This is a genomic window from Serratia sp. SCBI, from assembly GCF_000747565.1.
GTDB lineage: Bacteria > Pseudomonadota > Gammaproteobacteria > Enterobacterales > Enterobacteriaceae > Serratia > Serratia ureilytica.
The window spans coordinates 1,306,155-1,361,075 of record NZ_CP003424.1; the positions used below are offsets into that span (position 1 = coordinate 1,306,155).

The 54,921-nt window shown below is 61.4% G+C and carries 55 protein-coding genes, 1 tRNA gene, 1 other RNA gene, 2 pseudogenes and 1 riboswitch (2 of these 60 running past the window's edge); of the genes and pseudogenes, 33 read left to right on the forward strand and 26 right to left on the reverse strand.

What is annotated here, in order from left to right:
• From tolB to pnuC, 7 genes are all read left to right on the forward strand, one after another.
• A protein-coding gene (tolB, locus tag SERRSCBI_RS06010) for a Tol-Pal system beta propeller repeat protein TolB (RefSeq protein ID WP_004939856.1) crosses the window boundary here: on the forward strand, nucleotides 1-100 show its 3' end. 1,193 nt of this gene lie to the left of the window's left edge; the window shows 100 of its 1,293 coding nt (coding positions 1,194-1,293); its start codon lies beyond the left edge, outside the window; the stop codon is at nucleotides 98-100.
• A 44-nt stretch (nucleotides 101-144) separates the two neighbouring features.
• Nucleotides 145-660, forward strand: a complete 516-nt coding sequence (gene pal / locus SERRSCBI_RS06015) for a peptidoglycan-associated lipoprotein Pal (RefSeq protein ID WP_004939853.1) — start codon at nucleotides 145-147, stop codon at nucleotides 658-660.
• Nucleotides 661-669: 9 nt separating this feature from the next.
• On the forward strand, nucleotides 670-1,464 hold the full coding sequence (gene cpoB / locus SERRSCBI_RS06020) for a cell division protein CpoB (protein WP_004939852.1): 795 nt from the start codon (nucleotides 670-672) through the stop codon (nucleotides 1,462-1,464).
• Between the two features lie 178 nt (nucleotides 1,465-1,642).
• A tRNA-Lys gene (locus tag SERRSCBI_RS06025) sits at nucleotides 1,643-1,718 on the forward strand.
• A 76-nt stretch (nucleotides 1,719-1,794) separates the two neighbouring features.
• Nucleotides 1,795-1,919, forward strand: a non-coding RNA gene (locus SERRSCBI_RS23975) — RtT sRNA.
• A gap of 320 nt (nucleotides 1,920-2,239) precedes the next feature.
• Nucleotides 2,240-3,301, forward strand: a complete 1,062-nt coding sequence (gene nadA, locus SERRSCBI_RS06030; protein WP_015376982.1) for a quinolinate synthase NadA — start codon at nucleotides 2,240-2,242, stop codon at nucleotides 3,299-3,301.
• Between the two features lie 20 nt (nucleotides 3,302-3,321).
• Nucleotides 3,322-4,047 (forward strand): nicotinamide riboside transporter PnuC, encoded by a 726-nt coding sequence (pnuC, locus tag SERRSCBI_RS06035; RefSeq protein WP_033652339.1) that lies wholly within the window; start codon nucleotides 3,322-3,324, stop codon nucleotides 4,045-4,047.
• 35 nt (nucleotides 4,048-4,082) lie between these two features.
• Here pnuC and zitB read toward each other — a convergent pair whose 3' ends face one another.
• From zitB to SERRSCBI_RS06050, 3 genes are read right to left on the reverse strand one after another with little or no spacing between them, the layout of a single operon-like run.
• Complete coding sequence (gene zitB, locus SERRSCBI_RS06040) at nucleotides 4,083-5,045, reverse strand: CDF family zinc transporter ZitB (RefSeq protein WP_033652340.1); 963 nt, start codon at nucleotides 5,043-5,045, stop codon at nucleotides 4,083-4,085.
• A complete protein-coding gene (locus SERRSCBI_RS06045) occupies nucleotides 5,045-8,245 on the reverse strand; it encodes a transporter substrate-binding domain-containing protein (RefSeq protein ID WP_042783866.1) in 3,201 nt (1,066 codons plus the stop codon). Before SERRSCBI_RS06045 ends, zitB begins: the two co-directional genes overlap by 1 nt.
• Nucleotides 8,242-8,847 (reverse strand): response regulator transcription factor, encoded by a 606-nt coding sequence (locus SERRSCBI_RS06050; protein WP_042783867.1) that lies wholly within the window; start codon nucleotides 8,845-8,847, stop codon nucleotides 8,242-8,244. The genes SERRSCBI_RS06045 and SERRSCBI_RS06050 overlap by 4 nt, the downstream gene beginning before the upstream one ends.
• 212 nt (nucleotides 8,848-9,059) lie before the next feature.
• Between SERRSCBI_RS06050 and aroG the strand changes: the two genes are divergently transcribed.
• The 3 genes from aroG to SERRSCBI_RS06065 all read left to right on the forward strand — a co-directional run bounded on the left by aroG (nucleotide 9,060) and on the right by SERRSCBI_RS06065 (nucleotide 12,608).
• Nucleotides 9,060-10,112, forward strand: a complete 1,053-nt coding sequence (gene aroG, locus SERRSCBI_RS06055; RefSeq protein ID WP_025301893.1) for a 3-deoxy-7-phosphoheptulonate synthase AroG — start codon at nucleotides 9,060-9,062, stop codon at nucleotides 10,110-10,112.
• Nucleotides 10,113-10,372: 260 nt separating this feature from the next.
• Nucleotides 10,373-11,563 (forward strand): YjgN family protein, encoded by a 1,191-nt coding sequence (locus SERRSCBI_RS06060; RefSeq protein ID WP_042783868.1) that lies wholly within the window; start codon nucleotides 10,373-10,375, stop codon nucleotides 11,561-11,563.
• A gap of 7 nt (nucleotides 11,564-11,570) precedes the next feature.
• Nucleotides 11,571-12,608 carry a M48 family metallopeptidase gene (locus tag SERRSCBI_RS06065; RefSeq protein WP_042783869.1) on the forward strand — a complete coding sequence of 346 codons (1,038 nt, stop codon included), beginning with the start codon at nucleotides 11,571-11,573 and terminating at the stop codon, nucleotides 12,606-12,608.
• Between the two features lie 46 nt (nucleotides 12,609-12,654).
• Here the strand turns inward: SERRSCBI_RS06065 and gpmA are convergent, their stop codons facing one another.
• The 9 genes from gpmA to modE form a co-directional block, all read right to left on the reverse strand.
• A complete protein-coding gene (gene gpmA / locus SERRSCBI_RS06070; RefSeq protein WP_016928714.1) occupies nucleotides 12,655-13,407 on the reverse strand; it encodes a 2,3-diphosphoglycerate-dependent phosphoglycerate mutase in 753 nt (250 codons plus the stop codon).
• A 216-nt stretch (nucleotides 13,408-13,623) separates the two neighbouring features.
• Nucleotides 13,624-13,971 carry a PsiF family protein gene (locus tag SERRSCBI_RS06075; protein ID WP_033652343.1) on the reverse strand — a complete coding sequence of 116 codons (348 nt, stop codon included), beginning with the start codon at nucleotides 13,969-13,971 and terminating at the stop codon, nucleotides 13,624-13,626.
• A 197-nt stretch (nucleotides 13,972-14,168) separates the two neighbouring features.
• On the reverse strand, nucleotides 14,169-15,212 hold the full coding sequence (gene galM, locus SERRSCBI_RS06080; protein ID WP_042783871.1) for a galactose-1-epimerase: 1,044 nt from the start codon (nucleotides 15,210-15,212) through the stop codon (nucleotides 14,169-14,171).
• The gene (galK, locus tag SERRSCBI_RS06085) at nucleotides 15,206-16,357 is read right to left on the reverse strand and encodes a galactokinase (protein WP_042783872.1); all 1,152 of its coding nucleotides are present in this window, start codon (nucleotides 16,355-16,357) and stop codon (nucleotides 15,206-15,208) included. The genes galM and galK overlap by 7 nt, the downstream gene beginning before the upstream one ends.
• On the reverse strand, nucleotides 16,354-17,406 hold the full coding sequence (galT, locus tag SERRSCBI_RS06090) for a galactose-1-phosphate uridylyltransferase (RefSeq protein ID WP_042783874.1): 1,053 nt from the start codon (nucleotides 17,404-17,406) through the stop codon (nucleotides 16,354-16,356). The genes galK and galT overlap by 4 nt, the downstream gene beginning before the upstream one ends.
• Nucleotides 17,407-17,690: 284 nt before the next feature.
• A complete protein-coding gene (locus tag SERRSCBI_RS06095; protein WP_033652347.1) occupies nucleotides 17,691-18,509 on the reverse strand; it encodes a CPBP family intramembrane glutamic endopeptidase in 819 nt (272 codons plus the stop codon).
• 167 nt (nucleotides 18,510-18,676) lie between these two features.
• Nucleotides 18,677-19,249, reverse strand: coding sequence for a cysteine hydrolase family protein (locus tag SERRSCBI_RS06100; protein WP_033642216.1), 573 nt, complete (start codon nucleotides 19,247-19,249; stop codon nucleotides 18,677-18,679).
• Between the two features lie 95 nt (nucleotides 19,250-19,344).
• A complete protein-coding gene (gene modF / locus SERRSCBI_RS06105) occupies nucleotides 19,345-20,832 on the reverse strand; it encodes a molybdate ABC transporter ATP-binding protein ModF (RefSeq protein WP_042785657.1) in 1,488 nt (495 codons plus the stop codon).
• Nucleotides 20,833-20,922: 90 nt separating this feature from the next.
• Nucleotides 20,923-21,714, reverse strand: coding sequence for a molybdenum-dependent transcriptional regulator (gene modE, locus SERRSCBI_RS06110; RefSeq protein WP_033652348.1), 792 nt, complete (start codon nucleotides 21,712-21,714; stop codon nucleotides 20,923-20,925).
• Between the two features lie 192 nt (nucleotides 21,715-21,906).
• Between modE and SERRSCBI_RS23980 the strand changes: the two genes are divergently transcribed.
• From SERRSCBI_RS23980 to modC, 4 genes are all read left to right on the forward strand, one after another.
• Complete coding sequence (locus tag SERRSCBI_RS23980; protein WP_004939813.1) at nucleotides 21,907-22,056, forward strand: AcrZ family multidrug efflux pump-associated protein; 150 nt, start codon at nucleotides 21,907-21,909, stop codon at nucleotides 22,054-22,056.
• Between the two features lie 158 nt (nucleotides 22,057-22,214).
• A complete protein-coding gene (gene modA / locus SERRSCBI_RS06120; RefSeq protein WP_042783875.1) occupies nucleotides 22,215-22,988 on the forward strand; it encodes a molybdate ABC transporter substrate-binding protein in 774 nt (257 codons plus the stop codon).
• Nucleotides 22,985-23,674 (forward strand): molybdate ABC transporter permease subunit, encoded by a 690-nt coding sequence (gene modB / locus SERRSCBI_RS06125; RefSeq protein ID WP_033642225.1) that lies wholly within the window; start codon nucleotides 22,985-22,987, stop codon nucleotides 23,672-23,674. The genes modA and modB overlap by 4 nt, the downstream gene beginning before the upstream one ends.
• Nucleotides 23,675-24,742: a molybdenum ABC transporter ATP-binding protein ModC gene (gene modC / locus SERRSCBI_RS06130; RefSeq protein WP_042783876.1), complete on the forward strand. Its 1,068-nt coding sequence runs from the start codon at nucleotides 23,675-23,677 to the stop codon at nucleotides 24,740-24,742.
• A 31-nt stretch (nucleotides 24,743-24,773) separates the two neighbouring features.
• Here modC and SERRSCBI_RS06135 read toward each other — a convergent pair whose 3' ends face one another.
• Nucleotides 24,774-25,592 carry a pyridoxal phosphatase gene (locus tag SERRSCBI_RS06135; RefSeq protein ID WP_042785658.1) on the reverse strand — a complete coding sequence of 273 codons (819 nt, stop codon included), beginning with the start codon at nucleotides 25,590-25,592 and terminating at the stop codon, nucleotides 24,774-24,776.
• Nucleotides 25,593-25,770: 178 nt separating this feature from the next.
• Here SERRSCBI_RS06135 and pgl point away from each other — a divergent pair, with 178 nt between their 5' ends.
• Nucleotides 25,771-26,766 (forward strand): 6-phosphogluconolactonase, encoded by a 996-nt coding sequence (pgl, locus tag SERRSCBI_RS06140; protein ID WP_033652352.1) that lies wholly within the window; start codon nucleotides 25,771-25,773, stop codon nucleotides 26,764-26,766.
• Nucleotides 26,767-26,830: 64 nt separating this feature from the next.
• On the opposite strand, the gene SERRSCBI_RS06145 is transcribed toward pgl, so the two are convergent.
• Nucleotides 26,831-27,313 (reverse strand): kinase inhibitor, encoded by a 483-nt coding sequence (locus SERRSCBI_RS06145; protein WP_042783877.1) that lies wholly within the window; start codon nucleotides 27,311-27,313, stop codon nucleotides 26,831-26,833.
• A 32-nt stretch (nucleotides 27,314-27,345) separates the two neighbouring features.
• Nucleotides 27,346-28,314, reverse strand: a complete 969-nt coding sequence (gene dmeF, locus SERRSCBI_RS06150) for a CDF family Co(II)/Ni(II) efflux transporter DmeF (RefSeq protein ID WP_071883538.1) — start codon at nucleotides 28,312-28,314, stop codon at nucleotides 27,346-27,348.
• 78 nt (nucleotides 28,315-28,392) lie between these two features.
• On the opposite strand from dmeF, the gene SERRSCBI_RS06155 reads away from it, so the two are divergent.
• Nucleotides 28,393-28,668: a metal/formaldehyde-sensitive transcriptional repressor gene (locus tag SERRSCBI_RS06155; RefSeq protein ID WP_025301915.1), complete on the forward strand. Its 276-nt coding sequence runs from the start codon at nucleotides 28,393-28,395 to the stop codon at nucleotides 28,666-28,668.
• A gap of 2 nt (nucleotides 28,669-28,670) precedes the next feature.
• A complete protein-coding gene (locus tag SERRSCBI_RS06160; protein ID WP_025301916.1) occupies nucleotides 28,671-29,072 on the forward strand; it encodes a YkvA family protein in 402 nt (133 codons plus the stop codon).
• A 4-nt stretch (nucleotides 29,073-29,076) separates the two neighbouring features.
• Here the strand turns inward: SERRSCBI_RS06160 and bioA are convergent, their stop codons facing one another.
• Complete coding sequence (gene bioA / locus SERRSCBI_RS06165; protein ID WP_042783879.1) at nucleotides 29,077-30,351, reverse strand: adenosylmethionine--8-amino-7-oxononanoate transaminase; 1,275 nt, start codon at nucleotides 30,349-30,351, stop codon at nucleotides 29,077-29,079.
• An 88-nt stretch (nucleotides 30,352-30,439) separates the two neighbouring features.
• Here bioA and bioB point away from each other — a divergent pair, with 88 nt between their 5' ends.
• The 4 genes from bioB to bioD are packed head-to-tail and all read left to right on the forward strand — an operon-like array spanning nucleotide 30,440 to nucleotide 34,046.
• Nucleotides 30,440-31,477 carry a biotin synthase BioB gene (gene bioB / locus SERRSCBI_RS06170; RefSeq protein ID WP_033652413.1) on the forward strand — a complete coding sequence of 346 codons (1,038 nt, stop codon included), beginning with the start codon at nucleotides 30,440-30,442 and terminating at the stop codon, nucleotides 31,475-31,477.
• Nucleotides 31,477-32,628: an 8-amino-7-oxononanoate synthase gene (gene bioF, locus SERRSCBI_RS06175; RefSeq protein ID WP_042783880.1), complete on the forward strand. Its 1,152-nt coding sequence runs from the start codon at nucleotides 31,477-31,479 to the stop codon at nucleotides 32,626-32,628. The genes bioB and bioF overlap by 1 nt, the downstream gene beginning before the upstream one ends.
• Nucleotides 32,612-33,379 (forward strand): malonyl-ACP O-methyltransferase BioC, encoded by a 768-nt coding sequence (bioC, locus tag SERRSCBI_RS06180; protein ID WP_042783881.1) that lies wholly within the window; start codon nucleotides 32,612-32,614, stop codon nucleotides 33,377-33,379. Before bioF ends, bioC begins: the two co-directional genes overlap by 17 nt.
• Entirely contained in the window at nucleotides 33,372-34,046 is a 675-nt protein-coding gene (bioD, locus tag SERRSCBI_RS06185) for a dethiobiotin synthase (RefSeq protein ID WP_042783882.1), read from the forward strand. The genes bioC and bioD overlap by 8 nt, the downstream gene beginning before the upstream one ends.
• A 24-nt stretch (nucleotides 34,047-34,070) precedes the next feature.
• Here bioD and SERRSCBI_RS06190 read toward each other — a convergent pair.
• Nucleotides 34,071-34,794, reverse strand: a pseudogene (locus SERRSCBI_RS06190) (ATP-binding cassette domain-containing protein).
• A gap of 453 nt (nucleotides 34,795-35,247) precedes the next feature.
• Between SERRSCBI_RS06190 and SERRSCBI_RS25235 the strand changes: the two are divergent.
• The 3 genes from SERRSCBI_RS25235 to SERRSCBI_RS06200 all read left to right on the forward strand — a co-directional run bounded on the left by SERRSCBI_RS25235 (nucleotide 35,248) and on the right by SERRSCBI_RS06200 (nucleotide 38,287).
• Complete coding sequence (locus SERRSCBI_RS25235) at nucleotides 35,248-35,376, forward strand: hypothetical protein (RefSeq protein WP_255326645.1); 129 nt, start codon at nucleotides 35,248-35,250, stop codon at nucleotides 35,374-35,376.
• A 531-nt stretch (nucleotides 35,377-35,907) separates the two neighbouring features.
• A complete protein-coding gene (gene uvrB, locus SERRSCBI_RS06195) occupies nucleotides 35,908-37,920 on the forward strand; it encodes an excinuclease ABC subunit UvrB (protein ID WP_033642236.1) in 2,013 nt (670 codons plus the stop codon).
• Between the two features lie 100 nt (nucleotides 37,921-38,020).
• Nucleotides 38,021-38,287 carry a VF530 family DNA-binding protein gene (locus SERRSCBI_RS06200; RefSeq protein ID WP_004939783.1) on the forward strand — a complete coding sequence of 89 codons (267 nt, stop codon included), beginning with the start codon at nucleotides 38,021-38,023 and terminating at the stop codon, nucleotides 38,285-38,287.
• A gap of 6 nt (nucleotides 38,288-38,293) precedes the next feature.
• On the opposite strand, the gene yvcK is transcribed toward SERRSCBI_RS06200, so the two are convergent.
• Nucleotides 38,294-39,211, reverse strand: a complete 918-nt coding sequence (gene yvcK / locus SERRSCBI_RS06205; protein ID WP_033642237.1) for a uridine diphosphate-N-acetylglucosamine-binding protein YvcK — start codon at nucleotides 39,209-39,211, stop codon at nucleotides 38,294-38,296.
• Nucleotides 39,212-39,547: 336 nt separating this feature from the next.
• Nucleotides 39,548-39,692, forward strand: a riboswitch (molybdenum cofactor riboswitch).
• On the opposite strand from yvcK, the gene moaA reads away from it, so the two are divergent.
• From moaA to SERRSCBI_RS06230, 6 genes and pseudogenes are all read left to right on the forward strand, one after another.
• Entirely contained in the window at nucleotides 39,679-40,665 is a 987-nt protein-coding gene (gene moaA, locus SERRSCBI_RS06210) for a GTP 3',8-cyclase MoaA (RefSeq protein WP_042783883.1), read from the forward strand. It overlaps the preceding riboswitch by 14 nt.
• Before the next feature lie 24 nt (nucleotides 40,666-40,689).
• Complete coding sequence (gene moaB / locus SERRSCBI_RS06215; RefSeq protein ID WP_033642238.1) at nucleotides 40,690-41,205, forward strand: molybdenum cofactor biosynthesis protein B; 516 nt, start codon at nucleotides 40,690-40,692, stop codon at nucleotides 41,203-41,205.
• A gap of 3 nt (nucleotides 41,206-41,208) precedes the next feature.
• Nucleotides 41,209-41,688, forward strand: a complete 480-nt coding sequence (gene moaC / locus SERRSCBI_RS06220) for a cyclic pyranopterin monophosphate synthase MoaC (RefSeq protein ID WP_025301929.1) — start codon at nucleotides 41,209-41,211, stop codon at nucleotides 41,686-41,688.
• Nucleotides 41,685-41,927: pseudogene (gene moaD / locus SERRSCBI_RS23985) on the forward strand (molybdopterin synthase sulfur carrier subunit); the annotation flags it as partial. The gene moaC and the pseudogene moaD, both read left to right, overlap by 4 nt.
• 4 nt (nucleotides 41,928-41,931) lie before the next feature.
• Entirely contained in the window at nucleotides 41,932-42,399 is a 468-nt protein-coding gene (gene moaE, locus SERRSCBI_RS06225) for a molybdopterin synthase catalytic subunit MoaE (RefSeq protein WP_042783885.1), read from the forward strand.
• Between the two features lie 130 nt (nucleotides 42,400-42,529).
• Nucleotides 42,530-43,240: a Bax inhibitor-1/YccA family protein gene (locus SERRSCBI_RS06230; protein ID WP_004939761.1), complete on the forward strand. Its 711-nt coding sequence runs from the start codon at nucleotides 42,530-42,532 to the stop codon at nucleotides 43,238-43,240.
• Nucleotides 43,241-43,310: 70 nt separating this feature from the next.
• On the opposite strand, the gene SERRSCBI_RS06235 is transcribed toward SERRSCBI_RS06230, so the two are convergent.
• Genes SERRSCBI_RS06235 through cecR form a run of 5 tightly spaced genes read right to left on the reverse strand, consistent with a single transcriptional unit; the run spans nucleotide 43,311 to nucleotide 49,029 of the window.
• Nucleotides 43,311-44,417, reverse strand: coding sequence for an ABC transporter permease (locus SERRSCBI_RS06235; RefSeq protein WP_042783886.1), 1,107 nt, complete (start codon nucleotides 44,415-44,417; stop codon nucleotides 43,311-43,313).
• 12 nt (nucleotides 44,418-44,429) lie between these two features.
• Entirely contained in the window at nucleotides 44,430-45,584 is a 1,155-nt protein-coding gene (locus tag SERRSCBI_RS06240; protein WP_042783887.1) for an ABC transporter permease, read from the reverse strand.
• Complete coding sequence (locus SERRSCBI_RS06245) at nucleotides 45,581-47,317, reverse strand: ATP-binding cassette domain-containing protein (RefSeq protein ID WP_042783888.1); 1,737 nt, start codon at nucleotides 47,315-47,317, stop codon at nucleotides 45,581-45,583. The genes SERRSCBI_RS06240 and SERRSCBI_RS06245 overlap by 4 nt, the downstream gene beginning before the upstream one ends.
• Nucleotides 47,318-47,325: 8 nt before the next feature.
• Nucleotides 47,326-48,312, reverse strand: coding sequence for a secretion protein HlyD (hlyD, locus tag SERRSCBI_RS06250; RefSeq protein ID WP_033652365.1), 987 nt, complete (start codon nucleotides 48,310-48,312; stop codon nucleotides 47,326-47,328).
• An 18-nt stretch (nucleotides 48,313-48,330) separates the two neighbouring features.
• Nucleotides 48,331-49,029 (reverse strand): transcriptional regulator CecR, encoded by a 699-nt coding sequence (gene cecR / locus SERRSCBI_RS06255; RefSeq protein WP_033642245.1) that lies wholly within the window; start codon nucleotides 49,027-49,029, stop codon nucleotides 48,331-48,333.
• 297 nt (nucleotides 49,030-49,326) lie between these two features.
• Between cecR and rhlE the strand changes: the two genes are divergently transcribed.
• The 3 genes from rhlE (at nucleotide 49,327) to dusC (ending at nucleotide 52,798) form a co-directional block, all read left to right on the forward strand.
• Nucleotides 49,327-50,706 (forward strand): ATP-dependent RNA helicase RhlE, encoded by a 1,380-nt coding sequence (gene rhlE / locus SERRSCBI_RS06260; RefSeq protein ID WP_042783890.1) that lies wholly within the window; start codon nucleotides 49,327-49,329, stop codon nucleotides 50,704-50,706.
• 115 nt (nucleotides 50,707-50,821) lie between these two features.
• Nucleotides 50,822-51,781, forward strand: a complete 960-nt coding sequence (locus SERRSCBI_RS06265) for a D-2-hydroxyacid dehydrogenase family protein (protein WP_042783891.1) — start codon at nucleotides 50,822-50,824, stop codon at nucleotides 51,779-51,781.
• Nucleotides 51,782-51,865: 84 nt separating this feature from the next.
• Nucleotides 51,866-52,798 carry a tRNA dihydrouridine(16) synthase DusC gene (gene dusC, locus SERRSCBI_RS06270; RefSeq protein ID WP_033652368.1) on the forward strand — a complete coding sequence of 311 codons (933 nt, stop codon included), beginning with the start codon at nucleotides 51,866-51,868 and terminating at the stop codon, nucleotides 52,796-52,798.
• Nucleotides 52,799-52,839: 41 nt separating this feature from the next.
• Here dusC and SERRSCBI_RS06275 read toward each other — a convergent pair whose 3' ends face one another.
• The 3 genes from SERRSCBI_RS06275 to SERRSCBI_RS06285 all read right to left on the reverse strand — a co-directional run.
• Nucleotides 52,840-53,106, reverse strand: coding sequence for a hypothetical protein (locus tag SERRSCBI_RS06275; protein WP_033642249.1), 267 nt, complete (start codon nucleotides 53,104-53,106; stop codon nucleotides 52,840-52,842).
• A 246-nt stretch (nucleotides 53,107-53,352) separates the two neighbouring features.
• A complete protein-coding gene (fbpC, locus tag SERRSCBI_RS06280; RefSeq protein WP_033642250.1) occupies nucleotides 53,353-54,399 on the reverse strand; it encodes a ferric ABC transporter ATP-binding protein in 1,047 nt (348 codons plus the stop codon).
• A gap of 11 nt (nucleotides 54,400-54,410) precedes the next feature.
• Nucleotides 54,411-54,921, reverse strand: the final stretch of a protein-coding gene (locus tag SERRSCBI_RS06285) for an iron ABC transporter permease (protein WP_042783893.1). 1,568 nt of this gene lie beyond the right edge of the window; only the last 511 of its 2,079 coding nucleotides appear in the window; its start codon lies off the right edge, out of view — the gene reads right to left on this strand; it ends in the stop codon at nucleotides 54,411-54,413.

Genomic DNA, 54,921 nt, shown 5'->3' on the forward strand with positions numbered 1-54,921 from the left:
CTCCGTGCTGCAGTTGGTGTCAACTGATGGGCGTTTCAAAGCGCGTCTTCCGGCAACTGATGGACAGGTCAAATTCCCTGCCTGGTCGCCGTATCTGTGATGCATGTGTAAATATGTATGGCAAACTATAAAAGGATCAAAGAAATGCAACTGAACAAAGTGCTGAAAGGGCTTCTGCTGGCACTGCCAGTTCTGGCTGTAGCAGCTTGTAGTTCTAACAAAAGCGCGAACAACGACCAATCTGGTATGGGCGCTGGCGCCGGCACTGGTATGGAAAACGGCAGCAGCAACCTGTCTTCCGAAGAACAAGCTCGTCTGCAGATGCAAGAACTGCAGAAGAACAACATCGTTTACTTCGGCCTGGACAAGTATGACGTAAGCTCCGAATTCGCTCAGATGCTGGACGCGCACGCTGCATTCCTGCGTAACAACCCGTCTTACAAAGTGACCGTTGAAGGCCACGCTGACGAACGCGGCACGCCGGAATACAACATCGCTCTGGGTGAGCGTCGTGCTAACGCCGTTAAAATGTACCTGCAGGGTAAAGGCGTTTCCGCTGACCAGATCTCTATCGTTTCTTACGGTAAAGAAAAACCAGCAGTACTGGGCCACGACGAAGCGGCTTATGCTAAAAACCGTCGTGCCGTTCTGGTTTACTAAGAGAATCGCATGAACAGTAACTTCAGACGTCACCTGTTGAGTCTGTCGTTACTGGTTGGCGTAGCGGCCCCTTGGGCCGCTACTGCCCAAGCGCCAATCAGTAATGTCGGCTCCGGCTCGGTCGAAGACCGCGTCACCTCGCTTGAGCGCATCAGCAATGCTCAAGGCCAGCTTTTAAACCAACTCCAGCAACAACTCTCTGACAATCAACGCGACATTGATTCTCTCCGTGGGCAAATCCAGGAAAGCCAGTATCAGTTGAATCAGGTCGTTGAACGCCAGAAGCAAATCTATCAACAGATGGATAGCCTCAGCCAGGGCGGCGCTCAGAGCGCCTCTGCGGCAGCGGGCGCTGCCGGCGGGGCAGCCGCAGGCGCATCTTCCGATGCGGGCAGCAGCGCGCCTGCAGCCGCTTCTGCAACGCCGAGCGGCGGTGATGAGAACAGCGACTACAACGCCGCTGTTTCTCTGGCGCTGGAAAAAAAACAGTATGACCAGGCGATTTCCGCCTTTCAGTCCTTCGTAAAACAGTACCCGAAGTCTACTTACCAGCCCAATGCCAACTATTGGCTGGGCCAGTTGTTCTACAACAAGGGTAAAAAAGACGATGCGGCCTACTATTTTGCGGTGGTGGTGAAGAATTACGCTAAATCACCGAAGGCGCCGGACGCCATGTACAAGGTGGGTATCATCATGCAGGAAAAAGGGCAGGCTGATAAAGCCAAGGCCGTGTTCCAGCAGGTGATTAAACAATACCCAACCAGTGCGGCGGCCAAGCAGGCGAAAAGTCGCGTAGGCGGTTAACGGTTAGAAAAATGAGCCCAGAAGTTAGTCGATTTGACCGATTTCTGGGCTCATTCGCGTGAAGAACAAGCAGTTGAACGCATCGGTAAAAAATTTAGGTTGCGCTGCCAAGATAAATTAGTAATATATGCCGCCGTTGCCAAGACATCTTGCAAGATGTTAAAGCGGCAGGGAAATTGGGTCGTTAGCTCAGTTGGTAGAGCAGTTGACTTTTAATCAATTGGTCGCAGGTTCGAATCCTGCACGACCCACCAATTCAGAAAAAAGCGCCTTTTGGCGCTTTTTTCGCATCTGCGCCTACCTGGCTCTGCCTTTATCTTCTTGCTGACATAGCCCACTGAGTCGTGCGGGTGAGATCCTGCGTTCAGGTTCGAGCATCGCGCAGCGATACGACAACGCGCAGCGTTGCCCGTAGGGTGAGGCCACAGGCCGAATCAATCCTGCACGACCCACCCATTCAGAGAAAAGCGCCTTTTGGCGCTTTTTTCGCCTCTGCAGCACCCCAACCTGAATCCCTGCTTTCTCGTTTCAACTCTGCGCCAATCGGCATCCGGGTCTTCCTTGGGCGTTATGCGTCTTCGCCAGGCCATTATCCGCTGTGTTCTGCGCGGCTCATTCCAGTTTTTTAATCTATTAAACACTAAGTGCGCAAATTTGAAAATATCAGCGGACTTTTCGCGCAATTTTAGGTATTTTGTTTAGTATATAAAACGAAGGGCGTTGCGGCAGGCGATATTCAAATGGCAGGCGCCCAGCCTAGCATGAGATTGCAGCGATGAGTGAAATGTTTGATGTCAACGCGGCGGTGTATCCTTTCCCGCCCAAACCGGTACCGCTGGACGTAGCGGAAAAAGCCTTTTATCGCGAAAAGATCAAAACCTTGCTCAAGCAGCGCAATGCGGTGATGGTCGCCCACTACTATACCGATCCGGAAATCCAGGCGCTGGCGGAAGAAACCGGTGGCTGCGTGGCGGATTCGCTGGAAATGGCGCGCTTCGGCAGCGCCCATCCGGCTTCCACGTTGTTGGTGGCCGGCGTGCGCTTCATGGGGGAGACCGCCAAGATCCTCAGCCCGGAAAAACAGGTGCTGATGCCGACCCTGTTTGCCGAATGTTCGCTTGACCTGGGTTGCCCGGAAGAGGAGTTCCATGCGTTTTGCGACAGCCATCCCGATCGCACCGTGGTGGTCTATGCGAACACCTCGGCGGCAGTCAAAGCGCGCGCCGACTGGGTGGTGACCTCCAGCATCGCCGTCGAACTGATCGAGCATCTGGATAGCCTGGGCGAGAAAATTATCTGGGCGCCGGATCGCCATCTCGGCAGCTACGTGCAGAAGCAGACCGGCGCCGACGTGCTGTGCTGGCAAGGCGCCTGCATTGTCCATGACGAGTTCAAGACCCAGGCGCTGCGGCGCATGAAGGCGCTCTATCCGCAGGCGGCTATCCTGGTGCATCCCGAATCGCCTCAGGCGGTGGTCGAGCTGGCGGATGCGGTGGGGTCTACCAGCCAGTTGATTCAGGCGGCGAAAACATTGCCGCATCAACAGCTGATCGTTGCCACCGATCGCGGTATCTTTTACAAGATGCAGCAGGCCTGTCCGGACAAGGAGCTGTTCGAAGCGCCGACCGCCGGAGAAGGCGCGACCTGCCGCAGCTGCGCGCATTGCCCGTGGATGGCGATGAATGGCCTGAAGGCGATTGCCGAAGGTCTGGAGCAGGGGGGCGCACAGCATGAGATCCACGTGGACGCTGCGCTGCGTGAAAAGGCGCTGGTGCCGCTGAACCGCATGCTGGATTTCGCCGCTCAGCTTAAGATGCAGGTTAAAGGCAACGCTTAACCGTTTAAAAGGATGACCTCATGAGCTTCTTCAGTACCAGCAATATTCTGGTGCACATTCCGCTTGGCGCGGGCGGTTACGATCTGTCGTGGATCGAAGCCATCGGCACGCTGTTCGGATTGCTGTGCATCTGGTACGCCAGCAAGGAAAAAATCGTCAACTACCTGTTCGGCCTGATCAACGTCACGCTGTTCGCGGTGATTTTCTTCCAGATCCAGCTGTACGCCAGCCTGCTGCTGCAGCTGTTTTTCTTCGGCGCCAATATTTACGGTTGGTATGCCTGGAGCCGCCAGACGCAGGATAATCAGGCTGAGCTGCAGATCCGCTGGCTGCCGCTGCCGAAAGCACTGGCTTGGGCGGCGGTGTGCGTCATCGGCATTGGCCTGATGACCTTTAACATCGACCGCGTGTTCGCCTGGCTGACGCAGATTGCGGTGGCGGTGATGCAAGGGCTGGGGCTGAACGTACAGATGCCGACGCTGCAGCCGGACGCCTTCCCGTTCTGGGATTCGGCGATGATGGTGCTGTCCATCGTGGCGATGATCCTGATGACGCGCAAGTACGTGGAAAACTGGCTGCTGTGGGTGGTGATCGATGTCATCAGCGTGGCGATCTTCGCTTACCAGGGCGTTTACGCGATGGCGCTGGAGTACGTCATTCTGACGTTGATCGCGCTGAACGGCTCCTGGCTGTGGATCAAGAGCGCCGGGCGCAACCATTCCAATCCGTTATCTTCCGCTCCGTAACAACGCAGAGGGCGCCGTGATGGCGCCCTCTTGGCTTAGTGGCGATGCCCCAGGTGCGAATGCGCTTCGGCATGTGAGTGTTCACTCGGCTCCGGCGCCCGATTGATACCGCAGTCCGGCGTCTCGCAGTGCCGGTACTCCATCTGAATGGTCACGTGGCCGATCTTGTAGTGTTGCAACAGATAAGCCTGGATGCGTTGCAACAGCCCATCGTGGTCATGTGGCGGGATCACCTGCGCATGCAGCGTCATCAGCTTCTGTTCGCCGATCTGCCAGACGTGTACGTGGTGGATATTGCGCACTTCCGGGATGTTCAGGCACAGGTCTTTTTGCAGCTTGGCGATATCGACCTCCTGCGGCGTGCCTTCCAGCAGCTCGTGGAAGCTCTCCTTCAGCAGCCGCCAGGCGCTGCGCAGCACCAGACAGGAGACCAGTACCGACAGGATCGGGTCAATCGGCGTCCAGCCGGTGGCGAGAATAACGATGGCCGCGACGATAGCGCCCACCGAGCCGAGCAGGTCGCCCAGCACATGCAGCGCGGCGGCGCGCACGTTGATATTTTTCTCTTCGCTGCCGCGATGCAGCAGCCAGAAGGCGAACAGGTTCGCCAGCAGCCCCGCTATGGCGATGATCAGCATCGGGGTACCCATCACCGGCTGCGGTTCGAAGAAACGCCGTATCGCCTCCCACAGGATGAATACCACGATCACCAGCAGCGCCGCGGCGTTGAGGAAGGCCGCCAGCGTGGTCAGGCGGAGGTAGCCGAAGGTGTGGCGCGCGTTGGGCTTGCGCTGGGAGAAGTGCACCGCCATCAGCGCCACCAGCAGCGCGGCAGCGTCGGTCAACATATGGCCGGCGTCGGCCAACAGCGCCAGCGAGCCGGACAACAGGCCGCCGACCACCTCGGCCACCATAAAGACGGCGGTGACTAAAAAAGCGGTCAGTAGGCGTTTACTATTACTGTCTTTCGGCAGGTGTACGTGTGGAGTGTCCGACATTATTCATCCTTATGCATAGCGAAAGAGGGGGCGGCGGCGAGCAGAGCGTCCAGCTCCGGTTCTATCTGCGCCACTAACGCCTTTAATTTAGTATAAGCGGCGGCGGCAAGCTCGCCCCGACGTGCGGTATCCACCAGCTGTTGGCACAGCTGCGCGGCTTCCGGCAGCTGCAGCATCAGCAGGCTGCCCTTGATGCGGTGTGCCGCCTGCTCCAGGCGAGGCCAGTCGTTCGCGGCGACGGCGTCCGCGAGCCGCTGCCGGTCTTGCCGCAGCGTATCGCCGAGCGTCTGCGCCAGCCGCTGCAGCATGGCGCGATCGCCGCCCGCCATGTCGGCCAGCGTTTGCCGTAGGTCAGTAAGGACTGACTTTTCTTCCTGAGCCTGCGGTTGCTGAGCCAATACCTGGCCGATCGCCGTCAGCGAAATCGGCTTGGTCAGGAAGTGATCGATCGCCACCAGCCCCGGCGGGATGCGGGTAAACTCCTGCACGTCCGCCGAACAGAGCACGATGCGGCAAGGTGGGCGCTGCAGCCGCTGTTCGTCGCGCCGGATCAGCCTGGCCAGCGTCAGGCCGTCCGGGCGCGGCATGTTATAGTCGATAAACAGCAGGTCAAACGGCTGCCGGCGCTGGGCCTTCAGCAGCGCATAGCCTTGTTCGAAGCGGGCGGGTTGCTGCCCGAAGTGGCGCAGTTGGCGTTCCAGCAGCAACAAATTGGTGGGATGATCGTCGATCAGCGCGGTACGCAAGGCGGAAGACGGCAGAGCGAAGGTGTGCTCCTCCTGAGCGCCAGCCGGCGCGTCGCCGCTCAGCTCGACCGGTATCACTACCTCGACGCGGGTGCCGACGCCCGGCTGCGAGTGCAGCTCTATGCGGCCGCCCATCTGTTCGACGATTTCTTTGCAGATAGACAGGCCCAAACCGGTACCTTGCACCGAGATGCGTTGCGCGCCGCGCGCGCGGTAAAACGGTTGAAACAGCTTGCCTACCTCATCGGCGGCGATGCCGCAGCCGCTGTCGTTCACCGTTAACTGCAACTCTCCCCGTCGTTCATCCTGCGCGCGCCAGCCGACCTCGACCTGAATGGTTCCGCGCGTCGTGAACTTTATCGCATTGTTTATCAGGTTGTTAGCCACCTGAAGTAAACGCTCACCATCAATGACCACCGCCTCCGGCAGCGCCGGATCTGCTGTCACCTTCAACGTCAACGGCCGTTCGCCGATAAGCGGCCGGTAAAGGGCGTCAATACGCGCGACCCAGGGGCGCAGCGCCACCGGTTTTGGCGCCAACGTCAACGCCCCGGTTTCCAGTCGGGCGTGATCCTGCAGGTCGTTGAGCAGGTTGAGCAGCGATGAGGCCGAACTGTAAATCACCGGCAGGCCTTCCGGCGCCGGTTGGCGTTTGAGCTCCAGTTCCAGCAGGCCAAGGATGGCGTGCATCGGCGTGCGCAGTTCATGGCTGACGGTGGCGAGGAATTTGCTCTTCATGCGGTTTTCCGCTTCGGCGCGGCGGCGCGCCTGCTCGAGCTCTTCGCGTTCGCGTTTTTCACGGCGCTGCAGCATGAAACGGCGCAGCGTCAGCGCCAACAGCAGCACGGTGGCGGCGGCCAACAGCGCCAGCAGCCAAGTGGTCTGCGACGGCATGCGGTTGTCGTTCACCGCGTCGATAAGGTTGCTGCGGTCGACGATCCACTCATCGCGCAGCGATTGCAGGGTATCCGCCGGGATCTGCATCAGGTTCTTATCGAGGATCGCCAGCAGCAGCGGCTGATCGCGGCGTACGCCGAAGGCTACCGGATAGGGGATGTTGTTGGCGGCGAAGGCCAGTTTGATCGCGCCGGAATAGCGCGACAGCGCCAAAAAGTTGGCGGAAATGACGTTATCCACCAGCGCATCCAACTGGCCGTTGGCCAGCGCGTCGTACATCGACTTGCTGTCGGCGAAGCTGACGGTCTGTTCCTGCTCCGGCACCAGCCCCTGAGCCAAATCGCCCTGCAGCACGCCGATGCGCTTGCCGGCCAGATCGCTCCAGGTCGAGACGCCGTTGGCATACTGGCCGACGTAAACGCCCCACAGCGAACGGTGGATCGGCATACTGGCGCCATAGCGCGCCTTGACGCCGCGCGCCAGCGGCAGGGCGGCGCGGAAGCTGGCCTGGCCGGATTGCACCAGCTGATCGGCCTGCTCGGCGTTGCGCGCCCACAGCGGCGCGAAACGCAGCCCGGTGTTTTGCGCGATGATGTTGAGAATATCGATGGCGTAGCCGCGCGGCTGGCCGTCGGAACCGCGGTAGGCGAACGGGAAGTTGTTCTCGATGGCGGCGTAGTAAACCACGCGGTGGCTCGCCACCCAATTCTTCTCCATCGTCGTCAGATCGGCATTGCCGGTATCGAGGTAGCTGGGGATCTTTTTGCTCCAGCGGCTCTGCAGGGCATTCATCAGTTCCATCGGCGCGTCGGCGATGGCGGTGTCCAGTGTTTCTATCAGGCGCGGATCGGCGGCGGCGAACACGAAGGACAGGTTGCCCAGGTTCTCGTTGCTTTCAATTTGATAGAGCTGGCCGAGCTGCAGCTGGTCGATGATAAAGCTGGCGCTGGCCTCGTCGGCGATAAAGTAGTCGCTGCTGCCGTTGAGCAGCGAATAGACCGCCTGCAGGTTGTTGTCGTAGCGCTGGATCTGCGACGCCACCGCCTGCAGGGCGCCGCCGGACTGCATGTCGGTCAGCGCGCCGATCGCGACGCGGGCGTTGGCGGAATTGAGCATCACCGGCCTATCGTTGCTGCGATCGCGCAATACGCGCAGGTTGCTGATGTAGTAAGGCTGGGAGATCTCCAGCCCGTGCAGCGCTTCGCTCTGCGGGATGCCGTACAGCAGATCGACCTTGCCGTCGTGCAGCGCCTGTTCCAGCTGGGTCAGGTCGGCGAAGCCGTAAATGGCGAAGCGGATGCCGGTCACCTGCTGAATGTAGCCGAGGTAGTCGGCGTTCAGCCCATACAGATCGTCGTCCACGATGATGTTGTACGGGCTGGTGTTCTCACTGATGATGCCGACGCGCAGTGTGCGATCGCGCCAGGGATTTTTCTCGCCGACGATCAGCATATTCTCGGGGGTATTGAGGTTGCTGACCAGCTGATAGCGCACCGGCTCCGCCGCCTGCGCCAGGCCGCACCACAGGATCAGCAGCAGCAGGGCGCGGCGCATCATGGCGCCAGCTCTTTAAACACCGCCACCAGCTCCAGCAGGTTGCCGGCGCCGGTTTTGCGCTGGATGTTTTTTTTGTGCGTGCTGACAGTCTTGTTGCTGATGTGCAGCCGGTCGGCGATCTGCAGGTTGGACAGCCCCTGGCTCAGCAAGCCCAGCACCTCGAGTTCCTTAGGGGTGAGCAGCCCGCCGTCCGCCGTCGGCGCCTCTTCGGCCAGCGCGGCGGCGGGGAAGCTGATTTCACCGTCCAGCACCTGCTCTATCGCCTGCACCAACTCCGCCAGTGAGCTGCCTTTATTGACGAAACCGTCGGCGCCGGCGGCATGCGCCATGCGCGCATAGACATCGGCTTCCTGCGCGGTGTAGATCAGGATCTTTTGTTGCGGATAGCGGCGGCGGATTTTTTTCAACAGCTGCAGCCCGTCGACCTGCGGCAGGCCGATATCCAGGATCACCAGGCCGAAAGCGGCCTCGGCCAGCAGGGTCAGCGCCTGTACGTCATCCTGCGCCGCCTGCAGGCGGTAGGGGCGGGATGATTTCATTAGCGCCGCTTCCAGTGCGACATGAACCACCGGGTGGTCATCAACTAATAGCAGAGAGGGCATGTTCAACTCGGGTCACTTTATATTCTGATCGCTAGCATAGCGAAAAAGGAGGCTCTGCGCTCGCCAGATGAAACAGCACAATCTGCTGTTAATTTGGCGGTTCCAGCGGCGGGGGGCAAAGGTGATTTACAGCGCCATTCTCACAGGCTAGATTGTTGGGATCTACACCGTTACGCACTGCGAAATACCCCACGATACCGAATGGAAAAGCTATGAATTACCAAAACGACGATTTACGCATTAATGATATTAAGGAACTCCTGCCGCCGGTGGCTTTGCTGGAGAAATTCCCGGCCACTGAACGCGCGGCAAAGACGGTGTCCCAGGCCCGCAGCGCAATTCACAATATCCTCCGCGGCAGCGACGATCGCCTGCTGGTGGTAATTGGCCCTTGCTCCATCCATGATACCCAAGCCGCCAAAGAGTACGCGGGGCGCCTGCTGGCGCTGCGTGAAGAACTGAGCGGCGAGCTGGAAGTGGTGATGCGCGTGTACTTCGAAAAACCGCGCACCACCGTGGGCTGGAAAGGCCTGATCAACGATCCGCAAATGGACAACAGCTTCAACATCAACGACGGCCTGCGCCTGGCGCGCAAGCTGCTGGTGGAGATCAACGACAGCGGGCTGCCGGCCGCCGGCGAATTCCTCGACATGATCACGCCGCAGTACCTGGCGGATCTGATGAGCTGGGGCGCCATCGGCGCGCGCACCACGGAATCGCAGGTGCACCGTGAACTGGCCTCTGGTCTCTCTTGCCCGGTCGGCTTCAAGAACGGCACCGACGGCACCATCAAGGTGGCGATCGACGCCATCAACGCCGCCGGCGCGCCGCACTGCTTCCTGTCGGTGACCAAATGGGGCCACTCGGCGATCGTTAACACCAGCGGCAACGGTGACTGCCACATTATCCTGCGCGGCGGCAAAGAGCCGAACTACAGCGCGGCGCATGTGAAGGACGTCAAAGCCGGTCTGAGCAAAGCGGGGCTGCCGGCGCAGGTGATGATCGACTTCAGCCATGCCAACAGCAGCAAACAGTTCAAAAAACAGATGGACGTGAGCGCCGATGTTTGCGGGCAAATTGGCGGCGGTGAAAAAGCGATTATCGGTGTAATGATCGAAAGCCACCTGGTGGAAGGCAACCAGAGCCTCGAAAGCGGCGAGCCGCTGGTTTACGGCAAGAGTGTCACCGACGGCTGCATCGGCTGGCAGGATACCGAAACCGTGCTGCGCGATCTGGCGGCGGCGGTGAAAGCGCGCCGCGGTTAATCGCGTAAAGAGGGGCTCGCCAGCGGGCCCTTTTTCTATTTACCTTAAAATTTTATATCTCCTGTCAATTTAAGGCCTACAGTCAATAGGCTTATTAAATCATTAGGCGGCCGTATTCGCATTATTCCTATTTAATAAAAGAATAATTGTCACCGCTCTCGGCATTGTGCTTATATAAGACGCTTTTTTTATTCCATAAACCCCGCAGGCCTAATAAGTGGGGAGTGGTATGACCTTATTCCTTTCAGGATGAAAGAATTATGACAAACAATACCTCGCAGCCGCTGGGGCTGCACCGGATTAAATTCCATGGGAAAGGTGGTGAGTACTTCGCTATTTGGTTAGTCAACGCGTTATTGACCGCTCTGACCCTGGGCATCTATTCCGCCTGGGCGACGGTGCGTCGTCGTCGCTATTTTTACGGCAACACGGAATTGGACGGCGATCGTTTCGATTATCATGCGCAGCCGCTGCAAATTCTGAAAGGACGGCTGTTGGTGATCGGCGGCATCATCGTATTTTATTTCCTGCTGGCGGTGACGCCATTGCTGGGGCTGTTGGCGCTGCTGGTATTGCTTGCCCTGTTGCCGTGGATTGTTATCCGCAGCTGGCGCTACAATGCGATTATGTCGAGCTATCGCGGCGTGCGCTTTAATTATGTCTGCCGCACCGGGCGCGCCTATTGGGCTTTGCTGTTCTGCCCGTTATTGCTGATTATCGGACTGTATGTCGGTCTGATCGTCTTGCTCGGCATTGGCAGCGGTCTTGGCAGCATCAACGCCATCGCATTTATGCTGGTGCTGACGCTGATTTTGGCTGTGCCGGCATTTGCGGCGGTAAACGGCATTATTAGCGCACTGCAGCATGATTTGTACGTTAATAACCTGTTTTTCGGGAACACGCCGTTTATTGCCGAACTGAAGAAATCGGCCTTTATCAAATTTGCCTTGATCGGCCTGCTCATATTCCTGCCGTTCATGTTGGTCGCGCTGGTGTGCATCGGTTCGTTCTTCTTTACCCTCTATCAGATGGTGTTGATGGGCCTGTTGACCAACGAAGCCATCGATGTGCTGGTGCTGGACAATATCAGCAGCCTTCTGCTGATGATGGTGGTGCTGCTGATCGGTGCCCTGGTGGCCAGCAGCTACCAGGTTGTCGCCCAACGCAACTACCTGTTTAACCAGGCAAGGCTGAACGGCGACATCAAGCTGCATTCCTCAATGAAAACGCTGCCGTACATGGGATTGTTGATCACCAATACCCTGATTACCCTGTTCTCGCTCGGTTTGGCGGCGCCGGTGGCGGAAGTGCGTCATGCCCGTTATCTGGCGGCGTGCACGGCGGTTGAAGGCGATCTGGCGCTGCTGGAAATTACGGCGCATCAGGAAACCGCCAACAGCGCGGTGGCCGAAGAAGCGGTGCAGGCGCTGGATCTGGGCGGCAGCTTCTGAGGCGCCGATGATCCTTGAAGGCGCTTATCAGTTGCCGGGGCGGGCCGCACGTGAGGCGGCTCGTCTGCTGGTGAACGAAAGCGGCGAAGGCGTGACGCTGCAGCGGCAGGATGAACAGCGTTACATCCCGCTGACGGACATCACCGTTTCTGCCGCGCTGGGCAATATTCCGCTGACGCTCACCTTCAAGGGGGGCGGGCGCTTTGTGCCCGACGACGACGCGGCCTTTCGCCGCTGGTTCTATCAGCGCCGTTCGCCGGGGTGGGTGCATCGCCTGGAACGCCATAAACGCGGCGTCGCCCTGGCGCTGCTGATGACGCTGCTGGCGGTAGTGGCTTACGTTTACGTGGTGCTGCCGTGGGCGAGCAGCGAGATCGCCATGCGCATCCCCACCTCGGTGGAACAGAAGCTGGGCGAACATACGCAGACGTTCTTGGAGCAGAGCGGCTTCGCGCCCTCGGCACTGCCGGCCGAGCGGCAACGGGCGCTGCAGCAGCTGTTCCGGCAGGTGATGCCGGCCGACATGCGCCAAGAGCGCACGCCGCTCTCGCTGAAGTTGATGGCGGCGCCCGGCGCGCCGAACGCCTTTATGTTGCCGGACGGCACGCTGGTGCTCAGCGATAGCCTGGTCACCTTGTCGAAAAACGACGATGGCTTGGCGGCGGTGATGCTGCACGAAATGGGGCATCACGCTTATCGCCATCCGATGCGCATGTTGGTGCGCTCGTCACTGGTGGCATTGACGCTGATGTGGATGACGGGTGACGTCAGCGGCATCGGCGACACGTTGCTGCAGTCCGCATCCTTCGTAAATGAGATGCAGTTTTCTCGCGGGATGGAGCGTGAGGCGGATGCGTTTGCGATAGCGGAAATGCAGCGCCAGGGGCGTTCGCTGGCGGAAATGGCGGCGATCTACCGCGCGTTGGCACAGGCGCCTGAACGAGAAAAGACCGATGACTGGGCGCTGCCTGCCTGGCTCAGCACTCATCCGGCGATGCAGGAACGGCTGGATGCGGTAAATGAGGCGATGGTGCAGCAGAAATAAAAAAGCCCCCGGTGAAAACCGGGGGCTTTTTCGTGAACGGGCGAAATTACTTCGCTTTACCCTGGTTCGCCACGGCCGCCGCTTTTGCAGCGATCTCATCGGCGTTACCCAGGTAGTAACGTTTGGTTGGTTTGAAGTTCTCGTCGAACTCATACACCAACGGCACGCCGGTTGGGATGTTCAGCTCGAGAATTTCGTCTTCGCTCAGGTTATCCAGGTATTTCACCAGCGCGCGCAGCGAGTTGCCGTGCGCCGCAACGATCACGCGTTCGCCGCTCTTGATGCGTGGCAGGATCTCTTCGTCCCAGTAAGGGATAACGCGATCGATGGTCAGCGCCAGGCTTTCGGTCAGCGGCAGCTCTTGCTCGCTCAGTGAAGCGTAGCGCGGATCGTGGCCAGGGTAACGTTCGTCTTCTTTGGTCAGCTCCGGCGGGGTCACCGCGAAGCCGCGACGCCATTGTTTTACCTGCTCGTCGCCGTATTTTTCAGCGGTTTCCGCTTTGTTCAGACCCTGCAGCGCGCCGTAGTGGCGTTCGTTCAGCTTCCAGGATTTTTCGGTTGGCAACCAGGCCTGATCCAGCTCGTCGAGGATGTTCCACAGGGTGTGGATCGCGCGCTTCAGTACGGAGGTGTAAGCGAAGTCGAAAGTGAAACCTTCTTCTTTCAACAGCTTGCCTGCTGCTTTCGCTTCGGTGCGGCCCTTGTCGGACAGATCAACATCATACCAACCGGTGAAGCGGTTTTCTTGGTTCCACTGGCTTTCGCCGTGACGCACCAGAACCAGCTTAGTTACAGCCATAGCTTAACTCCTTAATAATCTGACATTTCAATGATAACGAAAATCATTATATTGCCGCGGGCCGGGGCTCGGCAATCGATAGTGTCTAACCATAGCCAATTTCTTGCCGCAAAGTAAGGGCTGGAGAAAGGAAAAAGCTGAATCGTTCAGCCTGAGGCGGAAGGGGGAGAAACGGCGCGTCGGAATCGCTTCGGACGCGCCGTGGCAGAGGGAGAATCAGGCCGATTTTTTCAGGCAGTTGCTCATGAAGGTTTTACGCGCGTCGCCCTTCAGATCCTTGGTCTTGGCGTCGGCGTTGCAGGTTTTCATCTTCTGCTGCTGCGGCGTCAGGGTTTTGCCCGTCGCAGCGGCGCCTTCGGATTTCAGACAGGTGCTCATAAAGGTGGAGCGATCCGCGCCTTTCAGCGACTTGGTGGATGCCTGCTGGTTGCAATCGGTCATGCGTTTCTGTTGGGCCGCCTGCGCCGGCGAAGGCGTTTTCGTCGCCGTCGTCGCGTCGGCCGCCATCAGATTGGTGCTCAGCATTAAGCCCGCCAGCAATGGAAGTGCAGTAATCAGACGCATAGGTGTTCCTTCAGCTATTGATTGGCCGCCATCGGCCGAAAATTGTGACGTTGCACAAGGCGTTGTGCTTATCACGGTAGCCTGAGTGTAGTGCGCGCTTTGGAATAAGGGAAGGTGGGCGCCGGCGGGGGGATAGGGCTAAAAGGTAAGCATTTATAACAAATCGCCCCCGGCCGCACGGCGAGGGGCATGGCGGGTTAGATAGGATAAAACTGATAATGCGTGGCGCTGCGGTAGCGGCTCCCCGGCTGCAGCCAGCAATCCGGCTGCGGCCACTCGGGATGGTGCGGGCTGTCCGGCAAAAACTCGCTTTCCAGCGCCACGCCGGCATGGTTGGCATAGCTGCCGCCGTCGCGCGCCGGCGTGCCGGCCAGAAAATTGCCGCTGTAGAGTTGCAGCGCAGGTGCGTCGGTGAACACGCTCATTTGCACCTGGCCGTCGGCGGACCATAAATGGGCCGCCGGGCTTTCCAGCGCGCCGCAGATGCGGTGCAACAGAAAGGCGTGATCGTAGCCGTTGACCCGCTGTTGGTCGCGATCGCGCAGGAAATCCTGCAGCAGCGTTTTCGGTTGACGAAAATCCATGCCGCTGCCGTCCACCGGCGTCAGCTCGGCGCAGGGAATGCCCTCGGCGTCGACGGGCAGATAGCGATCGGCGAACAGCTGCAGCCGTTGGGCGCGGGCGTCGGTGCCGGGGCCGTCCAGATTGAAATAGGCGTGGTTGGTCAGGTTGACCGGGCAGGGGCGATCGGCCTGCGCCAGATAGCTGATTTCCAGACGATTATCGGGGGTCAGGCGGTAGCAAACCTGCACGTCGAGATTGCCGGGGAAGCCCTGATCGCCATCCGCTGAATGCAGCGCATAGCAGACCTGGTGCGCATCCTGCTGTACCCGGCGCCAGCGGCGGGCATGAAAACCGTCGGGGCCGCCGTGCAACTGGTGCGCGCCCTGATTGGCGAGCAGCGCATGGGATTTACCGTCGATGGGCAGGCTGGCATTGGCGATGCGGTTGGCGTAACGGCCAACGGTGGCGCCCAGATAGGCGCCCTGACGTTGATAGTCCGCGGCGCTGCGGCAGCCGAGCAGCAGCTCGCGTTTTTCGCCGGATGTGAGCGGTAATACCGCGGACAACCAGGTGGCGCCCCAGTCCATCAGGGTGACGGTCATGCCGCCGGCGTTTTGCAGCCGCGTCAGCTGGTAAGGCTGCCCATCGGGCGCCGCTTCCGTGCTCACCGTCAGCATGTGCCGGCCCCCTGCGAAGCGTGGCAGACGTAAAACGTTTCCCGCAATCCGCCGGTTTGCAGCGGATACTCGTGCGCCACGGCGGCGCGCACCGTTTCCACGAGGTCCTGTGGCATCAGCGCGACGATGCAGCCGCCAAAGCCGCCTCCGGTCATGCGCACGCCGCCGCGCGGGCCGAGGGTCGCTTTGACAATCTCGACCAACCGATCGATTGGCGGCACGGTGATTTCAAAGTCGTCACGCATCGAGGCGTGAGACTCCGCCATCAGCCGGCCCATGCGTTGCAGATCGCCGGCCGCCAGCGCATCGGCCGCCGCCAACGTGCGGGCATTCTCGCTGATGACATGGCGCGCGCGTTTGGCCACCAACGGATCCAACTCATGTTGACGCGCTGCAAACTGTTCGGGGCTGACGTCGCGCAGCGCCTTGACGCCGAAGAAACGCGCCGCTTCTTCGCACTGTTTGCGGCGGGTGTTGTATTCGCTGTCCACCAGCCCGCGTTGCACATTGGAGTTGATGATCACCACCGCCACGCTGTCCGGCATCGGCACCGCGCGGGTCTCCAGCGAGCGGCAGTCGATCAGCAGAGCGCTGTCGCGCCGGCCGAGCGCGGAGATCAGCTGGTCCATGATGCCGCAGTTGCAACCGACGAATTGGTTCTCCGCCTCCTGGCCGTTCAGCGCCAGCGCCACGCCGTCCAGCGGCAGCTGATAGAGCGCCTGCAGCGCCTGGCCCACCGCCACTTCCAGCGCGGCGGAGGAGCTGAGCCCCGCGCCCTGCGGCACATTGCCGGCGATCACCAGATCCGCGCCGCCGAAATCGGCGTTACGGCGCTGAAGGTGCTTCACCACGCCGCGGACATAGTCGGACCAGCGCTGGTCGGGATGGCTGACGATCGGATCGTCGAGCGAGAATTGATCCTGCTGATTCTGATAATCGGCGGCCAGCACGCGGATCTGGCGGTCGTCGCGCTTGGCGCAGGCGATAACGGTTTGGTAATCAATGGCGCAGGGCAGCACGAAGCCGTCATTGTAATCGGTATGCTCGCCGATCAGGTTCACCCGCCCCGGCGCCTGGATGGTCAACGCCGGCGCATAGCCGAAGTGTTCGGTAAACAGGGAATGGGTAAGCGGTTTCAGGCTCATGCTTGGGCTCCGGCTTCACGGTAATGAATATCGCTGACGGCGCGCAGACGCTCTGCGGCCTGTTCGGCGGTCAGGTCACGCTGGGTTTCCGCCAGCATCTCGTAACCGACCATAAATTTGCGCACGCTGGCTGAACGCAGCAGCGGTGGATAGAAATGGGCGTGCAGCTGCCAGTGCCGGTTGTCGGCGCCGTTGAACGGCGCGCCGTGCCATCCCATCGAATAGGGGAACGAGCACTGGAACAGGTTGTCGTAGCGGCTGGTCAGCTTCTTCAGCGCCAGCGCCAGATCGCGGCTTTGCGCCGCGCTGAGATCGGTGATGCGCTGCACCGCCGTTTTCGGCAGCAGCAGCGTTTCAAACGGCCAGGCGGCCCAGTAGGGCACCACCGCCAGCCAGTGTTCGGTGTTCACCACGATGCGTTCGCCTGCGGCCAGCTCGCGCTGCGCATAGTCCAGCAGCAGCGGGGAGGCATGTTCCCGGAAATAGTCGTGTTGCAGGCGATCTTCGCGTTCGGCCTCGTTCGGCAGAAAACTGTTGGCCCAGACCTGCCCGTGCGGGTGCGGGTTGGAGCAGCCCATCGCCGCGCCTTTGTTTTCGAACAGTTGCACCCAGGGGTAGTGCTTGCCCAGCTCCTCGGTTTGCGCCTGCCAGGCGGCGACCACCTGCTCCAGCGCCGGCAGCGTCAGTTCGGGCAGGGTCTTGCTGTGATCGGGAGAGAAACAGATAACCCGGCTGACGCCGCGCGCGCTCTGGCTGCGCATCAGCGGATCGTGGCTGTCGGGCGCCGGCGGCGTATCGCTCATCAGCGCGGCGAAATCGTTGGTAAAGACATAGGTGCCGCGATATTCCGGATTGCGATCGCCGGTGACGCGCGCATTGCCCGGGCACAGGAAACAGTCGGGATCGTGCGTCGGCAGCGTTGCCGTGGGGACGCTCTCCTGTTGGCCCTGCCAGGGGCGCTTGGCGCGGTGCGGTGAGACCAGCACCCACTGGCCGCTCAGCGGGTTAAAGCGGCGGTGCGGATGGTCGATAGGGTTAAATTCCGTCATACGGTTCCTTTCTTGGCGTCGACGAGGGTGTAATCGCTTCCAATTACCGTCTTGATACGCCCATTGCTGAACAGGGAGTGGTCAATGCGCAAAAAGATAGCATGGCTACAGCGATAAAAAGGTGATCCAACGCGAAAAATGGAATCGTTTACACTTCGGTGCAAAGCGCCGGACAGGCGGCGTAAAGCAGCATGCAAAGCGGTTGATGGCGGGGCGGTGAGGCGCTTGTGATAGCGTTTTCATCCAGCCACCGGCAGAGAAGCGCTCTCTGCCGGCGTCAGACGTTAGGGATGCTGATACAGCGGGTAGGTGAAGAACAGCAGATGGGTCAGGTTCAGTCCGAAATGGAACAGAATCGGTACCCACAGACGGCCGCTCCACATCCACGCCAGGCCGTAGATCACCCCGGCGAGGGTCGCGAAGATCACCATCAGCGTACCGCCCGCCAGATGCGCGGCGCCGAACACCAGGGAGGCGACGATCAGCGCCGGCCAGGCCCCCAGCCACTGGCTGAGGCGCTGCTGCAGGTAGCCGCGAAACAGCGCTTCTTCGGCCATGCAGACGAAGAACAGGTTCGCCATGACGAAGGGCAGGATCCAGGCGGGCGCATGCAGCTCGATTTTTAAGCCGCCCAGCGCTACCGCCAGCAGCAACAGCGCCGGCACGGCCAGCAGCAGCGCAATCCAGCCCGCCTTGCCGCCGTTGCCGCCGCGTTCGGCGGAAAACAATGTGGGTAAGCAGGCGAACAGCAGGAACGGCACCATCGCCTTGTCGAAGTTGTAATACATGGTGAACGGCGCGCTGAGCGGGCCGGCTTTTTCGCCGTCGATCATCAGCTGGTTGTGGATGCCCGGCACCAGATGCAAGAACAGCGCCACGCAGCCGGCGATCACCAACCCTTCGAGCGCGATCGCCAGATTACGCTGCGCGCGAAAATAATGACGTAGACCCGCCAGCGCCACGATGGCCAACAGGCAACCCAGGCTGAGTGGCGTCAGCACCCCATGATAAAGCCCCATGCCCGCCGAGGCGGCCAGGATCACCCAGGCTATCAGCCGGTTAAACGGCAAGAAAAATAACGAAGCAGCCAGTACGCCCCACATAATATGTCCCTTTAAAATATGTACACGGCGCTCAGCGCCTTTGCGGCGTGCGATGATGGCGAAATTGAGCGCTAAAGCGGATAGTAGCACACCAGAATGACGCTAAAGGTCGGGGCAGTGATGCATTCGTGCATTATGCCGGCCGACACAACCGGCGGCGATGCGGGTTAGCCTCTCATCCAGGCCTGCGAACGGGTGATTTCGGCCAGATTTTGCAGGGTATCCAGACTCTGCTGGTGGATCTCCTGCGTAGGGGCTGCGCACAGATCGTGCAATACGGTCACCTGAAAGCCGGCGTCGTGCGCCTGACGCGCGGTGCTTTCGATGGCGAGCGGCGTGCTGATGCCCGCCAGCAGCAAATGGTGGCACCGATGTTGCCGCAGCCAGGCTAACAAATTGTTACCGGAGAAGGCGCTAACCGCCGTTTTTTCAAACTGCAGATCGGTCTCTTCCCGGTGCAGTTCGGGCACCCAGCGGCATCCCGGGCCATTTAGCCGCAGCGCGCCGATCTGCTTGAGATGGTTGAACAGCGGCGAGTGAGGCGGGATGTCATGATAATCGTCGGCGAATCCCACCCGCACCCAAATTACCGGGATTTTTCGCACCCGCGCATAGGCCGCGGCGGCATTGACGTTGGCGAGCAGGTGGGTCGCCGCCACCTGTTCACGGCAGTGGTTGGCGCGGCCTTTGGGCCCGATAAGATCCTCGATCAGGTCGATGATAATCAACGCAGCGGACATGGCGTCTCCAGAAAATGGCTTTCTTTCTTTCTATGATAAAAGGCCAAATGTGATGTGCTGCGGTGAAGTGTTGCCGGATATGTTTACGCCGCGTTTCAGACGGAGGCCGCCTCCAGCCGCTGGTGTTGATAGCCGTAGCCGCCCTCGCCGTCGGGCACGAAGCTGAGGCGGTGGGTGATGCACTGCGGCGCATCTTCGGCATGGTGCGAAACGAACAGCAGCTGCGTGGCGCCCTGGCCGATCAGCACGTCGATGAAGCGGCGCACCAGCTGGCGATTGAGCGGATCCAACCCTTGCAGCGGCTCGTCGAGGATCAGCAGCGCCGGGTGCTTCACCAGCGCGCGGGCGATCAGCGCCAACCGCTGTTGGCCCCAGGAAAGGCTGTGGAACGGGGCGTCACCGCGTGCGCCGTCGAGCCCGAGCAGCGCCAGCCATTGCTCGGTCAGCTGCCGCTGGCGATCCGAGACCGCCTGATAAATGCCGATCGAATCGAAGAACCCCGACAGCACCACGTTGCGCACGCTGGTGTTGACGCGATAATCCAGATGCAGGCTGCTGCTGACGTAGCCGATATGGCGTTTGATTTCCCAGATGGTTTCCCCGCTGCCGCGGCGGCGGCCGAACAGCGTCAGATCGTTGCTGTAGCCCTGCGGGTGATCGCCGGTGATCAAACTGAGCAGGGTGGATTTGCCGGCGCCGTTCGGGCCGACGATCTGCCAGTGTTCACCGGGGTTCACCTGCCAGTCGAGATGATTGAGGATCGGCCGATCGTTATAACTGACCACGCCGTCACGCAGGACGATCAGCGGACGATCCGCCGGCAGGGCCTCTTTTTGCGTCGGATCCTCCGTTTCCGGCAGCGCCAGCCCGCTGAGATTTTCGCTGTGCGCCAGCTGCGCCACCAGCGCGTCCGCCATCACCTGGCTGCGCGGCCCGCGGTTGGTCAGGGTGCAGTCCGCCAGCACGCCCACCTGCCGGACAAAATCCGGTATTTCGTCGAAACGGTTGAGCACCAGCACCACGGTCTGTCCCTGGGCGGAAAGCTCGCTCAGCAGCGCGGCGAGCTGCGCGCGCGAGTGCACGTCCAGCCCGTCGAAAGGTTCATCGAGGATCAGCAGGTCGGGTTGTGGCATCAGCGCGCGGCACAGCAGGGTTTTACGCGTTTCGCCGGTAGACAGGTATTTGAAGCGGCGCGTCAGCAGGGCGGTAATGCCGAATTGCGCGGCCAGTCGCTCACAGCGCGCGACGTCTTTCACCTCTTCCTGAATGATCTCCGCCGCGGTACGGCCGGTGTCGTCTTCGTCCGCGCTGAGCAGATCGGTATTGTTGCGTTGCCACTCGTCGCTGACCATCTTTTGCAACTGTTCGAAGGAGATGCGCACCGCATGCTGAAAGTCGTTGCGGCGTTCGCCGCGCAGCAGAACCAGTTCGTCGGCCAGCGCGCGCGCCAGGGCGGATTTGCCGCTGCCGTTGGCGCCGACGAAGGCCCAGCTTTCACCGGCCTGGATCGCCAGCGCTTCCAGCGTCAGGGTGCGGGTATCGCTCAAGCGGAATGAACCTTGCGAAATGTGCAACGACGACATCACCTGTTCCTTTTTTTGCAATTATTTGCCTTAGAAATAGGCGCATTGCCGGGTGATGTCAATCAACAAAAACGCAACATCACGTTGCGCTTAACACAACGTGGCGACAATCACCCGATCGGCGTTGAACAGGGCGTGTACGGCGTCGCCGACGCTCAGCTGCAGGCGCTGCAGCTCCGCCGTCGTCAGGGTGGCGCACAGGGTTTCGCCGCCCGCCAGCGTCACCAGCACCTCGCTGTGTTCGGCGCCCGGCTGAATGCCGGCCACCACGCCCGCCAGCGCATTATCCGCGTCGGCGTTATCGGCCGCATCGACGCTCAGACGCACCCAGGGCGCCTTGATCAGCGCCAGCACCTCTTTGCCGGGCGTCAGCTGCAGCCGATCGGCGCTTTGCTGGGTAATGGCCGCCGTCAGGCGAGTGCTGCCGTCGTTCAGCAGGATCGCCAGATGCTGCTGTACCTGCTGGTGGTCGCGTTCGATCACGGTGCCGAAAAACTGATTGCGTGCGCTGGTTTGCAGCGAGAAGCGCGAGATGGCCGCCAGCAGGCTGTCGAGCGGCAGATCGTCCTGCTGCAGCACGTCGAAGGCTTTTTGCTGCACCTGGCCCAGCAGATCGTACAGCTGGATCAGCCGTTGGCCGTAGTGCGTCAGATGCGCGCCCCCGCCGCCTTTGCCGCCGGTGGCGCGTTCCACCACCGTTTGTTCCGCCAGTTGGTTCATCTCATTGATGGCGTCCCAGGCGCTTTTGTAGCTGATGCCCGCCAGTTTGGCGCCCTGGCTGATGGAGCCGGTGTGCTGCACCTGTTTCAGCAGCGCGATGCGGCGCGGATCGGCGAACAGCTTTTGCTGGAGTTTGAGAGTCAGAAGAATTTCGGCCTGCATAGCGCATCCTGTCGGCGGCAAAAATCGTATTGTCGCCGATTTGGCGGCAAAGCGCCAAAGGGCACGTTTGGCCGATCACAATTTCGCCTCGCTGGCTAAAATAACTCCGGTTTTAGCGATTTTTTGGGTTAGAATAACCCGATATGCGGTGAAAGGCATTTGCCGCTCAATGGGCAGTTAAGCGAGGCTATCATGTTGGAATTATTGAAAAGTCTGTTATTCGCCGTGGTGATGGTGCCGGTGGTCATGGCGCTCATTCTCGGCTTGATCTACGGTTTTGGCGAAGTGTTCAACGTCTTCTCCAAAGTGGGCCGTTCGAAAGAAAACCGCACCCAGCACTGACCGTTCCCCATCCCGATACCCGTCGGCATCGCCCGGCGGGCATTCCTCAAGTTATCTCACGCTTTGCCGATAAACCGCATGACAAGCTTTCGCGCAACGTTATATTATTTTTTATATAACGAAGAGTGATAATGCACGTTAACTTGCGGAGAAAAACAATGAAACAGCAATGGACCAAATGGGTTGGCGGGATCGTGTTGGCATCAAGCCTGGTGGCTCAGGCCTCGGCAGCGGAAAAGATCACCGTGTTCGCCGCCGCGTCGCTGACCAACGCGCTGCAGGACATCGCCACCCAGTATCAAAAAGGCAAGGACGTGCAGGTGGTTTCCTCCTTCGCGTCGTCCTCGACGCTGGCGCGCCAAATTGAGCAGGGCGCCCCGGCCGATCTGTTTATCTCCGCCGATCAACAGTGGATGGATTACGCCATCGACAAGCAGCAGATGGTGAAAGACACCCGCTATACGCTGCTGGGCAACGAACTGGTGCTGATCGCCGCCAAGAACGATAAACAAGACAAGATCGCCATCGACAAGCAGACCGATTGGGCCAAACTGCTGAACGGCGGCCGCCTGGCGGTGGGCGATCCGGATCACGTGCCGGCCGGCATCTACGCCAAAGAGGCGCTGGAGCATCTGGGCGCCTGGCGCGCGCTGGAGCCTAAACTGGCGCGCGCCAACAATGTACGCAGCGCGATGGCGTTGGTGGAGCGCGGTGAAGCGCCGCTCGGCATCGTCTACGGTTCCGACGCGGTCGCCAGCGACAAGGTGAAAGTGGTGGGCGTGTTCCCGGAAGACAGCCACAAACCGGTTGAATATCCGATGGCGATTGTGAAAGATCGTCAAAATCCGACGGTCAGCGCTTTCTATACCTATTTGAAGAGCCCGGAAGCGGCCGCTATTTTCGAACATTATGGATTCACCCCGCGTAAATGATTCTGAGCGAGTACGAGTGGCAGGCGGTTGAGCTGAGCCTGAAAGTCTCCGGTTTGGCGGTAGTCTGCAGCCTGCCGTTCGGCATTCTGATGGCCTGGGTGCTGGTGCGCTGCCGTTTTCCCGGCAAGGCACTGCTCGATGGCGTCATACACCTGCCGCTGGTGCTCCCGCCGGTGGTGGTCGGTTATTTGCTGCTGATCGCCATGGGGCGGCGCGGCGTTATCGGCGAGCGGCTGTACGATTGGTTCGGCTTCAGCTTCAGCTTTAGTTGGCGCGGCGCCGCGCTGGCGTCGGCGGTGGTGGCGTTTCCGCTGATGGTGCGCGCCATTCGGCTGGCGCTGGAGGCGGTGGATACCCGGCTGGAACAGGCGGCGCGCACGCTGGGCGCCAATCCGTGGCGGGTATTTTTCACCATCACGCTGCCGCTGTCGCTGCCCGGCGTCATTGTCGGCGTGGTGCTGGCCTTCGCCCGTTCGCTGGGGGAGTTTGGCGCCACCATCACCTTCGTCTCCAACATTCCCGGGGAAACCCGCACCATTCCGCTGGCGATGTATACGCTGATTGAAACGCCGGGGGCAGAGGCCGCCGCCGCGCGTCTGTGCGTGATCGCCATCGTGCTGTCGCTGGCTTCGCTGATGGTGTCCGAATGGCTGGCCCGCTGGGGCCGCAAACGGATGGGGGTGTAAATGCTGGAGCTGGATTTCTCGCAGCAGCTGGGCGACCTCAATCTCAACGTCCGCGCCGATTTGCCGGCGCAGGGCATCACCGCGATTTTCGGCCTGTCCGGCGCAGGCAAAACTTCATTGATCAACGCCATCGGCGGCCTGACCCGCCTGCAGCAGGGGCGCATCGCGCTTAATGGTCGCACGCTGGTGGATACCGCCGCGGGCCTCTGCCTGCCGCCGGAAAAGCGCCGTATCGGCTATGTGTTTCAGGATGCGCGCCTGTTCCCGCACTATCGGGTGCGCGGCAACCTGCAGTACGGCATGGCGGCCGGCATGCGTACGCAGTTCAACACCATCGTCGAGCTGCTGGGCATCGGGCCGCTGCTTAATCGGTTGCCCCTGACGCTCTCCGGCGGTGAAAAACAGCGGGTGGCGATCGGCCGCGCGCTGCTGACGGCGCCGGAACTGCTGCTGATGGACGAACCGCTGGCCTCGCTCGATCTGCCGCGCAAACGCGAGCTGCTGCCGTATCTGGAGCGGTTGGCGCAGGACGTGAACATCCCCATCCTCTATGTCAGCCACAGCCTGGACGAGATCCTGCGCCTGGCCGAGCAGGTGTTGGTGCTGGATCGCGGCGAGGTGCGCGCGTTCGGCGGGCTGGAAGCCGTCTGGGCCAGCAGCGCGCTGCGGCCGTGGCTGCAACGTGAAGATCAGAGCAGCGTGCTGCGCGTCAGCGTGATTGAGCATCATCAACGTTATGCCATGACCGCGCTGGCGCTCGGCGATCAGCGGCTGTGGGTCAGCGGCATCGACGCCGAGTTGGGCACTCAGCTGCGCATTCGCATCAATGCCGCCGACGTCTCGCTGGTGCTGCAGCCGCCGGTCAACAGCAGCATTCGCAACGTCTTGCCGGCCAAGGTCAGCGAGTGTCTGGACGTGGACGGGCAGGTGGAGGTGAAGCTGGCGGTCGGGGAACACGTGCTGTGGGCGCGCATCACGCCCTGGGCGCGAGACGAACTGGCGATCCGCCCCGGGCAGTGGCTGTACGCGCAGGTGAAAAGCGTGTCGATCAGCCGCGAGAGCCGTTAAGGCGGGCCCTCCCGGCGGGAGGGCGAAAAGACTACAGCACGCGGGTGCGGATCACCTCGGCGATGCCCGGCTGCAGGTTATCGGCGATCACCAGATCGGCGCGTTCCTTGATCGCGTCATCGGCGTTGCCCATCGCCACGCCCAAACCGACCGCTTCCAGCATGCTGATGTCGTTGTAGTTGTCGCCGAACGCCACCACCTGATCCATGCTCAGCCCCTGCGACTCCACCCATTGGCGCAGGCGTTTGCCTTTGCTGTTGCCGCCTTTGGCGATATCCACCTGATCGTGCCAGGACCATTCGCACGCCAACCCCAGCTCTTTTTCCACCGTGTCGGCAAACTTGCGCAGCGCCGGAATATCGGCGTGCGAGGTGGCGAATTTCCAGATCGCCTGCGCGTCGTCGGCCGCCTGCGCCAGGCTGCCGACCTGCAGCAGCGTCGGGCGCTGCGCCGCAGGCAGGGTTTCGGCCCAGGCCAGCGAGCGAGTCACGTGGCCGCTCGGTTCCTGATACAGCATGGCGTCGTCAACGTACATCAGCCCGTGAATGTCGGTCTGTTTGAGCATCCGCAGCACCTGTTTGGCCTGCTCCTTCGCCAAGGGATCGGCGGCCAGCACCTTTTTCTGCTGAAAATCATACAGGTAAGTGCCGTTGCAACAGATGGCCGGGGTGTCAATCTGCAGCGCCTGGTAGAACGGATGGATGGCGACGTGATGGCGGCCGGTGACCACCACCACCTGGACGCCGGCGGCGCGCGCCTGCGCCAGCGCTTCCAGCGACTGCGGTAAGATGCGTTTTTGATTGTCCAGCAGGGTGCCGTCAAGATCGAGGGCGATGACGCGGTAGCTCATAGGGTTCTCGTTATCGTTAGCCATAAAATTAATCCGATGGTACACCGGATAGCCAATGGAGAAAACCGCGTGAGCTTCCGGTGCTAAGCAGGGTTGCCATGCGACGGATGTGCGGTAAGCTAGGGACAATCGAACGGCCTGAAACCGGTTCCTCTTTTACCCTTTGCAAGGAGAACACATGAAGCAAATCGTTTATGTCGCCAGCCCGGAGAGCCAGCAGATCCACGTCTGGCAGTTGGACGACGCCGGCGCGCTGACGCTGCTGCAAACCGTTGACGTGCCGGGCCAGGTGCAGCCGATGACCCTTCATCCGGACAAGACTCACCTGTACGTCGGCGTGCGTCCGGCGTTCGGCATCGTCAGCTACCGCATCGAGGCGGACGGCACGCTGCAGCAGGCCGGTATGGCGCCGCTGCCGGGCAGCCCGACCCATATCTCCACCGATTTGCAGGGGCGTTACCTGTTCTCCGCTTCCTACAGCGGCAACTGCGCCAGCATCAGCCCGATCGGCCACGACGGCGTGGTCACGGCGCCGATCCAACAGATCGACGGCCTGAGCGCGCCGCACTCCGCCAACATCGATCCGACCAACCAGCTGGTGCTGGTGCCGTGTCTGAAAGAAGACCGCATCCGTCTATTCAACCTGAGCCTGGCGGGCCAGCTGACGCCGCACGCGCAGGACGCGGTGGATATCGCCGCCGGCGCCGGTCCGCGCCATATGGCGTTCCACCACAACGACAAGTTCGCTTATTGCGTCAACGAGCTGAACGGCACGGTGGACGTGCTGGCCATTTCGGAAAACGGCGGCAAATACACCGTGACGCAAACGCTGGATATCATGCCGGACGATTTCGACGGCACCCGCTGGGCGGCGGACATTCATATCACGCCGAACGGCCGCTTCCTGTACACCAGCGATCGCACCGCCAGCATTCTGACCCTCTTCAGCGTCTCCGAAGACGGCGGCACGTTGAGCGTGGTCGGCTATTATCCGACCGAAGCGCAACCGCGCGGTTTCAATATCGATCACAGCGGCCGCTTCGTGATTTCGTCCGGCCAGAAGTCCGATCACATCGCGGTGCATGAAATTGATCAGGCCAGCGGTCAGCTGACTATGTTGGCGCGTTATCCGGTGGGCAAAGGCCCGATGTGGGTAAGCGTGCTGGCGAAGTAATTCGGCGGGCAGAGCAGAAAAGCGCGGTTCGGTTGAGCCGCGCTTTTTTATGGGCGGAGATCAATCAGTTGAACATCACCGTCAGCGTGGCGCTGCCGAGGCTGTGGAAATGCACGTTAAAGCCCACCAACGCGCCGCTGGAGCCTTCATCCACCTCAATGCTCTCCACGTCCAGCGCATGCACGGTGAACTGATAGCGGTGGCGTTCGCCATTCGGCGGCGCGGCGCCGCCGTAACCGGCCGAGCCGAAGTCGGTACGGGTTTGCAGCGCGGCGCTCGGCAACGGCGCTTTGCCGGAGCCTGCGCCCTGCGGCAGCTCGCGCACGTCGGCCGGAATATTGGCCACCACCCAGTGCCACCAGCCGGAGCCGGTCGGGGCATCGGGATCGTACAGGGTGACGACGAAGCTTTTGGTGCCGGCGGGCACGCCGTCCCAGGCCAGGTGCGGCGACAGGTTATCGCCGCGGTAGCCCATGCCGTTGAAGACCTGAGTCTGCGGCATTGTGCCGCCGTCCTGCAGATCGTTGCTGTACAAACGAAAAGCCATAATGACTCCCAGTTGTCGATAAACGCGGACCCTTAAGCTAGATCTTTTCGGTGGAACAATACAACCCCTTGCGCCAGCGGCGGACGGTTGATCTCGACGGTGACATGCACCAGTTCGGGACGCGCGGCCAACAGTTGGCGCACCCGATCGGCGGTGAGGGCGCGATCGGCGCTGCTCAGGGCGAGGACACAATGATATTTTCCTTTGCCGATGCGGCCTACATGCAAATCGGTCAGCGTGAGCGCGTGGCCGGAAGCGGCCAGGGCCTGGCGGATCTCTTGCGCCACCGGGGCGTCCATTTCGGCATCCAGCAAAATCTTTCCGCTATCGCGCATCAGGCTATAGGCCCAGGCGGCCACCATCACCGCGCCGACGATGCCCATCAGCGGATCGAGCCAGGCGGCGCCCCAAAGCTTGCCGCCGAACAGCGCGACGAGCGCCAGCACCGAGGTGGCGGCGTCGGCGAGCACGTGAACATAGGCGGAACGCAGGTTGAGGTCATGATGAGTGTCGTCGTGGTCATCCCCGTGATGATGATGGTGGCCGCCGCCGCGCAACAGCCAGGCGCAGAGCAGGTTGACGGCCAGCCCGATCGCGCCGATGGCGATGGCTTCGTTGTAATGAATCGGGCTGGGATTCAGCAGCCGCTGCCCAGACTGAAACAGCATCAGCGCCGCCAACAGCACCAACAACACCGCGCTGGTGTAACCGGCCAGCACTTCGATCTTCCAGGTGCCGAGGCTAAAGCGGCGATCCTTGGCCAGCCGGCGTGCGGCGCCGTAAGCCAGCACCGACAGGCCCAGGGCCAGCGCGTGCGAACTCATGTGCCAGCCGTCGGCCAGCAATGCCATCGAGTTAAACAGCCAGCCGCCGGCGATCTCGATAGCCATCATACTGGCGGTGAGTATCACCGCCCATCTGGTGTTTCTTTCGGCCAATGGGTTACCATCGTCAAAAACGTGGCTGTGCTCGCGGTGCAAAACGGGCGCGTAAGACGTCATGGTGAAGTTCCTCAGCAAAAGATAGTGTGCTGAAATATACTATACCCCAGTATAGTAAATAACAATCAGGCGGAAATGATGAGCCATACCCACAGAGATCAAAAGAAGCTGTTGGCGCGGGTGCGCCGCATTAAAGGGCAGGCCGAAGCGCTGGAACGCGCGCTGGAGAGCGGCGGCGAATGTTCAGCTGTTCTGCAGCAGATCGCGGCGGTGCGCGGCGCGGTCAACGGTCTGATGGCGCAGGTGCTGGAAGGGCATGTGCGCGAACATCTGGCTGCCGCGGACGCTACGCCGCAGCAGCGCGAGCAGGACATCGAGCAATTGATGACCGTTTTACGTTCTTATATGAAGTAATCATGATTTCACTGAAAAAACGCACGCCGTGGTTCGGCTGGCTGCGCCGTTGGGCCAAAGGCATCAAGCGCGATATCTACGCGCTGTGGCTGGCCGCCCGTGATAAGCGCACCCCGTGGTACGCCAAGCTGATCGCGCTGCTGGTGGCCGGTTATGCGATCTCGCCGATCGATCTGATCCCGGATTTTATTCCGGTGCTGGGCTATCTGGACGATGTGATCATCGTGCCGTTGGGCATCATGTTGGCGGTGCGGCTGATCCCCAAACCGCTGATGGCCGAGCTGCGCGAGAAGGCGCAAAAGCGCGTCGATAATCCCACCGGCCGCATGGCGGCGGCGATGATCATTTTACTGTGGCTGCTGTGTTTGGGATTGCTGGCCCGCTATCTGGACCAGCATTGGTAAGGCATTAACGCGCGGCGGCGGCGACGGCGGCGGTCAGGCGGCTGAGCTGGTCCGCTTCGATGATGTAAGGCGGCATCAGGTAAATCAGCTTGCCGAACGGCCGGATCCATACCCCGCGCTCGACGAACCCGCGCTGCAGCTCGGCGACATCCACCGGTTCGCGCATCTCCACCACCCCAATCGCGCCCAGCACCCGCACGTCGGCCACCTTCGGCAGCGCCGCCAACGGCAACAGTTCCCGCTTCAACTGGGTTTCGATGGCGCTCACCTGCGCCTGCCAGCGATTTTCCGCCAGCAGCGCCAGACTGGCGTCCGCCACCGCGCAGGCCAGCGGATTGCCCATAAAGGTCGGCCCGTGCATAAAGCAGCCGGCCGCGCCGTTGCTGATGGTCTCCGCCACATGGCGGGTAGTCAAGGTGGCAGAAAGGGTCATATAGCCGCCGGTCAGCGCCTTGCCCAGACAGAGAATGTCCGGTACCACCTGCGCGTGCTCGCAGGCGAACAGCTTGCCGGTGCGGCCGAAGCCGGTGGCGATCTCGTCGGCGATCAGCAGCACCTGATGGCGATCGCACAGCTCGCGCACCCGCTTGAGGTAGGTCGGATGGTAGATGCGCATGCCGCCGGCGCCTTGCACCACCGGTTCCAGGATCACCGCCGCCACTTCACCGGCGTGCTGCTCCAGCAGCGCGGCGAACGGCGCGATATCCTCTTCGCGCCATTCCTCGTCGAAGCGGCACTGCGGCGCGGTGGCGAACAGGTGTGGCGCCAGATACCCCTGATAAAGGCTGTGCATCGAGTTGTCCGGATCGCAGACCGACATCGCGCCGAAGGTATCGCCGTGATAGCCGTGGCGCAGCGTCAGGATGCGCTGCCGGCGCTCGCCGCGCGCCTGCCAGTACTGCAGCGCCATTTTCAGCGACACTTCTACCGCCACCGAACCAGAGTCCGCCAGGAACACGCACTGCAGTGCTTCCGGCGTCATTTCCACCAGCCGACGGCACAACGAGATGGCGGCCGGATGGGTAATGCCGCCGAACATCACGTGCGACATCTTCTCCAACTGCTGGCTGGCGGCCTGATTCAGGCGCGGATGGTTGTAACCGTGGATCGCCGCCCACCAGGAGGACATGCCGTCCACCAGACTCCGGCCGTCCGCCAGCTGCAGTTCGACGCCGCTGGCCGATTCGATCGGGTAACAGGGTAACGGGCGGCTCATGGAGGTGTAGGGGTGCCAGATATGGCGTTGGTCAAACGCCAGGTCGGAAGCGGTGACAGACATTGTTGTAAACCAAATTGGATTAAGATTGGTTGACAGTATATCCACAATATTTAAACTGGCGACACTTTTTCGTTTTGGAGACGCCATGATGGCCGACCGCATTCACTGGACAGTAGGGCAAGCCCAGGCCCTGTTTGATAAACCGCTGCTGGAACTGCTGTTCGAAGCGCAAACCGTACACCGCCAGCACTTCGACCCGCGTCAGGTGCAGGTCAGCACGCTGCTGTCGATCAAGACCGGCGCTTGCCCGGAAGACTGCAAATACTGCCCGCAGAGCTCACGCTACAAGACCGGCCTGGAGTCGGAGCGGCTGATGCAGGTCGAGCAGGTGCTGGAATCGGCACGCAAGGCCAAGGCGAACGGTTCGACCCGTTTTTGCATGGGCGCGGCGTGGAAGAACCCGCACGAGCGCGATATGCCTTATCTGCAGCAAATGGTGCAGGGCGTGAAAGCGATGGGCATGGAAACCTGCATGACGCTGGGCACATTGGATGGCACCCAGGCCGAGCGGCTGGCGGAGGCCGGGCTGGATTACTACAACCATAACCTCGACACCTCGCCAGAGTTCTACGGCAACATCATCACCACCCGCAGCTACCAGGAGCGCCTGGATACGCTCGACAAGGTGCGCGACGCCGGCATCAAAGTGTGCTCCGGCGGCATCGTCGGGCTGGGTGAAACGGTGCGCGATCGCGCCGGGCTGCTGGTGCAGCTGGCCAACCTGCCAAAACCACCGGAGAGCGTGCCGATCAACATGTTGGTGAAGGTGAAAGGCACGCCGCTGGCGGATAACGATGACGTCGATCCGTTTGATTTCATCCGCACCATCGCGGTGGCGCGCATCATGATGCCATCTTCTTATGTCCGTCTCTCCGCAGGCCGCGAACAGATGAACGAACAGACGCAGGCGATGTGCTTCATGGCCGGCGCCAACTCGATCTTCTACGGTTGCAAGCTGCTGACCACGCCGAATCCGGAAGAAGACAAAGACCTGCAGCTGTTCCGCAAGCTGGGGCTCAACCCGCAGCAGACCGCAACCGAACACGGCGACAACCAGCAACAGCAGGTGCTGGCCAAGCAACTGCTGAACGCCGATACCGCCGAGTTTTACAACGCGGCGCCGTGATGAGCTGGCAGCAACGCATCGAGCAGGCGCTGGCTGAGCGGCGCCTGAACGCCGCCTACCGCCGGCGACAGACCACCGAGGGCGGCAACGGCCGCCAGATCCGGCTCGGCGATCGTCTCTATCTGAACTTCTCGGGCAACGACTACCTGGGCTTGAGCCAGGATGCGCGGGTGATCGCCGCCTGGCAGCAGGGCGCGCAGCGTTACGGCGTCGGCAGCGGCGGTTCGGGCCACGTGACCGGTTTTAGCGCAGCGCATCAGGCGCTGGAAGAGCAACTGGCGGCTTGGCTCGGCTATCCGCGCGCGCTGCTGTTCATCTCCGGCTACGCCGCCAACCAGGCGGTGCTGGCGGCGTTGATGCAAAAGGGCGATCGCATTTTGGCCGATCGTCTCAGCCATGCCTCGCTGCTGGAGGCGGCGGCGCAGTCGCCGGCCGAGCTGCGCCGGTTCCAGCACAATCAACCGCAGGCCTTGGCGGATCTGCTGGCCAAACCCTGCGACGGGCAGCGGCTGGCGGTCACCGAAGGGGTGTTCAGCATGGATGGCGACGGCGCGCCGTTGGCGGAGCTGCATCGCTTAACCCGTGCGGCGGGCGCCTGGCTGATGGTGGATGACGCCCACGGCATCGGCGTGCGCGGTGAGCAAGGCCGCGGCAGTTGCTGGCAGCAGGGTGTGCGCCCTGAACTGCTGGTGGCGACCTTCGGCAAGGCGTTCGGCATCAGCGGCGCGGCGGTGCTGTGCGATGAGGCGACCGCCGAGTATCTGCTGCAGTTCGCCCGCCATCTGATCTACAGCACCGCGATGCCGCCGGCGCAGGCCTGCGCGCTGCAGGCGGCGCTGGTCTGCATTCGAGAGGGCGATGACCTGCGCGCCCGGCTGCAGGACAACATTCGGCGTTTCCGTCAGGGCGCGGCGCCGCTGGCGCTGACCCTGACGGATTCCGACACCGCCATCCAGCCGCTGCTGGTGGGGGATAATCAGCGCGCGCTCGATCTGGCGACCCGCCTGCGCGAGTGCGGCCTGTGGGTGAGCGCCATCCGTCCGCCGACGGTGCCCCCGGGCGGCGCGCGGCTGCGCATTACCCTGACGGCGGCGCATCAGCCGCAGGATATCGATCGCCTGCTGGAGGTGCTGAATGACGTCAGCCAATGACACAGTGAACAAACAGGCGGTCGCCTCGGCCTTCAGCCGCGCGGCCGGCAGCTACGATGCCGCCGCCGAGCTGCAGCGTGACGTTGGCGAGCGCTTACTGGGGATGGGGAGTTCCCACCCGGGCGAACAGCTGCTGGACGCCGGCTGCGGCACCGGCTATTTCAGCCGTATGTGGCGTGAGTGCGGCAAACGGGTGACCGCGCTCGATTTGGCGCCGGGCATGCTGGACGTCGCCCGCCAACGGCAGGCGGCGCATCATTATCTGCTGGGTGATATCGAACAGGTGCCGCTGCCCGATGCGGCGATGGACATCTGTTTCAGCAGCCTGGTGGTGCAGTGGTGCAGCGATCTGCCTGCCGCGCTGGCGGAGCTGTATCGTGTGACCCGTCCCGGCGGCGTGATCCTGTTTTCCACGCTGGCGGCGGGCTCGCTGCAGGAATTGGGGGACGCCTGGCAACAGGTGGACGGCGAACGTCACGTGAACGCCTTTTTGCCGTTGACGCAGATCCGCACCGCCTGCGCCGCCTATCGACACGAGCTGGTGACGGAGTTGCGCATCCTGAACTACCCGGACGTGATGACGCTGATGCGTTCGCTCAAGGGCATCGGGGCGACGCATTTGCATCAGGGGCGCGAGGGCGGCCTGATGTCGCGTGGCCGCCTCGCCGCGCTGCAGGCGGCTTACCCGTGCCGGCAGGGGCAGTTCCCGCTCAGCTATCATCTGGCTTATGGAGTGATTTATCGTGAGTAAACATTGGTTCGTGACCGGCACCGACACCGAAGTGGGGAAAACCGTCGCCAGCAGCGCCTTGCTGCAGGCCGCCAACCGGGCGGGCTACCGCAGCGCCGGCTATAAGCCGGTGGCCTCCGGCAGCGAGATGACCGCCGAGGGGCTGCGCAACGGCGACGCGCTGGCGCTGCAGGCCAACAGCGGTGTGGCGCTGGATTACGACGAAGTGAACCCTTACGTATTTGCCGAGCCGACCTCGCCGCATATCGTCAGCGCCGATGAAGGCCGGCCGATCGACGTGGCGCGGCTGTCCGACGGCCTGCGCCGGCTGGAGCAGCGCGCCGACTGGGTGCTGGTCGAGGGGGCCGGCGGGTGGTTTACCCCGTTGTCGGCGGAGTACACCTTCGCCGACTGGGTGCGGCAAGAGCAACTGCCGGTGATCCTGGTGGTGGGCATCAAGCTGGGCTGCATCAACCACGCGGTGCTGACGGCCCAGGCGGTGCAACAGGCCGGGCTGACGCTGGCCGGTTGGATCGCCAACGACGTGGTGCCGCCGGGGCGGCGGCATCAGGAATACCTGGCTACGCTGCGCCGTATGCTGCCCGCGCCGCTGCTGGGCGAAATCCCGCACCTGCCGCAGGCCGAACGGGCGCCGCTGGGGCAGTATCTGGATATCAGTCTGCTATAAATTTCCATGAGGGGGTTCTCTCCCTCATTCTCCTTCCGATCCCGCCAGCCCGGCGCCGATCAGCGCCTCATCCAGCTGCGCCAGCGCGCCGTGCGCCACGGTGCGCCCGCTATCGAGCAGACAAAAACGATCCGCCACCCGGCGCACGAACGGCAGCTGATGCTCTACCAGCAAAATGGTCATGCCCAACTCATAGTTGAGCCTACGGATCACGTTGCCGATGTCGGCGGCGATCGAGGGCGGTACGCCCGTCGTCGGTTCGTCGAGGATCAGCAGCGCCGGCTCCTGCGCCAGCGCACGACCAATCGCCAACTGGCGTTGAGCGCCTTCGCACAGATCGCCGGCGCGGCGGGTGCGCATCTGTCGCAAATTGGGAAACAGGCTGTAGATCAGCGGCGGAATGCGGTAAGGGGCGCCGCGCACGGCCATCTGCGCCACTTGCAGATTCTCTTCCACGCTCAGCTGCGAGAAGAGTTGCCGCCCTTGCGGGACGTGGCTGATGCCGAGTGCGGCGCGGCGCTCCATCGGTTGCAGCAGCAGGTTTTTGCGGCGGCTGATCCGCCGGCTGCCAGGTCATGCTGCCGCTCACCACCGGCAAATGCCCCATGATGCAGTTGACCAGCGTGGTCTTGCCCACGCCGTTGCGCCCGAGCAGCACGGTGCACTGGCCGCGCGGCAGCTCCAGGTTGATGTCCCACAGGGTATGATTTTGCCCGTAAAATTGATTGACCGATCTCAGACTCAGCATGTGGCATTCTCCTCATAGACATAGGCGCCCGTTCCACTCGTTGGTGGGGTGCTGCAAAGGCCGCATTGGCGGTTGATTTCCCGAGTGTGGCAATGTCCGGAACAAAATGCCGTCCCTCCGATTCACCTGAGCAATGTCTGCGATGGACGGAAAGACAGTCAATATGTCGTGAAAAACGACGTTTATGACGACTTGGTGTCGTTCTCGCGCTTTTACGAGGCATAGCCAGGCGGCGGTTGCACGCCGCATTCGGCAGCGCATTATGCTGTCGCGCCTCGTTCGCACGCGGGAAGATAAAGCAACTCCCAGGCCAGTTTTGCCACTGGCCGAAAAGGGGGAGTGTTATCGCTTTGTTAACCGCCTGTCAGGCCCGACGCGCTCTGCCGCGGCGGCCTGAAAATACGCCGGGAAGTTAACCCGGACGTTTTTTGCACTCTTGTGGTGCTCTCCAGCGTGGGCGTGGTGCAAGGCGTTGCGCCGCCGTCAAGCGCGATCGGCGTGAAAGGGGGCAATGCGATTTTGGCAATGGGGATTTTTAGTATTAATCGGCATAAACAAAGCGATATTTTTATGAAAAAATAACTAAAAAAGCCATTTTGGCGAGTGTAAAGGGCGAAAAGCTTTCTTTCTGTAACTCCCGCCACGGGCGGGGCGGTGAGAGTTATCCACTATTCCTGTGGATAACCTTGTGCATTAGATTTAGAAAAACGCTGTAAAGCGAGAGCCGACGCGGGTTCTGTTCGCTTTGTCCGCAATCTCGTCTTTTTATTAAAACTATTAATTATCAATAAATTAACTAAAATCAAGACGCCAGGGCATTGATCGGGTTTCTATGTGTGATTTTTCGCCGCGGTGCTATCAATAAGTTAATTTTCGGCAAGTTCTGGGGATAAATCTGTTATTGACAATAAAAATGTCACCCCACTGTAACCTCACGGTGCAACGGCGTTGCCGCGCTGCCGCGCGCAGCGACGAATCCGCTTGAAGCTGGTTTTATATCCAGTATCATGGGCACTGGCGCAAATCGCCGACACTTTCCATAATTAGGGGCCACGTCCGGCGCAGAGCCGGCTGGCCGCCTGAGCGCGCGCATCTCCACAGGGTAGCCGAGCAATGAGTAAACTTTTCAAACTGCATTCTGATTTCAAACCGGCCGGCGATCAGCCGGAAGCCATCCGCAAACTGGAAGAGGGGTTGGAAGACGGCCTGGCGCACCAGACGCTGCTGGGGGTAACCGGCTCGGGCAAAACGTTCACCATCGCCAACGTGATAGCCGATCTGAATCGGCCGACCATGGTGCTGGCGCCGAACAAGACGTTGGCGGCGCAGCTGTACGGCGAGATGAAAGAGTTTTTCCCGGAGAATGCGGTGGAGTACTTCGTCTCTTACTACGACTACTACCAGCCGGAAGCCTACGTGCCCAGCTCCGACACCTTCATTGAAAAAGACGCTTCGGTGAATGAGCACATCGAGCAGATGCGCCTTTCCGCCACCAAGGCGCTGCTGGAGCGGCGCGACGTGGTGGTGGTGGCGTCGGTGTCGGCGATCTACGGCCTGGGCGATCCGGATCTTTACCTGAAGATGATGCTGCATCTGACCAAGGGCATGATCATCGATCAGCGCTCCATTTTGCGCCGGCTGGCGGAGCTGCAGTATTCCCGCAACGATCAGGCTTTCCAGCGCGCCACCTTCCGCGTGCGCGGTGAGGTGATCGACATCTTCCCGGCGGAATCGGACGAGCTGGCGCTGCGCGTCGAGCTGTTCGACGACGAAGTGGAGCGGCTGTCGCTGTTCGATCCGCTGACCGGGCAGATTGAGCAGGTGGTGCCGCGTTTTACCATCTACCCGAAGTCGCACTACGTGACGCCGCGCGAGCGGATCATTCAGGCGATGGAAGAGATCAAGGTCGATCTGGCGGACCGCCGCAAGGTGCTGTTGGCCAACAACAAGCTGCTGGAAGAGCAGCGCCTGACGCAGCGCACCCAGTTCGATCTGGAGATGATGAACGAGCTGGGTTACTGCTCGGGCATCGAAAACTACTCGCGCTACCTTTCCGGGCGCGCCGAGGGCGAGCCGCCGCCGACGCTGTTCGATTACCTGCCGGCGGACGGCCTGCTGGTGGTCGACGAATCCCACGTCACCATTCCGCAAATCGGCGCGATGTTCAAGGGCGACCGCGCGCGCAAGGAAACGCTGGTGGAGTACGGTTTCCGCCTGCCGTCGGCGCTGGACAACCGCCCGCTGCGCTTCGAGGAGTTCGAGGCGCTGGCGCCGCAGACCATCTATGTCTCCGCCACGCCGGGCAAATATGAGCTGGAGAAATCCGGCGGCGATCTGATCGACCAGGTGGTGCGCCCGACCGGGCTGCTGGATCCGATCGTGGAAGTGCGGCCGGTCGCCACTCAGGTGGACGATCTGCTCTCCGAGATCCGCAAACGCGCGGCGATCAACGAGCGCGTGCTGGTGACCACCCTGACCAAACGCATGGCGGAAGACCTGACCGAATACCTGGAAGAGCATGGCGAGCGCGTGCGCTACCTGCACTCGGATATCGACACCGTGGAACGCGTCGAAATCATTCGTGACCTGCGTCTGGGCGAGTTTGACGTGCTGGTGGGCATCAACCTGCTGCGTGAGGGGCTCGACATGCCTGAGGTGTCGCTGGTGGCGATTCTGGACGCCGACAAGGAAGGCTTCCTGCGTTCCGAACGTTCGCTGATCCAGACCATCGGCCGCGCGGCGCGTAACCTGAACGGCAAGGCGATCCTGTATGGCGATCGCATCACCGATTCGATGGCCAAAGCGATCGGTGAAACCGAGCGGCGGCGCGCCAAGCAGCAGGCTTACAACGAAGCCAACGGCATCGTGCCGCAGGGGCTGAACAAGAAGATCGGCGACATTCTGCAGATTGGCCAGCCGGTCAACCGCGCCAAGGGTAAAGGCAGGGGCAAGGCGGCGGACAGCGGCGCTCAGCTGCAGAACCTCACGCCGAAAGCGCTGGATCAGAAAATCCGCGATCTGGAAGCGCAGATGTATACCCATGCGCAAAATCTGGAGTTCGAGCAGGCGGCTGCGCTGCGCGACGAGATCCACCAGCTGCGCGAGCAGTTCATCGCGATTTCCTGACCGTTGGACGGCGCCCGCGCTGTGGGCGTCAAAATTCCTTGTCGGCCGCGTCAAAGCTGTTATGGTGTGCGGCCCGATTTGACCACGAAGAGTACCGAACATGAGCCAACACCAGTCTAAAGACCCGCTGCACGGCGTGACGCTGGAGCAACTGCTGAATAAACTGGTGGATCACTACGGTTGGTCCGAGCTGGGCGCGCGCATTCGCATCAACTGCTTCCGCAGCGATCCGAGCATCAAGTCCAGTCTGAAATTTTTGCGTCGCACGCCCTGGGCGCGTAAAGAGGTGGAAGATCTGTATATCGATATGGTCAGCCATCCCGCCCCAGCCAGCGATAATCCCTGGCTGCGCGGGCGAGACGGTTAAATTCGGTTAGCGGCGGTCGGCCAGCTCCACCAGCGCTTGATCCAGCGCCTGGCGCAGCAGCTGGCGATCGTGGCGATAAGGGATGTCGCTCGCTTCCAGCGGTTGCTGAATCACCACCCGATCCTGCACTTCACTGGCGTCCACCGCCGGGCCGACGATCAGCGCATCGATCATTCGGCGGCCGATCTTCTCTTCCATCAGCGTCAGCTTATCCTTTAACGACAGCGCCGCGGCGGCCACGCTCAGCTCGCGGCCGAGGTTGCCGATATAGATCATGCTGGCGCTGCTGCGGCGCAGCGCCTGGGTGAGATCGTCGAGCAGCAGCAGCGGCATCAGGCTGGTGAGAAAACTGCCCGGCCCAATCAGGATCACGTCGGCCTGCGCGATGGCGTCCAGCGCTTCGCGCGTGGCGTTGACCGGGGGAGACAGCATCAGCTCCTGCGGCATATGAGTCAGTTGGTCAACATTCACTTCACCGTAAACATGGTTGCCTTCGTGATCGTGCGCCATCAAATCCACCGGCTGTTCCGACATCGGGATCAACGCCGCGTCCACCTTCAACAGGCTGCGCACCAGGTTGATCGCTTCCAGCGGGCGCACGCTCAGATGATCCAGCGCTTTCAACATCAGGTTGCCGAGGTTATGGCCGGCCAGTTCGCCGTTGCCGCTGAAGCGGTATTCGAACATCGCCGAGGCGACGCTCGGCTCGGTGATCAGCTGGTTGAGACAGTTGCGGGTATCGCCCCAGGCTATACCGCCTTCCGAACGGCGGATGCGGCCGGTGGAACCGCCGTTGTCGGTGGTGGTAACGATGCCGGTCAGGCGGGAGCCTAAGGACGACAGGGCCGACATCACACGGCCCAGGCCGTGTCCGCCGCCCAACGCCACCACGCGGTCGAGATCGGCCAGGGTACGATTACGCATAAATTTCCTTACAAAGGGGCTGAACTGCCCGCATAAGGTAGCGGATCCGGCGTAAAAACGCGATATACCCGTTATCCTTGACGTTGCCTCTGGGGTGAACGCGCTTGCCGTCGGGAGGCGACGCCCATCATTTAGGGGATAAAGAGTGCCATTTGCGTGATTCTGGTCAATTCGCCCTCGTAAGCGATGTTTATCATGGTTTACCCGATTACGCGGCGTCTAAAAACGCTGTATAGACAGTTATATAGCGAATTAACGCGTTGGCTATCGTTGCCGATTAGCGCTAGAATTATGCTGAAAACCACGGTTTCATTCCGGCTACTCAAGGTAGCGGGAAGAGAAATCAAACTCCTAGCCCCTGCGCCTACGTTGTTCATCCGGAACGATATGGCGCCTGGGCCGTGGCGAAGTCAGCCACCAGGGTGCAGAGGGGAAACGCTCGCATCTCCCGACTTTGGAAAGGTGTTATGGTACCGCAACTCATTGATGCTTATGAGCGCAAGTTCTATTACCTGCGCTTGTCGATCACCGACGTGTGCAACTTTCGTTGCACCTACTGTCTGCCCGACGGCTACAAGCCGAGCGGCAGCCCGAAAAGCTTCCTGTCGCTGGATGAAATCCGCCGCGTCAGCCGCGCGTTCGCCGAACTGGGCACCGAAAAGGTGCGCCTGACCGGCGGCGAGCCTTCGCTGCGCCGCGACTTTACCGAGATCATCGCCGCCGTGCGGGAAAATCCGGCCATTCGCACGCTGGCGGTCACCACCAACGGCTACCGTCTGGCGCGCGACGTCGCCGCCTGGCGTGACGCCGGTCTGACGGCGATCAACGTCAGCATCGACAGTCTGGATCCCCGCCAGTTTCACGCCATTACCGGTCAGGACAAGTTCCGCCAGGTGATAGACGGCATCGACGCCGCCTTCAGCGCCGGTTTCAGCAAGGTCAAGGTCAACGCCGTGCTGATGCGCGACGTCAATCACCAGCAACTCGGCGCGTTTCTCGCCTGGATCAAGGATCGGCCGATCCAGCTGCGCTTTATCGAACTGATGGAAACCGGCGAGGGCGGCGAACTGTTTCGCAAACACCACGTTTCCGGCGAAGTGATTCGCCTGCAGTTGGAGCAGCAGGGCTGGCAGCGCCAGGCGCGCGGCCGCAGCGACGGCCCGGCGCAGGTGTTCAGCCACCCGGACTACCAGGGTGAGGTGGGTCTTATCATGCCGTATGAAAAAGACTTCTGCGCCAGCTGCAACCGGCTGCGCGTTTCTTCCATCGGCAATCTGCATCTGTGCCTGTTCGGCGAGCAGGGGGTGCCCCTGCGCGATCTGCTGGCGGACGACGGCCAGCTCGACGCGCTGAAGGCACGCATTCAGAGCGGGCTGCTGAGCAAGAAGCAGACCCATTTCCTGCATCAGGGTAACAGTGGGATCACCCAGAACCTGTCGTTTATCGGCGGCTGACAGCCAATAGGAGCTTATTGAACCATGAGCCATGCGAGCAGCGAGTTTATTCCGGCGCATATCGCCATCCTGACCGTGTCCGACAGCCGCGGCGCGGCGGAAGACACCTCCGGCCAATATCTGCAGGAAGCGGCGCAGGAAGCTGGCCATCAGGTGGTGGATCGCGCCATCGTCAAAGATGACATTTACCAGATCCGCGCACGGGTTTCCGCGTGGATCGCCGATGACAACGTGCAGGCGGTGCTGATCACCGGCGGCACCGGTTTTACCGCGCGAGACAACACGCCGGAAGCGCTGTTGCCGCTGTTCGACAGAGAGGTGGAAGGGTTCGGCGAACTGTTCCGCATGGTGTCGTACGAAGAGATCGGCACCGCGACGATCCAGTCGCGCGCGCTGGCCGGCCTGGCCAACCGCACGGTGATTTTCGCCATGCCGGGCTCCACCCGCGCCTGCCGCACCGCCTGGGAGCGGATTATCGAAGAGCAGTTGGACGCGCGCCATCGCCCGTGCAACTTCCAGCCCCATTTGAAGAAGCCCTGAGTCATGACACAGCTAACCCACATTAACGCCGCCGGCGAAGCCCATATGGTCGACGTTTCCGCCAAGGCCGAAACGGTGCGCGAGGCGCGCGCCGAAGCCTTCGTCGATATGCTGCCCGCCACGCTGGCGATGATCGTCGACGGCAGCCATCACAAGGGCGACGTGTTCGCCACGGCGCGCATCGCCGGCATTCAGGCGGCCAAACGCACTTGGGAACTGATCCCGCTGTGCCACCCGCTGATGTTGAGCAAGGTCGAAGTGCAGCTGGAGGCGCAAACGGAGCACAGCCGGGTGCGCATTGAAACCTGCTGCCGGCTGACCGGCAAAACCGGCGTCGAGATGGAAGCGCTGACCGCCGCCTCGGTGGCGGCATTGACCATCTATGACATGTGCAAAGCGGTACAGAAAGACATGGTGATCGGCCCGGTGCGCCTGCTGGCGAAAAGCGGCGGCAAATCCGGCGATTTTAAGGTGAACGCATGATCGATATTCTTTTCTTCGCGCAGGTGCGCGAACTGGTGGGCACCGGCGCGCTGTCGATGCCGGCGGATTACCCGACCGTCGAGGCGCTGCGTCAGGCGCTGTGCGCGCGCGGTGATCGCTGGGCGCTGGCGCTGGAGTCCGGCAAACTGCTGGCGGCGGTCAATCAGTCGCTGGTGGCGGCGGATCACCCGCTGCGCGCCGGCGATGAAGTGGCCTTCTTCCCGCCGGTTACCGGGGGTAAGCATGGAAAACACCCGCATTCGCGTGGGCGAAGCGCCGTTCAACGTCGGCGACGAGTATCAGTGGCTGGCGCAGTGCGACGCCGACGGCGCGGTGGTGACCTTCACCGGCAAGGTGCGCAACCATAACCTAGGGGACGACGTCAGCGCGCTGACGCTGGAACACTACCCCGGCATGACCGAGAAGGCGCTGGCGGAGATCGTGGCCGAGGCGCGCAGCCGTTGGCCGCTGCAGCGCGTGACGGTGATCCACCGCGTCGGCGCGCTGTATCCCGGCGACGAGATCGTGTTCGTCGGCGTGACCGGCGCGCACCGCGGCATGGCGTTCGCCGCCAGCGAGTTCATCATGGACTACCTGAAGACCCGCGCACCGTTCTGGAAGCGCGAAGTGACCGGCAAGGGCGATCGTTGGGTGGACGCTCGCGACAGCGATCGTCAGGCCGCGCAGCGCTGGCATGACGCGGCTAAATAACGCCTCAACAGCGGAAACAAATCAAGACCTTTGCCGCTTTCGCGCGGCTTATTCTGTGGTACGCTTATAGCAGGCGAAGCCCCGTTTACGGGGCTTCGGAATCTTGTTTACAACGCAAAAGGTAACCGTCATGGACCGATATCCACGCTCTAATGGTTCAATCGTCGAACGTGCCAACAGCGGCATTCAGGCCTACATGGCGCAGGTTTACGGCTGGATGACCTGCGGTCTGCTGCTGACGGCGTTCGTTTCCTGGTATGCGGCCAATACGCCCGCGATCCTCAACTTCATCTTCTCCAGCCAGATCACCTTCTTCGGTCTGATCATCGCCCAGTTGGCGCTGGTGTTCGTGATTTCCGGCATGGTCAACCGCCTGAGCGGCGCGGTGGCCACCTCGCTGTTCATGCTGTACTCGGCGCTGACCGGGCTGACGCTGTCGAGCATCTTCATCGCGTACACCTACAGCTCGATCGCCAGCACTTTCGTAGTCACCGCCGGCATGTTCGGCGCGATGAGCCTGTACGGCTACACCACCAAGCGCGATCTGAGCGGCTTTGGCAGCATGTTGTTCATGGCGCTGATCGGCATCGTGCTGGCTTCGCTGGTGAACATCTGGCTGAAAAGCACCGCGCTGATGTGGGCGATTACCTACATCGGAGTGGTGGTGTTCGTCGGCCTGACCGCGTACGACACGCAGAAACTCAAGGCGATGGGCGAGCAGCTGAACGCCGATGATAAAGACGGCTTCCGCAAGTACGCCATCGTCGGCGCGCTGACGCTGTATCTCGACTTCATCAACCTGTTCCTGATGTTGCTGCGCATTTTCGGCAACCGCCGCTAAAGCCGTCGTCTTTCATGCCTTAGGGTATTTGGCGATCAAAAAGCTCTGCATGTGACATGCAGAGCTTTTTTTATGCGATCTTGCGGCGGAACAGCGCGTAGGCGGCGCTGCCGGTGGTGGCGGTGATCACCAGCAGCGGCCACAGGCTGCGCCAGATAATGCTGAAGCTGGCGTCCTTCAGGTAGATCTGCTTGGTGATGTCGGTGAAGTGGCGTATCGGGTTCACCCAGGTCAGATCCTGCAGCCACACCGGCATATTCTCCACCGGCGAGACATACCCCGAGAGCAGGATCGCCGGCATCATGAACACGAACACGCCGATAAACGCCTGCTGCTGAGTGGCGCACAGCGACGAGATCAGCAGGCCGAAACCGACCAGCGACAGCCCGTAGATCAACATGGTGGCGTAGAACAGCAGCAGCGATCCGGCGAACGGGATCTGATACAGGAAGATGCCGATCAACAGCACGATGCTGGCCTGGAAGCTGGCGACGATCAGCGCCGGCACCGCCTTGCCGATAAAGATCTGCCAGGTGGTGAGCGGCGAGACCAGCAGCTGTTCCAGCGTGCCCTGTTCACGTTCGCGCGCCACCGACAGCGAGGTGACGATCAGCACGCCGATGGTGGTGATCATGGCGATCAGCGACGGCACCACGAACCATTTGTAGTCCAGATTCGGGTTATACCAGTTGCGCACCACCAGTTCGCTGTTGTTGGGTTTCGCGCGCTTGCCGAGCAGCTCGTTCTGATATTCCTGCACGATCTGCTGCACGTAGTTGGCGGCGATCTGCGCGCTGTTGGAGTTGCGCCCGTCGAGCAGCAGCTGCAGCGGCGCGGTATTGCCGGCGGCGATATCGCGCGAGAACTGCGCCGGGAAGCGGATCAGCAGCAGCGCCCGCTGGTTGTCGATGGTGGTCTTTATCTCCTGCGGATTGCGCAGCAGCAGGACATGGGAGAAGGCTTTGGCCTTGGCGAAGCGCTGGGTCAGCTCCACCGAGGCCTGGCCGCTGTCCTCGCTGTAGACCGCGATGGTGGCGTTGGTGACTTCCAGCGTCGCGGCGAACGGGAACAGCAGCACCTGCAGGATCACCGGCATGATCAGGATGGCGCGGGTTTGCGGATCGCGCAGCAGCGCCTGCATTTCCTTGATGATGAGCGTCAACAGACGGTGAAACATCACTCTTTCTCCTCAATCCAGCCGGCGCTGGGTTTTCCAGGCCGTCAGGCCGATGAACACCACGGCGGAAGCGATCAGGAACAGCAGATTGATCGCCAGCACGGTGCCGACGTTGCCCGCCAGGAACAGCGTTTGCAGCGTGCTGACGAAGTAACGCGCGGGAATGATGTAGGTCACCGCGCGTACGATGGCCGGCATGCTGTCGATCTGGAAGATGAAGCCGGACAGCATGATCGACGGCAGGAAGGCGGCGTTCAGCGCCACCATCGCCGCGTTGAACTGGTTGCGGGTGAGGGTGGAGATCAGCAGGCCCATGCCGAGGGTGCTGGCGAGGAACAGGCTGCTGATCAGCAGCAGGATCGGCAGCGAACCGCGATAGGGCACGCCGAGCACCCAGACCGCCACCGCCATGCACAGCGCCATGGCGATCATGCCGAGGAAGTAATACGGGATCAGCTTGGAGAGCAGCAGCTCGCTGCGCGTCACCTGGGTGGAGAGCAGGGCTTCCATGGTGCCGCGCTCCCATTCGCGGGCGATCACCAGCGAGGTGAGAATGGCGCCGATCACCGTCATGATGATGGTGATGGCGCCGGGAATGATGTAGTGCCGGCTGATGGCCGCCGGATTGAACCAGTAGCGCATCTGCACGTCAATCAGCGGCTTGTCGTTGCTCCCCCGATCGGCGGCGCGCTGCTGCTGCCAAACTTGCCATACGCCCTGGGCATAGCCCTGCACGAAGTTGGCGGTGTTCGGCTCGCTGCCGTCGGTGATCACCTGGATGGGGGCGCTGTCGTGCGGGCGCGCCATGCGCTGGTCGAAATCCACCGGGATCACCACCAGGCCGCGGATCGTGCCGGCCTGCATCTGCTGGATCAACTGCTGGCGGTTGTCGCTGATGGTTGGTTCGATATAGGGCGAACCGGCGAACGCCTGGGCCAGATCGCGCGCGTCTTCGCTCTGTTGCTCCATCAGAATGCCCAGATGCAGCTTGCTGGAGTCCAGGTTGATGCCGTAGCCGAAGATAAACAGCAGCATCAGCGGGATAACGAAGGCGATCAGGCCGCTGCTGGGATCGCGCAGTATTTGCCGCGTCTCCTTCAGGCACAGCGCGCGCAGTCGGCGCCAGGAGAAGCCGCCGTCGTCGATTGGGGCTCGGTTGTCGCTCACCGTGGTTCCTCCTCGTCGTAGCCCTGCACCAGTTCGATAAACGCCTGTTCCATCGAGGGGTTGGGGTTGTCGTCGCGCGCTACCTGTTGTTTGAGATCGTCCGGCGTGCCGGCGGCGATGATCTTGCCGCGATACACCAGGCCGATGCGGTCGCAGTATTCCGCCTCGTCCATAAAGTGGGTGGTCACCATCACCGTGACGCCCTTGTCGACCATGCCGTTGATGTGCAGCCAGAACTCGCGCCGCGTCAGCGGATCGACGCCGGAAGTCGGTTCGTCGAGGAACAGAATATCCGGTTCGTGCATCAGCGCGCAGGCCAGCGCCAGGCGTTGCTTGAAGCCGAGCGGCAGGGCATCCGGCGTCTGATCGAGGATCGGCGCGAAGTTGAAGGCGCGGGACATCTCGTCGATTTTGTCGCGCTGCGCCTTGCCGCTCAGGCCGTAGACCCCGGAGAAGAACTTCAGGTTCTGCGCCACCGTCAGGTTGCCGTACAGCGAGAATTTTTGCGCCATGTAGCCGAGGCGTTGGCGCGCCTTGCCGGAACTGGTCTTCAGATCCATCCCCAGCACCAGCGCCTTGCCGCCGGACGGCACCAGCAGGCCGCACATCATTTTGAAGGTGGTGGACTTGCCGGCGCCGTTCGGGCCGAGCAGGCCGAAGATTTCGCCGCGCCGCACCTGAAAATCGACGTGATCGGTGGCGGCGAAATCGCCGAATTTCTTGGTCAGTTGCACCGCTTCGATCACCGTTTCACCGCTTTCTCCGTCAACGGTCGGCATGATCTCCGCCAGCGCCGAGCGATGGTTGGGGCCGCCGCCGAGCAGATCGATAAACGCATCCTCGAAGCGCGGATCCGCTTCGTCCAGTTCGGCGTCCGGCAGATCCAGCGTCTGCAGCAGCTGCCGATGATCTTCGCCTTCTTTCAGGATCAGGCGCAGGTACTTGCCCTGGATCACGCCGTCGGTGACCGCCGGCAGGCAGATCGCCCGCTGCAGCAACGATCGATGGCTGCCGGGCGGCGCGGCGATCAATACCGTGCGTCCGGCCATGCGCTGGGTCAGATCCTGCGGCGCGCCGCTGAACAGCAGCTCGCCCTCGTTGAGCAGCAGCACTTCGCGACACTGCTCGGCCTCGTCGAGATAAGAGGTGCTCCACAGGATCAACATGCCGTCATTGGCCAGCTCGTGCACCATGCGCCACAGCTCGCGGCGCGAGATCGGATCGACGCCGACGCCCGGTTCGTCCAGCAGCAGCACCTGGGGTTCGCCCACCAGCGTGCAGGCCAGTCCCAGTTTTTGCTTCATGCCGCCGGACAGCTTGCCCGCCAGACGCCCGGTGAAGCGGGTCAGATCGGTGAATTTCAGCAGCCGTTCGAAGGTCTGGCGGCGAAGATCGCCGGTGACGCCGCGCAGATCGGCGTACAGCGTCAGGTTCTCCATCACCGTCAGATCCTCATACAGCCCGAACTTCTGCGGCATGTAGCCGAGGATCGCATGCAGTTGGCGATCCTGGCCGATCGGATCCAGCCCGGCGACCCGCAGTTTGCCGCTGCTTGGCTTCAGCAGCCCGGCCAGCATGCGCAGCAGGGTGGTTTTGCCGGCGCCGTCCGGGCCGACCAGCCCGATGACCGCGCCGCTGCGCAGGGTGGTGGTCAGGCTGGCGACCGCCGGTTTCTCAAGCGACGGGAAGCGCTTTTCCAGCCCTTCCAACTCGATGGTGTGCGCCTGTTCCATGGCCGGCCTCAGGGTTTGGCGAAGCGCAGGGTGACCGGCATGCCCTGACGCAGCGCATCGTCGGCGTCGGTGACGATCACCCGCAGGCGATACACCAGATCGGTGCGCAGATCCGGCGTTTCAACGCTTTTCGGCGTGAATTCCGCGGTCGGCGAGACGAAACCGATCTTGCCGTGGTAAGGCTTGCCGGGGCGGCCGTCGGTGTAGATCTCCAGCTCGGTGCCGGGCACCGCCTGGTTCAGGCTGGTTTCGTTGACGTAGGCGCGCACCCACACCGGCCGGGTCAACGACAGGGTGAACACCGTGCCGCCGGCGCCGAGCATGGTGCCCGGCTCTACCGCACGGGTCAGCACCGTGCCGGCGGAAGGGGAGAGCAGCGTGGCGTCTTGCAGGTTCAATTGCGCCTGCGCCAACGCCGCTTCGCTTTGCGCCACCTCGGCCTTGGCCTGTTCAATTTCTTGCGGGCGGTTGCCGCTGCGGTATTGCGACAGTTTGTCTTTCGCCGCTTGCAGGTTGGCCTGCGCCTGGTTGCGGGCGGTGCGCGCATCTTCCAGCGCGTCGGCGGAGGTGGCGTTTTTCGCCCACAGCCCTTGCTGGCGCTTCAGGAAACTGTCGGCGTAGGCGAAAGCGGACTGGCGCTGCGCCATTTCTGACTGCACCTGGGCTATCTCTTCGCTGCGATAGCCAGCCTGCAGCAGCGACAGTTTGGCGCGCGCGCTGCCGACGTTGGCTTCGGCCTGTTGCAGCGCGTTGCGGTAGGGAGCATCGTCCAGTTTGCCGAGCAGCTGGCCCGGCTGAACGGTATCGCCTTCATCCACCGTCAGCGACGCCAGGCGGCCGTCGACGCGAAAGCCGAGGTTGACCGTGCGGATATCGACGTTGCCGTACAGCGTCAGCGGCCGCTCCTGCTGCTGTTGGTAATGCCATACCCCGTAAGCGACGGCCGCGATCAGCAGAATCAACAACACGATCAAGGCACTGCGTTTTTTGTTCATAACACTCCCTGCCTGAATTTACGCGCCGTGACGTTGGCGCAGCCCAATAACTAAAATCTCGATATGCTCGCTCAGCACCGCCGCGATTTGCGCCGCTTCGCCCTCACCAATCTCTTGCCAGCCGGCCTGACGGCGGATGGTCTCCCGCGCTACGCGGAACGACAGCACCTCGCCGATCAGCGCATGGGTATGCAACACGAGGCGGGCAGCGCGTTCGTCGATGCCGGTGGCGGCCGACAGCAGGCGGCACAGCCGTTCGTGCATCGGCGCGATCACCTGGCGGTGGATCAGCGGGTAGGCGTCGGTTGGGGCAAGCTGTTCGCGCGACATGATTTTGCTCAGATTCAGCGTGTGCGGCTGGGTCATCAGCTCGCTGAAGGCCAGCAGGCCACGCTGCAGCAAACGCAGCGCCGCGTCGGGCGATCGCTGTGCGGCAGGCTGCTGCCCAAAGCGATCGACCTCTTCGGCCAGCGGGGCGAACGCCTGCTGGATGAAATCGGCGAGCGACTGCGCCACGGCCAGATACAGCCCCTCTTTGGAGCTGAAGTAGTAGGTGATGGCGGCGATATTCTGGCCGGCGCGCTGGGCGATATCGCGGGTGGTGGCGCCCTGCAGGCCGTATTCACCGAACAGGTCGGTCGCCGCGGCGAGCAGTTGCCGACGCGTTTGCTCGCCGCGCGCCCGGCCGGCGGCCTGATGAGGGACGGAAGCTGGCATAGGTCACGCTCAAAGTTAATCAATCATATGATTAACTTTATGCCAGATTGTTTAAAACGCAACCGCTAACCACAATGAGTTATGTGACCGACTTCAGATAATGCTGAATTTACGGCAGATTGTGCTCTCTGCACGTAAAAGTGCTTTTTATTGCGCGACTTCTGTTACAATCGCCGCCTGGTGCACTGCAGTTTGTGCCAATCCCTCGTGGTCATGCTTAATGCCCCGTCTGATCATCCTCCCAGGAAACTGCACCGAACACTGTTAGGTTAGGGGGGATCTGGAGTTTTTCTCTTTATGTCATTTGAAACCCTCGGCTTAAGTGCTGAAATTGTGCGCGCTGTTGAAGAACAGGGCTATCGCGAACCGACGCCAATTCAGCGTCAGGCTATCCCTGTCGTGCTGGAAGGTCGTGACCTGATGGCCAGCGCCCAGACCGGCACCGGTAAAACCGCCGGTTTTACCCTGCCGCTGTTGCAGCTGCTGAGCAAGCATGACCATCCGGTCAAAGGCCGTCGCCCGGTGCGCGCGCTGATCCTGACGCCAACCCGTGAGCTGGCGGCGCAGATCGGCGAAAACGTCGATGCCTACAGCAAACACCTGCGCCTGCGTTCGCTGGTGGTGTTTGGCGGCGTGAGCATCAACCCGCAGATGATGAAGCTGCGCGGCGGCGTCGATATCCTGGTGGCGACGCCGGGGCGTCTGCTGGATCTGGAACATCAGAACGCGGTTGACCTGTCCAAAATCGAAATTCTGGTGCTGGACGAAGCGGACCGCATGTTGGACATGGGCTTTATCCACGACATCCGCCGCGTGCTGGCCAAGCTGCCGGCCAAGCGCCAGAACCTGCTGTTCTCCGCAACCTTCTCCGACGACATCAAGGCGCTGGCCAACAAACTGCTGCATAACCCGGCCTCGGTGGAAGTGGCTCGCCGCAATACCGCGTCCGAGCAGATCGAGCAGAGCGTGCACTTCGTCGACAAGAAGCGTAAGCGGGAACTGCTGTCGCAGATGATCGGCGAAGGCGACTGGAAACAGGTGCTGGTCTTTACCCGCACCAAGCACGGCGCCAACCACCTGGCGGAACAGCTGAACAAAGACGGCATCACCGCCGCGGCGATCCACGGCAACAAGAGCCAGGGCGCCCGTACCCGTGCGCTGGCCGATTTTAAAGACGGCCGCATCCGCGTGCTGGTGGCGACCGACATTGCGGCGCGCGGTCTGGATATCGACCAGTTGCCGCACGTGGTGAACTACGAGCTGCCTAACGTGCCGGAAGACTACGTGCACCGCATCGGCCGCACCGGCCGCGCGGAGCGTACCGGCGAAGCCATCTCGCTGGTGTGCGTGGATGAACACAAGCTGCTGCGCGACATCGAGCGTCTGCTGAAGCGTGAAATTCCGCGCATTGCTCTGCCGGGCTACGAGCCGGATCCGACCATCAAGGCCGAGCCGATCATCAACGGCCGCCAGGGTGGCGGACGCGGCGCGCCGCGCGGCAACGGCGGTGGCCAGCGTTCCGGTAACGGCGGCGGTCAGCGCAGCGGTAACGCCAACGGCGGCCAGCGTGAAAACCGTGGCAACGGTAACGGCAACGCTCGCCCGCAGGGTGACGGCCAGCGCCGTTCCGGCGCGCCGGCCTCGCGTCGCCCGCGCAACCGCAAACCGGCCGAATAAGCCCGATTGCGCAAAAGCAAGCCGCCTGTATGGGCGGTCTTTTTTTTTTGCCTGGCGGAACGACATTTTCGTACTAGGCTGGACGGTGGCTATCCCTACATTCCAGGAGACGGAGATGAAATTGAAGTGCGCAATTCTTGATGATTACCAGCAGGTGGCGCTCAAGATGGCGGATTGGTCAGCGCTGGCCGATCGGGTGGAGGTGTCCGCCATCAGCGCGCACTTTACCGATGAGGCGGAGCTGGCGGTGCATCTGCAGGAATGCGACATTCTGGTCATCATGCGCGAGCGCACGCCGATAACCGCCTCGCTGCTGGCGAGGCTGCCGCAGCTGAAGCTGCTGATCACCTCCGGCATGCGCAATGCCGCTATCGATTTGGCCGCCGCCGCCGAGCGCGGCGTGGTGGTGTGCGGCACCCGCAGCGGGTCGGCGGCGCCGATGGAGTTGACCTGGGCGCTGCTGCTCGGGCTGGCCAAGCATATCGTGCCGGAAAGCGCCGGGCTGCGGAACAACGGCCCGTGGCAGCTGGGCTTGGGCGTCACGCTGCAGGGGAAGACGCTGGGGCTGCTGGGGCTGGGCAAGATCGGCGGCCAAATGGCCAAGGTGGCACAGGCGTTCGGCATGCGGGTGCTGGCCTGGAGCCAGAACCTGACGGCGGAACGGGCAGCGCAGGAGGGCGCCCTGCTGGCGCCGTCCAAACGGGCGCTGTTCGAGCAGAGCGATTTTGTCTCCATTCACCTGGTGCTGAGCGATCGCAGCCGCGGGCTGGTAGGGCGGGACGAATTGACGGCGATGAAACCCACCGCTTACCTGATCAACACCTCGCGCGCGGGGATCGTCGATCGGGCGGCGCTGGTGGACGTGCTGCAACAGCGGAAGATTGCCGGCGCCGGGCTGGACGTGTTCGAGACGGAGCCGCTGCCGGCCGACGATGTGTTTCGTCAACTGCCCAACGTGCTGGCGACGCCGCATGTGGGTTACGTGGCGGACGATAACTACCGCGCCTACTTCACCGAGGCGGTCGAGGACATTGCGGCGTTTCTCGCCGGTCAACCGATCCGTCGGCTGAGCTGATGGCGTTTTTAATGCCCGCAGAGGCTTGTCTGACGCGGGCATTCACCCGTATCATTGCGGGTCTTTTTTTAGCTGGGATTGGTCATGCGCGTATTATTGGCTCCGATGGAGGGCGTTCTCGACTCTTTGGTGCGTGAATTACTCACCGAAGTGAACGACTACGATCTGTGCATCACCGAATTTTTGCGCGTGGTCGATCAACTGCTGCCGGCCAAGTCGTTCTATCGGCTGTGCCCGGAGCTGCGTCACGCCAGCCGCACGCCGTCGGGCACGCTGGTGCGGGTACAGCTGCTGGGGCAGTACCCGCAGTGGCTGGCGGAGAACGCCGCGCGCGCGGTGGAATTGGGCTCTTACGGCGTCGATCTCAACTGCGGCTGCCCGTCCAAGCTGGTGAACGGCAGCGGCGGCGGGGCGACGCTGCTCAAAGATCCGGAATTGATCTACCAGGGCGCCAAAGCGATGCGCGCGGCGGTGCCGGCCCATCTGCCGGTCACGGTGAAGGTGCGCTTGGGCTGGGACTCTTCCAATCGCAGCTTTGAAATCGCCGATGCGGTGCAGCAGGCGGGCGCCAGCGAACTGACGGTGCACGGCCGCACCAAAGAGGACGGCTATAAGGCGGATCGCATCAACTGGGCGGCGATCGGCGAGATCCGTCAGCGGCTGAGCATCCCGGTTGTCGCCAACGGCGAGATCTGGGATTACCAGAGCGCGCAGGATTGCCTGCAGACGACCGGCTGCGACGCCATCATGCTGGGGCGCGGCGCGCTCAACGTGCCGAACCTGAGCCGGGTGGTGAAATATAACGAACCGCGCATGCCCTGGCCGCAGGTGGTTGAGCTGCTGCAAAAATACGTCCATCTGGAAAAGCAGGGCGACACCGGCCTGTATCACGTGGCGCGCATTAAACAGTGGCTGGGTTATTTGCGTAAAGAATATGATGAAGCAACTGAACTGTTCAGCGAAATACGCGCGCTGACGACGTCCGGGGATATTGCGCGCGTCATCTGCCGCAGCTGAAAATAAACCCGCGCGTGGCGGGTTTATTTAAATCGGCATTATCAGGCGGCTTTATCAAGACGGTTTAATTCTATCTCGATATCCTGAATGGTTTTTTCCAGTCCTTCCAGACAGGCGCCCTGTTTATTCAATAGGTCGTTAATGGCTTCGGCGAATGCCTTATTTTTGCATTCCCCCTGATCGAAGGCCAGCCAGTGTGCGGAGAGCGTCTCGATATTCGACTGCGCGTAGTGGCGCATTTCCTTCAGCTGGGAAGCGACATTGCGTAAATTATCCAGCTGCGCCTGTGCATTTGCATTGTTGCTCATGAATTTCTCCTTGAGTTGGCCGTTAAATAATTTCGACTGCGGGATAAAGCTTACCCTATTTAAATAAAAATATCACCCTGAGTGGTCTGGGTGGTTATTTTTGAGTGGGTGTGGCTATATTTATTGTTCGGCTGAACAAGGACTTGGGTGGAATTGTAAAAATAGATAAATACGGTGTTTTTGGCGATTATTTTCGGCCATCCCGTTCGGGATGGCCGTTATTCTACCCCTTAAGCGTGAGGCCGACTATGCCGCGTCCGCCAGCATAAACATGCCGTAGGGGTGAATTTCCAGATAATACTGCTCGCCGACGTTCGGTTGCAGGCGGGTGGCGTTAACCTGCAGCAAAATCTGTTGCCCGTGCCACGCCACCGTCACCTCATACTGCGGCCCCATGTAGGCGACATGCTGGATCTCGCAGCGCTGGCTTTCATCGCCATGCTCGCTCAGCGTGATCGCTTCCGGCCGCACGCCCACCGTGCCGGCGCCCTGGGCGGCAAAATGCGCCGGGCGCGGCAGGCGATAGCCGCTGATATCGACATGATCGGCGCTGAAGCTGGCCGGGAACAGGTTGGCGTCCCCCATAAAGCTCGCCATAAAGCGCGAGGCGGGCTGCCGATAGAGATCCTGCGGTGAGCCCATCTGCATGATATGCCCCTTGTTCATCACCAGTACGGTGTCGGAGACTGCAAAAGCCTCGCTCTGATCGTGGGTGACGTACAGCGACGTGATATCAAACTGCTTTTGCAGCTCGCGGATCTTTTCGCGCATGCTGCGGCGCAGGTTGGCGTCGAGGTTGCTCAACGGCTCGTCGAACAGCAGCACTTTCGGCTTGAGGATCAGCGCGCGCGCCAGCGCCACGCGCTGCTGTTGGCCGCCGGAGATCTGATCGACATAGCGATCGTCGAACCCCGCCAAGTCCACCATCGCCAGCGCTTCCTGCACGCGCGCTTTCACTTCGGCGCGCGGAATGCCGAGCATCTTCAGGCCATAGCCGACGTTCTCCCCCAGCGACATGTGCGGGAACAGGGCATAAGACTGGAATACCATGCAGATGTCACGCTGCTGGATGGAACGATGGGTGACGTCTTCACCATCAATGAATATCTGCCCGTCGCTCGGTTTTTCCAGCCCGGCGACCAGGCGCAAAATGGTGGTCTTGCCGCAGCCGGAAGGGCCGAGCAGCGTCACCATTTGCCCCCGTGGGATGGTGAGCGTGATGTTATCGATTACCGTGTTGCTGCCGAACCGTTTGGAGACGTTACGCAGTTCAACGAAATTTTTCTGGCTCATCATGGGCTCCATTACGCCTGGTTTTTGGCTTTTGAACGGGAGATGCGTGCCTCGCCGATCAGCCAGTCAAAGAGGAAAATAATCGCCAGCATCACCACGATCAGAATTGAACCGTAGGCGATCGCCACGCCGTATTCGCCGTCTTCCACGCGATTGAGGATGTAGGCGGTGGCCACGCGGGTATCGGGGGTGACCAGGAAGACGATGGCGCTGACGGTGGTGATGGCGCGCACGAAGCTGTAGATCAGCGCCGACAGGATCGCCGGGCGCAGCAGCGGCAGCAGGATGTGCGTGATGGTGCGCAGCGAGCCGGCGCGCAGGCTGAGCGAGGCTTCGTCCAGCGATTTGTCTATCTGGCCCAGCCCGGCGATCCCGGCGCGAATGCCCACCGGCACGTTGCGCATCACCATCGAAATAATCACGATGGCGGCCGTCCCGGTGAGGTACACCGGCGCGCCGTTAAAGGCGAGAATGTAAGAGACGCCGGCCACGGTACCCGGCACCGCAAAGCACAGCATAGTG

Coding starts and splice junctions, on each gene's coding strand:
- pal (WP_004939853.1), top strand. CDS start 145: ATGCAACTGAACAAAGTGCTGAAAGGGCTTCTGCTGGCACTGCCAGTT.
- cpoB (WP_004939852.1), top strand. CDS start 670: ATGAACAGTAACTTCAGACGTCACCTGTTGAGTCTGTCGTTACTGGTT.
- nadA (WP_015376982.1), top strand. CDS start 2,240: ATGAGTGAAATGTTTGATGTCAACGCGGCGGTGTATCCTTTCCCGCCC.
- pnuC (WP_033652339.1), top strand. CDS start 3,322: ATGAGCTTCTTCAGTACCAGCAATATTCTGGTGCACATTCCGCTTGGC.
- zitB (WP_033652340.1), bottom strand. CDS start 5,045: ATGTCGGACACTCCACACGTACACCTGCCGAAAGACAGTAATAGTAAA.
- SERRSCBI_RS06045 (WP_042783866.1), bottom strand. CDS start 8,245: ATGATGCGCCGCGCCCTGCTGCTGCTGATCCTGTGGTGCGGCCTGGCG.
- SERRSCBI_RS06050 (WP_042783867.1), bottom strand. CDS start 8,847: ATGCCCTCTCTGCTATTAGTTGATGACCACCCGGTGGTTCATGTCGCA.
- aroG (WP_025301893.1), top strand. CDS start 9,060: ATGAATTACCAAAACGACGATTTACGCATTAATGATATTAAGGAACTC.
- SERRSCBI_RS06060 (WP_042783868.1), top strand. CDS start 10,373: ATGACAAACAATACCTCGCAGCCGCTGGGGCTGCACCGGATTAAATTC.
- SERRSCBI_RS06065 (WP_042783869.1), top strand. CDS start 11,571: ATGATCCTTGAAGGCGCTTATCAGTTGCCGGGGCGGGCCGCACGTGAG.
- gpmA (WP_016928714.1), bottom strand. CDS start 13,407: ATGGCTGTAACTAAGCTGGTTCTGGTGCGTCACGGCGAAAGCCAGTGG.
- SERRSCBI_RS06075 (WP_033652343.1), bottom strand. CDS start 13,971: ATGCGTCTGATTACTGCACTTCCATTGCTGGCGGGCTTAATGCTGAGC.
- galM (WP_042783871.1), bottom strand. CDS start 15,212: ATGCTGACGGTGAGCACGGAAGCGGCGCCCGATGGGCAGCCTTACCAG.
- galK (WP_042783872.1), bottom strand. CDS start 16,357: ATGAGCCTGAAACCGCTTACCCATTCCCTGTTTACCGAACACTTCGGC.
- galT (WP_042783874.1), bottom strand. CDS start 17,406: ATGACGGAATTTAACCCTATCGACCATCCGCACCGCCGCTTTAACCCG.
- SERRSCBI_RS06095 (WP_033652347.1), bottom strand. CDS start 18,509: ATGTGGGGCGTACTGGCTGCTTCGTTATTTTTCTTGCCGTTTAACCGG.
- SERRSCBI_RS06100 (WP_033642216.1), bottom strand. CDS start 19,249: ATGTCCGCTGCGTTGATTATCATCGACCTGATCGAGGATCTTATCGGG.
- modF (WP_042785657.1), bottom strand. CDS start 20,832: ATGTCGTCGTTGCACATTTCGCAAGGTTCATTCCGCTTGAGCGATACC.
- modE (WP_033652348.1), bottom strand. CDS start 21,714: ATGCAGGCCGAAATTCTTCTGACTCTCAAACTCCAGCAAAAGCTGTTC.
- SERRSCBI_RS23980 (WP_004939813.1), top strand. CDS start 21,907: ATGTTGGAATTATTGAAAAGTCTGTTATTCGCCGTGGTGATGGTGCCG.
- modA (WP_042783875.1), top strand. CDS start 22,215: ATGAAACAGCAATGGACCAAATGGGTTGGCGGGATCGTGTTGGCATCA.
- modB (WP_033642225.1), top strand. CDS start 22,985: ATGATTCTGAGCGAGTACGAGTGGCAGGCGGTTGAGCTGAGCCTGAAA.
- modC (WP_042783876.1), top strand. CDS start 23,675: ATGCTGGAGCTGGATTTCTCGCAGCAGCTGGGCGACCTCAATCTCAAC.
- SERRSCBI_RS06135 (WP_042785658.1), bottom strand. CDS start 25,592: ATGAGCTACCGCGTCATCGCCCTCGATCTTGACGGCACCCTGCTGGAC.
- pgl (WP_033652352.1), top strand. CDS start 25,771: ATGAAGCAAATCGTTTATGTCGCCAGCCCGGAGAGCCAGCAGATCCAC.
- SERRSCBI_RS06145 (WP_042783877.1), bottom strand. CDS start 27,313: ATGGCTTTTCGTTTGTACAGCAACGATCTGCAGGACGGCGGCACAATG.
- dmeF (WP_071883538.1), bottom strand. CDS start 28,314: ATGACGTCTTACGCGCCCGTTTTGCACCGCGAGCACAGCCACGTTTTT.
- SERRSCBI_RS06155 (WP_025301915.1), top strand. CDS start 28,393: ATGAGCCATACCCACAGAGATCAAAAGAAGCTGTTGGCGCGGGTGCGC.
- SERRSCBI_RS06160 (WP_025301916.1), top strand. CDS start 28,671: ATGATTTCACTGAAAAAACGCACGCCGTGGTTCGGCTGGCTGCGCCGT.
- bioA (WP_042783879.1), bottom strand. CDS start 30,351: ATGTCTGTCACCGCTTCCGACCTGGCGTTTGACCAACGCCATATCTGG.
- bioB (WP_033652413.1), top strand. CDS start 30,440: ATGGCCGACCGCATTCACTGGACAGTAGGGCAAGCCCAGGCCCTGTTT.
- bioF (WP_042783880.1), top strand. CDS start 31,477: ATGAGCTGGCAGCAACGCATCGAGCAGGCGCTGGCTGAGCGGCGCCTG.
- bioC (WP_042783881.1), top strand. CDS start 32,612: ATGACGTCAGCCAATGACACAGTGAACAAACAGGCGGTCGCCTCGGCC.
- uvrB (WP_033642236.1), top strand. CDS start 35,908: ATGAGTAAACTTTTCAAACTGCATTCTGATTTCAAACCGGCCGGCGAT.
- SERRSCBI_RS06200 (WP_004939783.1), top strand. CDS start 38,021: ATGAGCCAACACCAGTCTAAAGACCCGCTGCACGGCGTGACGCTGGAG.
- yvcK (WP_033642237.1), bottom strand. CDS start 39,211: ATGCGTAATCGTACCCTGGCCGATCTCGACCGCGTGGTGGCGTTGGGC.
- moaA (WP_042783883.1), top strand. CDS start 39,679: ATGGTACCGCAACTCATTGATGCTTATGAGCGCAAGTTCTATTACCTG.
- moaB (WP_033642238.1), top strand. CDS start 40,690: ATGAGCCATGCGAGCAGCGAGTTTATTCCGGCGCATATCGCCATCCTG.
- moaC (WP_025301929.1), top strand. CDS start 41,209: ATGACACAGCTAACCCACATTAACGCCGCCGGCGAAGCCCATATGGTC.
- moaE (WP_042783885.1), top strand. CDS start 41,932: ATGGAAAACACCCGCATTCGCGTGGGCGAAGCGCCGTTCAACGTCGGC.
- SERRSCBI_RS06230 (WP_004939761.1), top strand. CDS start 42,530: ATGGACCGATATCCACGCTCTAATGGTTCAATCGTCGAACGTGCCAAC.
- SERRSCBI_RS06235 (WP_042783886.1), bottom strand. CDS start 44,417: ATGTTTCACCGTCTGTTGACGCTCATCATCAAGGAAATGCAGGCGCTG.
- SERRSCBI_RS06245 (WP_042783888.1), bottom strand. CDS start 47,317: ATGGAACAGGCGCACACCATCGAGTTGGAAGGGCTGGAAAAGCGCTTC.
- hlyD (WP_033652365.1), bottom strand. CDS start 48,312: ATGAACAAAAAACGCAGTGCCTTGATCGTGTTGTTGATTCTGCTGATC.
- cecR (WP_033642245.1), bottom strand. CDS start 49,029: ATGCCAGCTTCCGTCCCTCATCAGGCCGCCGGCCGGGCGCGCGGCGAG.
- rhlE (WP_042783890.1), top strand. CDS start 49,327: ATGTCATTTGAAACCCTCGGCTTAAGTGCTGAAATTGTGCGCGCTGTT.
- SERRSCBI_RS06265 (WP_042783891.1), top strand. CDS start 50,822: ATGAAATTGAAGTGCGCAATTCTTGATGATTACCAGCAGGTGGCGCTC.
- dusC (WP_033652368.1), top strand. CDS start 51,866: ATGCGCGTATTATTGGCTCCGATGGAGGGCGTTCTCGACTCTTTGGTG.
- SERRSCBI_RS06275 (WP_033642249.1), bottom strand. CDS start 53,106: ATGAGCAACAATGCAAATGCACAGGCGCAGCTGGATAATTTACGCAAT.
- fbpC (WP_033642250.1), bottom strand. CDS start 54,399: ATGAGCCAGAAAAATTTCGTTGAACTGCGTAACGTCTCCAAACGGTTC.